Origin of the sequence: Allokutzneria oryzae, assembly GCF_042429765.1 — a bacterium.
Lineage (GTDB): Bacteria > Actinomycetota > Actinomycetes > Mycobacteriales > Pseudonocardiaceae > Allokutzneria > Allokutzneria oryzae.
In genome coordinates this window covers 641,645-697,639 of the sequence record NZ_JBHLZU010000002.1, presented here as the reverse complement: position 1 = coordinate 697,639, position 55,995 = coordinate 641,645, and the positions used below count along the sequence as shown (strand labels likewise).

At 71.6% G+C, this 55,995-nt stretch carries 55 protein-coding genes (2 of these 55 only partly in view); 24 read left to right on the top strand and 31 right to left on the bottom strand.

Translation table 11 applies throughout. From position 1 onward, the window contains the following. Positions 1-42 carry the start of a hypothetical protein gene (locus ACFFQA_RS03545; protein ID WP_377850100.1) on the bottom strand. Its footprint begins 312 nt before the window's first position, so 42 of the gene's 354 nt are visible here — the first part of the coding sequence; the start codon lies at positions 40-42; its stop codon lies beyond the left edge, outside the window. Further along, a complete protein-coding gene (locus tag ACFFQA_RS03540) occupies positions 39-452 on the bottom strand; it encodes a DUF948 domain-containing protein (protein WP_377850099.1) in 414 nt (137 codons plus the stop codon). Before ACFFQA_RS03540 ends, ACFFQA_RS03545 begins: the two co-directional genes overlap by 4 nt. 280 nt (positions 453-732) lie before the next feature. Here ACFFQA_RS03540 and ACFFQA_RS03535 point away from each other — a divergent pair, with 280 nt between their 5' ends. The 5 genes from ACFFQA_RS03535 to ACFFQA_RS03515 are packed head-to-tail and all read left to right on the top strand — an operon-like array spanning position 733 to position 7,778. After that, complete coding sequence (locus ACFFQA_RS03535) at positions 733-2,298, top strand: pyridoxal phosphate-dependent decarboxylase family protein (protein ID WP_377850098.1); 1,566 nt, start codon at positions 733-735, stop codon at positions 2,296-2,298. Beyond that, positions 2,295-4,097: an IucA/IucC family protein gene (locus ACFFQA_RS03530; RefSeq protein WP_377850097.1), complete on the top strand. Its 1,803-nt coding sequence runs from the start codon at positions 2,295-2,297 to the stop codon at positions 4,095-4,097. Before ACFFQA_RS03535 ends, ACFFQA_RS03530 begins: the two co-directional genes overlap by 4 nt. A gap of 17 nt (positions 4,098-4,114) precedes the next feature. Next, the gene (locus ACFFQA_RS03525) at positions 4,115-4,669 is read left to right on the top strand and encodes a GNAT family N-acetyltransferase (protein ID WP_377850096.1); all 555 of its coding nucleotides are present in this window, start codon (positions 4,115-4,117) and stop codon (positions 4,667-4,669) included. Then, positions 4,666-5,985, top strand: coding sequence for a lysine N(6)-hydroxylase/L-ornithine N(5)-oxygenase family protein (locus ACFFQA_RS03520; RefSeq protein WP_377850095.1), 1,320 nt, complete (start codon positions 4,666-4,668; stop codon positions 5,983-5,985). Before ACFFQA_RS03525 ends, ACFFQA_RS03520 begins: the two co-directional genes overlap by 4 nt. Continuing rightward, complete coding sequence (locus ACFFQA_RS03515; RefSeq protein WP_377850094.1) at positions 5,982-7,778, top strand: IucA/IucC family protein; 1,797 nt, start codon at positions 5,982-5,984, stop codon at positions 7,776-7,778. Before ACFFQA_RS03520 ends, ACFFQA_RS03515 begins: the two co-directional genes overlap by 4 nt. 132 nt (positions 7,779-7,910) lie before the next feature. Here ACFFQA_RS03515 and ACFFQA_RS03510 read toward each other — a convergent pair whose 3' ends face one another. The 4 genes from ACFFQA_RS03510 to ACFFQA_RS03495 all read right to left on the bottom strand — a co-directional run bounded on the left by ACFFQA_RS03510 (position 7,911) and on the right by ACFFQA_RS03495 (position 10,955). Continuing rightward, the gene (locus ACFFQA_RS03510) at positions 7,911-8,327 is read right to left on the bottom strand and encodes a hypothetical protein (protein ID WP_377850093.1); all 417 of its coding nucleotides are present in this window, start codon (positions 8,325-8,327) and stop codon (positions 7,911-7,913) included. Positions 8,328-8,788: 461 nt separating this feature from the next. Beyond that, complete coding sequence (locus ACFFQA_RS03505) at positions 8,789-9,361, bottom strand: DUF899 family protein (protein ID WP_377850092.1); 573 nt, start codon at positions 9,359-9,361, stop codon at positions 8,789-8,791. Between the two features lie 46 nt (positions 9,362-9,407). Then, on the bottom strand, positions 9,408-9,956 hold the full coding sequence (locus ACFFQA_RS03500) for a D-alanyl-D-alanine carboxypeptidase family protein (protein ID WP_377850091.1): 549 nt from the start codon (positions 9,954-9,956) through the stop codon (positions 9,408-9,410). A 75-nt stretch (positions 9,957-10,031) separates the two neighbouring features. Next, complete coding sequence (locus ACFFQA_RS03495) at positions 10,032-10,955, bottom strand: phosphatase PAP2 family protein (RefSeq protein WP_377850090.1); 924 nt, start codon at positions 10,953-10,955, stop codon at positions 10,032-10,034. 110 nt (positions 10,956-11,065) lie between these two features. Between ACFFQA_RS03495 and ACFFQA_RS03490 the strand changes: the two genes are divergently transcribed. The 3 genes from ACFFQA_RS03490 to ACFFQA_RS03480 are packed head-to-tail and all read left to right on the top strand — an operon-like array spanning position 11,066 to position 13,611. Next, on the top strand, positions 11,066-11,743 hold the full coding sequence (locus ACFFQA_RS03490; protein WP_446681665.1) for a response regulator: 678 nt from the start codon (positions 11,066-11,068) through the stop codon (positions 11,741-11,743). A gap of 6 nt (positions 11,744-11,749) precedes the next feature. After that, on the top strand, positions 11,750-13,156 hold the full coding sequence (locus tag ACFFQA_RS03485; RefSeq protein ID WP_377850089.1) for an ATP-binding protein: 1,407 nt from the start codon (positions 11,750-11,752) through the stop codon (positions 13,154-13,156). Beyond that, positions 13,153-13,611 (top strand): hypothetical protein, encoded by a 459-nt coding sequence (locus ACFFQA_RS03480; protein WP_377850088.1) that lies wholly within the window; start codon positions 13,153-13,155, stop codon positions 13,609-13,611. The genes ACFFQA_RS03485 and ACFFQA_RS03480 overlap by 4 nt, the downstream gene beginning before the upstream one ends. A gap of 12 nt (positions 13,612-13,623) precedes the next feature. Here the strand turns inward: ACFFQA_RS03480 and ACFFQA_RS03475 are convergent, their stop codons facing one another. Then, positions 13,624-14,976 carry a replication-associated recombination protein A gene (locus ACFFQA_RS03475; RefSeq protein ID WP_377850087.1) on the bottom strand — a complete coding sequence of 451 codons (1,353 nt, stop codon included), beginning with the start codon at positions 14,974-14,976 and terminating at the stop codon, positions 13,624-13,626. A gap of 97 nt (positions 14,977-15,073) precedes the next feature. Between ACFFQA_RS03475 and ACFFQA_RS03470 the strand changes: the two genes are divergently transcribed. Continuing rightward, the gene (locus tag ACFFQA_RS03470; protein ID WP_377850086.1) at positions 15,074-15,694 is read left to right on the top strand and encodes a uridine kinase family protein; all 621 of its coding nucleotides are present in this window, start codon (positions 15,074-15,076) and stop codon (positions 15,692-15,694) included. Between the two features lie 108 nt (positions 15,695-15,802). Beyond that, positions 15,803-17,425, top strand: a complete 1,623-nt coding sequence (locus tag ACFFQA_RS03465) for an alkaline phosphatase D family protein (RefSeq protein WP_377850085.1) — start codon at positions 15,803-15,805, stop codon at positions 17,423-17,425. On the opposite strand, the gene ACFFQA_RS03460 is transcribed toward ACFFQA_RS03465, so the two are convergent. Then, positions 17,395-18,933 (bottom strand): FAD-dependent monooxygenase, encoded by a 1,539-nt coding sequence (locus ACFFQA_RS03460; protein WP_377850084.1) that lies wholly within the window; start codon positions 18,931-18,933, stop codon positions 17,395-17,397. The two genes, ACFFQA_RS03465 and ACFFQA_RS03460, sit on opposite strands and share 31 nt — an antisense overlap. A 64-nt stretch (positions 18,934-18,997) precedes the next feature. Between ACFFQA_RS03460 and ACFFQA_RS03455 the strand changes: the two genes are divergently transcribed. Continuing rightward, entirely contained in the window at positions 18,998-19,648 is a 651-nt protein-coding gene (locus tag ACFFQA_RS03455) for a TetR/AcrR family transcriptional regulator (RefSeq protein ID WP_377850083.1), read from the top strand. Here the strand turns inward: ACFFQA_RS03455 and ACFFQA_RS03450 are convergent. Then, entirely contained in the window at positions 19,609-20,505 is an 897-nt protein-coding gene (locus ACFFQA_RS03450; RefSeq protein WP_377850082.1) for a TetR/AcrR family transcriptional regulator C-terminal domain-containing protein, read from the bottom strand. The two genes, ACFFQA_RS03455 and ACFFQA_RS03450, sit on opposite strands and share 40 nt — an antisense overlap. A 103-nt stretch (positions 20,506-20,608) precedes the next feature. Between ACFFQA_RS03450 and ACFFQA_RS03445 the strand changes: the two genes are divergently transcribed. Together ACFFQA_RS03445 and ACFFQA_RS03440 are read left to right on the top strand one after the other, a co-directional pair. Next, complete coding sequence (locus tag ACFFQA_RS03445) at positions 20,609-21,163, top strand: GNAT family N-acetyltransferase (RefSeq protein WP_377850081.1); 555 nt, start codon at positions 20,609-20,611, stop codon at positions 21,161-21,163. 1 nt (position 21,164) lies between these two features. Continuing rightward, a complete protein-coding gene (locus tag ACFFQA_RS03440; RefSeq protein WP_377850080.1) occupies positions 21,165-22,307 on the top strand; it encodes a C45 family autoproteolytic acyltransferase/hydrolase in 1,143 nt (380 codons plus the stop codon). On the opposite strand, the gene ACFFQA_RS03435 is transcribed toward ACFFQA_RS03440, so the two are convergent. Together ACFFQA_RS03435 and ACFFQA_RS03430 are read right to left on the bottom strand one after the other, a co-directional pair. Continuing rightward, the gene (locus ACFFQA_RS03435; protein ID WP_377850079.1) at positions 22,304-23,398 is read right to left on the bottom strand and encodes a pyridoxal-phosphate-dependent aminotransferase family protein; all 1,095 of its coding nucleotides are present in this window, start codon (positions 23,396-23,398) and stop codon (positions 22,304-22,306) included. The genes ACFFQA_RS03440 and ACFFQA_RS03435 overlap by 4 nt on opposite strands. A gap of 471 nt (positions 23,399-23,869) precedes the next feature. Next, positions 23,870-24,082 carry a hypothetical protein gene (locus ACFFQA_RS03430; RefSeq protein ID WP_377850078.1) on the bottom strand — a complete coding sequence of 71 codons (213 nt, stop codon included), beginning with the start codon at positions 24,080-24,082 and terminating at the stop codon, positions 23,870-23,872. A 69-nt stretch (positions 24,083-24,151) separates the two neighbouring features. Here ACFFQA_RS03430 and ACFFQA_RS03425 point away from each other — a divergent pair, with 69 nt between their 5' ends. Then, complete coding sequence (locus ACFFQA_RS03425) at positions 24,152-24,334, top strand: hypothetical protein (protein ID WP_377850077.1); 183 nt, start codon at positions 24,152-24,154, stop codon at positions 24,332-24,334. Here ACFFQA_RS03425 and ACFFQA_RS03420 read toward each other — a convergent pair. The 4 genes from ACFFQA_RS03420 to ACFFQA_RS03405 all read right to left on the bottom strand — a co-directional run bounded on the left by ACFFQA_RS03420 (position 24,331) and on the right by ACFFQA_RS03405 (position 29,991). Next, the gene (locus ACFFQA_RS03420; RefSeq protein ID WP_377850076.1) at positions 24,331-25,548 is read right to left on the bottom strand and encodes a phosphotransferase family protein; all 1,218 of its coding nucleotides are present in this window, start codon (positions 25,546-25,548) and stop codon (positions 24,331-24,333) included. The genes ACFFQA_RS03425 and ACFFQA_RS03420 overlap by 4 nt on opposite strands. A 194-nt stretch (positions 25,549-25,742) precedes the next feature. After that, the gene (locus tag ACFFQA_RS03415; RefSeq protein ID WP_377850075.1) at positions 25,743-26,696 is read right to left on the bottom strand and encodes a DUF389 domain-containing protein; all 954 of its coding nucleotides are present in this window, start codon (positions 26,694-26,696) and stop codon (positions 25,743-25,745) included. A 3-nt stretch (positions 26,697-26,699) separates the two neighbouring features. After that, positions 26,700-28,490 carry an aspartate--tRNA ligase gene (gene aspS, locus ACFFQA_RS03410; protein ID WP_377850074.1) on the bottom strand — a complete coding sequence of 597 codons (1,791 nt, stop codon included), beginning with the start codon at positions 28,488-28,490 and terminating at the stop codon, positions 26,700-26,702. 91 nt (positions 28,491-28,581) lie between these two features. Continuing rightward, entirely contained in the window at positions 28,582-29,991 is a 1,410-nt protein-coding gene (locus tag ACFFQA_RS03405) for a threonine/serine exporter family protein (RefSeq protein ID WP_377850073.1), read from the bottom strand. A 111-nt stretch (positions 29,992-30,102) separates the two neighbouring features. Here ACFFQA_RS03405 and ACFFQA_RS03400 point away from each other — a divergent pair, with 111 nt between their 5' ends. Further along, complete coding sequence (locus ACFFQA_RS03400) at positions 30,103-30,924, top strand: class I SAM-dependent methyltransferase (protein ID WP_377850072.1); 822 nt, start codon at positions 30,103-30,105, stop codon at positions 30,922-30,924. On the opposite strand, the gene ACFFQA_RS03395 is transcribed toward ACFFQA_RS03400, so the two are convergent. The 8 genes from ACFFQA_RS03395 to ACFFQA_RS03360 all read right to left on the bottom strand — a co-directional run bounded on the left by ACFFQA_RS03395 (position 30,899) and on the right by ACFFQA_RS03360 (position 41,482). Then, positions 30,899-32,443, bottom strand: a complete 1,545-nt coding sequence (locus ACFFQA_RS03395; RefSeq protein ID WP_377850071.1) for an AMP-binding protein — start codon at positions 32,441-32,443, stop codon at positions 30,899-30,901. The two genes, ACFFQA_RS03400 and ACFFQA_RS03395, sit on opposite strands and share 26 nt — an antisense overlap. A gap of 110 nt (positions 32,444-32,553) precedes the next feature. Further along, a complete protein-coding gene (locus ACFFQA_RS03390) occupies positions 32,554-33,708 on the bottom strand; it encodes an acyl-CoA dehydrogenase family protein (protein ID WP_377850070.1) in 1,155 nt (384 codons plus the stop codon). Further along, on the bottom strand, positions 33,708-35,651 hold the full coding sequence (locus tag ACFFQA_RS03385) for an acetyl/propionyl/methylcrotonyl-CoA carboxylase subunit alpha (RefSeq protein WP_377850069.1): 1,944 nt from the start codon (positions 35,649-35,651) through the stop codon (positions 33,708-33,710). The genes ACFFQA_RS03390 and ACFFQA_RS03385 overlap by 1 nt, the downstream gene beginning before the upstream one ends. A 9-nt stretch (positions 35,652-35,660) precedes the next feature. After that, positions 35,661-37,259, bottom strand: a complete 1,599-nt coding sequence (locus ACFFQA_RS03380) for an acyl-CoA carboxylase subunit beta (protein ID WP_377850068.1) — start codon at positions 37,257-37,259, stop codon at positions 35,661-35,663. Beyond that, positions 37,256-38,398 (bottom strand): acyl-CoA dehydrogenase family protein, encoded by a 1,143-nt coding sequence (locus ACFFQA_RS03375; RefSeq protein WP_377850067.1) that lies wholly within the window; start codon positions 38,396-38,398, stop codon positions 37,256-37,258. The genes ACFFQA_RS03380 and ACFFQA_RS03375 overlap by 4 nt, the downstream gene beginning before the upstream one ends. Beyond that, on the bottom strand, positions 38,395-40,101 hold the full coding sequence (locus tag ACFFQA_RS03370; protein ID WP_377850066.1) for an acyclic terpene utilization AtuA family protein: 1,707 nt from the start codon (positions 40,099-40,101) through the stop codon (positions 38,395-38,397). The genes ACFFQA_RS03375 and ACFFQA_RS03370 overlap by 4 nt, the downstream gene beginning before the upstream one ends. Further along, a complete protein-coding gene (locus ACFFQA_RS03365; RefSeq protein ID WP_377850065.1) occupies positions 40,098-40,889 on the bottom strand; it encodes a TIGR03084 family metal-binding protein in 792 nt (263 codons plus the stop codon). The genes ACFFQA_RS03370 and ACFFQA_RS03365 overlap by 4 nt, the downstream gene beginning before the upstream one ends. Then, positions 40,886-41,482, bottom strand: a complete 597-nt coding sequence (locus tag ACFFQA_RS03360) for a TetR/AcrR family transcriptional regulator (RefSeq protein ID WP_377850216.1) — start codon at positions 41,480-41,482, stop codon at positions 40,886-40,888. The genes ACFFQA_RS03365 and ACFFQA_RS03360 overlap by 4 nt, the downstream gene beginning before the upstream one ends. A 318-nt stretch (positions 41,483-41,800) precedes the next feature. Between ACFFQA_RS03360 and ACFFQA_RS03355 the strand changes: the two genes are divergently transcribed. Next, positions 41,801-42,856: a hypothetical protein gene (locus ACFFQA_RS03355; RefSeq protein WP_377850064.1), complete on the top strand. Its 1,056-nt coding sequence runs from the start codon at positions 41,801-41,803 to the stop codon at positions 42,854-42,856. Positions 42,857-42,913: 57 nt separating this feature from the next. Here ACFFQA_RS03355 and ACFFQA_RS03350 read toward each other — a convergent pair whose 3' ends face one another. Next, positions 42,914-43,282 (bottom strand): hypothetical protein, encoded by a 369-nt coding sequence (locus ACFFQA_RS03350; RefSeq protein ID WP_377850063.1) that lies wholly within the window; start codon positions 43,280-43,282, stop codon positions 42,914-42,916. Between the two features lie 169 nt (positions 43,283-43,451). Here ACFFQA_RS03350 and ACFFQA_RS03345 point away from each other — a divergent pair, with 169 nt between their 5' ends. Further along, on the top strand, positions 43,452-43,793 hold the full coding sequence (locus tag ACFFQA_RS03345; protein ID WP_377850062.1) for a hypothetical protein: 342 nt from the start codon (positions 43,452-43,454) through the stop codon (positions 43,791-43,793). Positions 43,794-43,817: 24 nt separating this feature from the next. After that, complete coding sequence (locus ACFFQA_RS03340) at positions 43,818-44,369, top strand: GNAT family N-acetyltransferase (RefSeq protein WP_377850061.1); 552 nt, start codon at positions 43,818-43,820, stop codon at positions 44,367-44,369. A gap of 4 nt (positions 44,370-44,373) precedes the next feature. Here the strand turns inward: ACFFQA_RS03340 and ACFFQA_RS03335 are convergent, their stop codons facing one another. The 3 genes from ACFFQA_RS03335 to ACFFQA_RS03325 all read right to left on the bottom strand — a co-directional run bounded on the left by ACFFQA_RS03335 (position 44,374) and on the right by ACFFQA_RS03325 (position 47,661). Beyond that, on the bottom strand, positions 44,374-45,381 hold the full coding sequence (locus ACFFQA_RS03335) for an RNA polymerase sigma factor (RefSeq protein WP_377850060.1): 1,008 nt from the start codon (positions 45,379-45,381) through the stop codon (positions 44,374-44,376). 13 nt (positions 45,382-45,394) lie between these two features. Then, positions 45,395-46,528, bottom strand: coding sequence for a serine hydrolase domain-containing protein (locus ACFFQA_RS03330; RefSeq protein ID WP_377850059.1), 1,134 nt, complete (start codon positions 46,526-46,528; stop codon positions 45,395-45,397). 83 nt (positions 46,529-46,611) lie between these two features. Beyond that, positions 46,612-47,661, bottom strand: a complete 1,050-nt coding sequence (locus ACFFQA_RS03325) for an Rv2578c family radical SAM protein (protein ID WP_377850058.1) — start codon at positions 47,659-47,661, stop codon at positions 46,612-46,614. A 145-nt stretch (positions 47,662-47,806) separates the two neighbouring features. On the opposite strand from ACFFQA_RS03325, the gene ACFFQA_RS03320 reads away from it, so the two are divergent. Genes ACFFQA_RS03320 through ACFFQA_RS03310 form a run of 3 tightly spaced genes read left to right on the top strand, consistent with a single transcriptional unit; the run spans position 47,807 to position 50,825 of the window. Further along, a complete protein-coding gene (locus tag ACFFQA_RS03320; RefSeq protein WP_377850057.1) occupies positions 47,807-49,420 on the top strand; it encodes a PP2C family protein-serine/threonine phosphatase in 1,614 nt (537 codons plus the stop codon). Further along, positions 49,420-50,466 (top strand): cobalamin B12-binding domain-containing protein, encoded by a 1,047-nt coding sequence (locus ACFFQA_RS03315; RefSeq protein WP_377850056.1) that lies wholly within the window; start codon positions 49,420-49,422, stop codon positions 50,464-50,466. Before ACFFQA_RS03320 ends, ACFFQA_RS03315 begins: the two co-directional genes overlap by 1 nt. Next, the gene (locus ACFFQA_RS03310) at positions 50,466-50,825 is read left to right on the top strand and encodes an STAS domain-containing protein (RefSeq protein WP_377850055.1); all 360 of its coding nucleotides are present in this window, start codon (positions 50,466-50,468) and stop codon (positions 50,823-50,825) included. The genes ACFFQA_RS03315 and ACFFQA_RS03310 overlap by 1 nt, the downstream gene beginning before the upstream one ends. Position 50,826: 1 nt before the next feature. On the opposite strand, the gene ACFFQA_RS03305 is transcribed toward ACFFQA_RS03310, so the two are convergent. Both ACFFQA_RS03305 and ACFFQA_RS03300 read right to left on the bottom strand, forming a co-directional pair. Next, entirely contained in the window at positions 50,827-51,441 is a 615-nt protein-coding gene (locus tag ACFFQA_RS03305; RefSeq protein WP_377850054.1) for a hypothetical protein, read from the bottom strand. Between the two features lies 1 nt (position 51,442). Further along, on the bottom strand, positions 51,443-52,132 hold the full coding sequence (locus ACFFQA_RS03300; protein WP_377850053.1) for an MBL fold metallo-hydrolase: 690 nt from the start codon (positions 52,130-52,132) through the stop codon (positions 51,443-51,445). A 145-nt stretch (positions 52,133-52,277) separates the two neighbouring features. Here ACFFQA_RS03300 and ACFFQA_RS03295 point away from each other — a divergent pair, with 145 nt between their 5' ends. Together ACFFQA_RS03295 and ACFFQA_RS03290 are read left to right on the top strand one after the other, a co-directional pair. Further along, positions 52,278-53,123, top strand: a complete 846-nt coding sequence (locus tag ACFFQA_RS03295) for a peptidylprolyl isomerase (RefSeq protein WP_377850052.1) — start codon at positions 52,278-52,280, stop codon at positions 53,121-53,123. Between the two features lie 362 nt (positions 53,124-53,485). After that, positions 53,486-54,079: a lytic polysaccharide monooxygenase auxiliary activity family 9 protein gene (locus tag ACFFQA_RS03290; RefSeq protein WP_377850051.1), complete on the top strand. Its 594-nt coding sequence runs from the start codon at positions 53,486-53,488 to the stop codon at positions 54,077-54,079. A 105-nt stretch (positions 54,080-54,184) separates the two neighbouring features. Here the strand turns inward: ACFFQA_RS03290 and ACFFQA_RS03285 are convergent, their stop codons facing one another. Further along, positions 54,185-54,640 (bottom strand): MarR family winged helix-turn-helix transcriptional regulator, encoded by a 456-nt coding sequence (locus ACFFQA_RS03285; protein WP_377850050.1) that lies wholly within the window; start codon positions 54,638-54,640, stop codon positions 54,185-54,187. A 245-nt stretch (positions 54,641-54,885) separates the two neighbouring features. On the opposite strand from ACFFQA_RS03285, the gene ACFFQA_RS03280 reads away from it, so the two are divergent. Continuing rightward, a complete protein-coding gene (locus ACFFQA_RS03280; protein ID WP_377850049.1) occupies positions 54,886-55,833 on the top strand; it encodes an SDR family NAD(P)-dependent oxidoreductase in 948 nt (315 codons plus the stop codon). Here the strand turns inward: ACFFQA_RS03280 and ACFFQA_RS03275 are convergent. Further along, positions 55,830-55,995 carry the 3' portion of an APC family permease gene (locus tag ACFFQA_RS03275; RefSeq protein ID WP_377850048.1) on the bottom strand. 1,817 nt of this gene lie beyond the right edge of the window, so the window shows 166 of its 1,983 coding nt (coding positions 1,818-1,983); the start codon falls outside the window, past its right edge; its stop codon occupies positions 55,830-55,832. The two genes, ACFFQA_RS03280 and ACFFQA_RS03275, sit on opposite strands and share 4 nt — an antisense overlap.

Sequence of the window (55,995 nt, the reverse complement as noted above, 5' to 3'; positions counted from 1 at the left end):
GCCGGTGAGCACGCCGATGCCCAGCCAGAACATCCGCTTCATCGACGGCCGCCTCTGGACTTGCGGCCGCGGCGGGAGTGCTTGCCCGGCTTGTCGTCGGTGGAGCGGCGGCGGGCGCGCACGGCCTTGCTGACGCCGTAGGACAGCGCGGCGGCCTTCACCAGCGGACCGCCGAGGGTGGCGGTGAACAGCGAGGTGAGCGCCGAGACGTTGCCGCTGACCGCGCGGGCGTTGGCGGTGATCCCGTCGACGCGCTCCAGCTGGGTGTTCACGTGGTTCAGCGTGGTGTTGGCCCCGGTGAACAGGTCGTCGCTGTTCTCGTGGGCCTTGCGCAGCGCGACGGTGGCCTCGTCGAGAGTGCGGCCGAGCTTGATCAGTGGAACCGCCAGCAGCAGCACCAGCAGCACGAAGGCGCCCGCTGCGATCAGCGCGGCGATCTGCCCTGGTGACACGTGCCCTCCTGGGGAAGTCGGTGGTCGTCAAGTGCGACACCGGGACCGGTGTCAAGTGCCCGGACAGGCTACCGCGCGGTGATCGCGCCCTCATTCGGGGCGTGCGGTGGCGGCGCGCGCCGGGTACTCCCCGAAAACGGGGAAAGCGGCGTGCCTCACTCAGCGGTTGACACGTGAACCCGCCACCACTTGGGTAAGGCTTGCCTAACTATGCCTTGCCTAACCTCAATGGCCTAGTCCGCCCTGTCGCTCTGCGTTGTCATCTTTCGGAGGTGCTGTGTTGCCGGCTGCCGAGGCGCCGCCTCGTCCACGCTCTACCGCGACCATTCCCCTGGCAGGAACCGGCGACGGCCTCACCGAGGTGGCGGACGCGCTCGCGCGCGCCGTCGGCGGGGCCCAGGCCGCGCAACGCCCGGCGGGCCCGCTGCCCGCGGGCGCCCCGCACGACGTGCTGGGCGCGGTGACCAGCAGACTCGGCCCCGCGGTGGTGCCCGCCACCGGGATCGGCGCGGACGCCGCGCTGCACCGCGTGGCGAAGCTGCTGGTGGAGCAGGGCATCAACCTGACCCACCCGTTCGCCGCCGCGCACCTCCAGCCGCCGCCGCTCGCGGTCGCGGTGGCCGCCGACGCGCTGGCCGGGGCGAGCAACGCCTCCCAGGACACCTACGACTCCGGCCCCGCCGGGATCGCGGTGGAGCGCTGGCTGGTCGCGGCGCTGGCCGGGCTGGCCGGGTTCGGCGCGGAGGCCGACGGCGTGCTCACGCCGGGCGGCTCGCTGTCCAACCTGATGGCGGTCATGTTCGCCAGGGACTCGGTCGCGCGCAGGCTCGGCGTCGACGTCCGGGCGGACGGGGTGGCCGCGCTCGGCACTCCGGTGGTGTTCTGCTCGGAGCTGGCGCACTTCTCCACGCACCGGGCGTGCGCGGTGCTCGGCCTCGGCGAGTCCGCGGTGCGCGCGGTGCCGGTGGACGCCGACCGCAGGATGCGGCCGGACGCGCTGGTCGAGATGCTGGCGGAGCTCGACTCCGGGGAGATCCCGTTGGCGGTGGTGGCGACGGCGGGCACCACCGACTTCGGTTCCGTCGACCCGTTGCCCGAGATCGCCGAGATCGCCCGTGAGCACGGCATGTGGTTCCACGCCGACGCGGCCTACGGCTTCGGCGCCCTGTTCTCCGACCGGCTCGCCCCTCGGGTGGCCGGCCTTGAGCTGGCCGACTCGATCACCGTGGACCTGCACAAGATCGGCTGGCAGCCGTCGGCGGCGAGCGTGCTGCTGGTCTCCGACGGAACGGCGTTCTCCTCGCTGGAGCGCCAGGTCGACTACCTCAACCCGGCCGACGACGGCGAGCAGGGCTACGACGGGCTGCTCGGCGTGAGCCTGCAGACCACCCGCAGACCCGACGCGGTCAAGGTCGCGACGACCCTTCTCGCCTACGGGCGCGAGGGCCTCGGCCGGATGCTGGATACCTGCCACGACCTCGCACGGCACGCCGAAACGCGCATTCTTGGCGACCCGGAGCTGGAGCTGGTCGCGGGCGCGAACCTCACGACCGTGGTGTTCCGCTACCGCGGCACCGCCGCAGAGGCGTGCCTCGACGAGCTGAACGGCACGCTGCGGCGGGAGCTGCTGCGGTCGGGCCGGGCGCTGCTCGGCCGGACCTCCGCCTTCGTCGACGGGCCGGGGGCCCCGTCGGTGACCTGCCTGAAGTTCACGCTGCTCAACCCGAACGCCGGTGTCGCCGACATTGACGCGCTGCTCGACTTGGTGGTCACCACTGGTCGGGAGCTCGCGACACGGCCTTGTACCCGAACCGACGCTGACGCGCACCAGGAGGGCGCAGCATGACCACCACCACTGAAGCCGTTGTGTCCCAAGCCGATCCACTTCACCAGCCGGACGCCAGAGCGACGGCCGAGCACGCGCACCTCGAAGCGCTGCTGCGGTGCTGGTTGCAGGAGACCGGAGTGGAGGTGCTGCCCGGTCCGCTCTCGGTCGAGCTGCCGTCCTCCGGTCTCGCGCTGGTCACCGAGGTGACGCACCGGTCGCCGACCGGTTGGCACCGGTTCGCCCCGGTGCGCGTTCGCCGCGCCGACGGCGGTGAGCTGTCCCCCGCCGACCCGGTGCTCGCGGTGAACCTGATCGCGACCGAGGCCGCCGCGCGCGGTGGCGCCCGCACCGGCGGGGTGCCGACCGGCGAGGTCGCGGACCTCGTCGAGCGGACCGCGGAGTCCGTGCGGCGGATGACCGAGTTCGTGGCGCACCGCCGCGCCGAGACCGCTCCCCCGCCGGGTGTCGACGCGTTCCTCGACGCGGAGCAGGCGTTGCTGCTGGGCCACCTCCAGCACCCGGCTCCGAAGAGCCGCGACGGCGTGCACCCGGACGAGGCCAGGGCCTACGCGGCGGAGCTGCGCGGGAAGTTCCGGCTGTCCTGGTTCGCCGCCGATCCGTCGGTGGTCTCGCACGACGCCGTCGCGGGCGCGCCTTCGCTCGGCGGGCGGGACACCGTGCGGCTGTTGGCCGACCTGGCCGAAGGCGGCCCGACCGACGGCCGCGTGCTGATCCCGGCGCACCCGTGGCAGGCGCAGAGCCTGGTGCGGCGCCCCAGGATCAAGGCCCTCGTCGAGTCCGGCCTGCTGCAGCCGCTGGGTGAGCTGGGGCCGGAGTGGTTCGCGAGCTCCAGCCTGCGGACGGTCTACCGCGCTGACGCCCCGGTGATGCTGAAGCTCTCGCTCGGGCTGCGGATCACCAACTCGCGACGGGAGTCCACCCGCACGGAACTCAAGCGGGGCTTGGAGATCAACCGGCTGATCGACGCCGGGCACACCGCGTCGACCTACGACGCCTTCCCCGGCTTCTCCATCGTGCGGGACCCCGCGTGGATCGCGGTCGACGAGCCCGGTCGCGCCGAGGGGCCGGAGGTCACGGGCCTGGACGTGGCGGTGCGCGAGGTTCCCGCCGACGTCACCGACTACCGCTGCCTTGCGGGCCTGGTCGCCCCGCGCCCGGGGATGGGACGCAGCATGCTCGGCGAGATCGTCGCGGGCAAGGGGTCCGGGGCAGCGCAGCAGTGGGTCGCCGACTACACCGACCGCGTGCTGGTGCCGATGCTGCACCTGTACTCCTCGACCGGCATCGGGCTTGAAGCCCACCAGCAGAACACCCTGGTGCGCCTGGACGCCACCGGCGGGGTCGCGGGCTCGGCGTTCCGCGACAACCAGGGCTACTACCTGGCGTCCTCGCACCTGCCCGCTCTGCTGGAGCGGCTGAAGATCACGGAGTCGACCCTCGCGGTGGTCGATGACTCCATTGTGGACGAACGCCTTTCCTACTACCTGCTGCGCAACCAGGCGCTGGCGATCATCGGCTGCCTCGGCGTCGACGGGCTCGCCGACGAGCGCGAGCTGCTGTCGGTCATGGCCGGTCGGCTCACCGCCGCCCTGCCCGCACTGGCCGACGCCGGGCCGGACGGCGACCGCCTCGCGACCCGGTGGCTGAGCGCGGACACCTTGCCCGGCAAGGGGAACCTGCTCACCCGCCTGCACGGCATCGACGAGGTGCTCGCTCCGCTGGACGCGCAGTCGGTGTACCTGGACATGCCGAACCCGCTCGCCGAAGTACTCCCCTCCGCTGAGGCGACATCGTGACCGCAGGTGGTGGCCCCGTGATCCCCGCTCCGATACTTCCCGTCCTCACCGGCGACTGGACACTGCGCCAGGTCTCACCGGACGGGGACGACCTGGACCTGGTGCACCGCTGGATGAACGAGCCGCACGTGTCGCGGTTCTGGAAGCAGGACTGGCCGAAGGACAAGTGGCGGGAGGAGCTGACCGGTCAGCTCTCCGGCGACCACTCGCGGCCGTGCTTCCTGCTGAAGGACGGCGAGCCGGTGGTGTATGTGGAGATCTACCGCGTGGTCCGCGACCAGCTCGCCGCGGCGTACGGCTCGCGCCCGCACGACGTGGGCGTGCACCTGGCCATCGGTGACCCGAAGTGGACCGGACGCGGCGTCGCGAGCACAACGATGCCGTTGCTGGCCAAGGCTTTGCTGGCCGCCGACGAGAGCTGCACCCGCGTGGTGCTCGAACCCGACGTCCGCAACGTGCCCGCGATCCGTGCACTGCGCAGCGGGGGTTTCCACCACCGGGGTGAGGTCACCCTGCCCAACAAGACGGCCGCGTTGCTTGTCTACCCACGAACCGAGGAGGACTTGCCGTGACCGAGCAGGTCGAGAGCAAACACGACGTCATCGCGATCGGCGCGGGACCGTTCAACCTCGGTCTCGCCGCATTGGCGTCCACTGTGGACGAGCTGGACGTGGTGGTGCTGGAGTCGCGGACGGAGTTCCGCTGGCACCCCGGCCTGATGTTCGACGACGCCATGCTCCAGGTGAGCTTCCTCGCAGACCTGGTGAGCCTGGTCGCGCCGACGCACCCGCTGTCGTTCCTGTCCTACCTGCACGACACCGACCGCATGTACCCGTTCTACGTGCGCGAGCAGTTCCACCCGACGCGCCGGGAGTACGAGCACTACCTGCGCTGGGCCGCGTCGAGGCTGCCGTCGGTGCGCTGGTCGCACCGTGTCGAGGCGGTCCGGTGGGACGCGGCGGCGAGCTTGTTCACGGTGCACGTGGTGCACGCGGACGGCAGCCGGTCGACCATGCGGGCCAAGGACCTCGTGCTCGGCGTCGGCACCGAGCCGAGAGTGCCGGAGTCGCTCGCCGCGCTTCCCGGCGAGAAGCTGCTGCACACCGCCGACTACCTGCACCGCACCGCCGACATCGAGGCGGCCGGCCGGGTGACGGTGGTCGGCTCGGGCCAGTCCGGCGCCGAGGTGGCGCTGGACCTGTTGCGCCGCAACGCCTCCGGCGGTGGCGCGGTGAGCTGGCTGACCAGAACGGTGTCCTTCGCGCCGCTGGACTACACCAAGCTCGTGCTGGAGATGACCACTCCTGCCTACATCCACTACTTCCACGACCTGCCGCAGTCCAAGCGCGACGAGCTGGTGGCGGAGCAGTGGCGGCACTACAAGGGCATCTCCACCGAGACCCTTGAGGCCATCCACGACGTGCTCTACCAGCGCGACCTGGTTCCAGGACTGGCCGACGTGGAGCTGCGCAACGGCGTCGCGATCGAAGGGTCCACTGTAGACTCTTCCGGCCGCGCGGTGCTGACCTGCCGCCACCGCGACACCGGCAGGACCTTCGAGCACGTGACCGACCTGGTGGTCGCCGCGACCGGCTACGCGCAGCGCAAGCCCGCGTTCCTGCGGCCGATGGAGGAGCTGGTGCGGCGCGACGAGAAGGGCCGCTACCGGGTCGCCCTCGACCACTCCATCGAGCTCGACCCGGCGGTCACCGGCCGCGTGTACGTGTCCAACGCGGACCTGCACAGCCACGGTGTCGCCGCGCCGGACCTGGGCATCGGCGCGTTCCGCAACGCCACGATCCTCAACTCGGCGAGCGGGCGGGAGCTGTACCGGCTGCCCAAGAACACCGCGTACACCAGCTTCGCCGTTCCGGGAGGCACCGCGTGACCAGCGACCGCGAACTGTGGCGGCAGTGCTCGACCGCGCTGCTGGCCAAGGCGATCGGCGAGCTGTCCTTCGAGGGCATCCTGGAGCCGGTCGCGCTGGAGGCCCCCGAGTCCCACGAACTGCGCTTCCCCGGTGCCCGTTACGTCTTCACCGCGAAGCGGGCCGCGTTCGGCGGCTGGCGGGTCGACCCGGCCTCGATCACCAGGGCCGCGTCGGGCATCCTCGGCGACGACATCGCCCAACGGGCCGAGGACGTCCAGCAGTTCTTCACCGACGCGGCTCCGGGTGTCGGCATCCATCCGTCCACTTTGGCCAACTACCTCAACGAGGTCACCTCGACGCTGACCGCCGACGTGGCGATGACGCGCACAGCGGTGCCCTCGGCGGAGCTGGCCGACCTCGGGCACGCGGAACTGGACGGCCACCTCACCGGCCACCCGTGGCTGGTGGCGAACAAGGGCCGTGTCGGCTTCTCCGCGGCGGACCAGGCCGTCTACGCTCCGGAGGCCCGCAAGCGCATCCGGCTCCCGTGGATCGCCGTGCACCGCGGGCTCGCCGAGTTCCGCGGCACGCCAAGGCTTTCCGAGCACGTCGTGCTGGAGCAGGAGCTCGACGAGCACACCCGCGCGGAGTTCGCCAAGGTGATCACCGACCGCGGCCTCGACCCCGACGCCTACGTGTGGCTGCCGGTGCACCCGTGGCAGCTGGACCACGTGCTCCGCACACTGTGGGCGCCGGAGCTGGCCACCGACCGCATCGTGGTGCTCGGCGAGGCGGCCGACCACTACCGGCCGACCCAGTCCATCCGGACGATGTGCAATGTGGACAGTCCGAACCGGTTGCAGGTCAAGCTCCCCCTGCGCATCCTCAACACCGCCGTGTGGCGCGGCATCCCTCCGCACTGCACGTTGGCGGCACCGGTGGTCACCCAGTGGCTGCGTGGGCTGTGGAGCTCCGACAAGCTGCTGGCCGAGTGGGGCACGGTGATGCTGGGCGAGGTCGCCTCGGTCACCGTCCGGCACCCCCATCTGTCCACAGTGGATGGAGCGCCGTACACCTGGCTGGAGACCCTGGGCTGCATCTGGCGTGAGCCGGTCGATCCCGTCGTGGGCGCGGACGAGCGGTCCTGGTCGCTGGCCGCCCTGCTGCACGTCGATCCGACGGGCCGCCCGTTGGTGAGCGAGTACATCGCCCGCTCCGGCGGCGACGCCGAGGCGTGGTTCGCGGCGCTGGCACGGGTGCTGCTGCGGCCGCTGCTGCACGTGCTCTACCGCTACGGGATCACGGTGAACCCGCACGGCGAGAACGTGCTGATCGTCAGCGGGGCGGACGGCCTGCCGACGCGGGCGGTGCTCAAGGACCTGATCGACGACGTGAACGTGTCGGTGGAGTCGGTGGCCGAGCGCGGCCCGGAGCCGGACTCGCACGACCGCGTGCTGCCCCGCAAGCCCTGGCGCATCCTGCGGCAGTACCTGGTGGACGCGCTGCTGGTGGGCGTCTTCCGCCCGCTGTCGACGCTCCTGGCGGAGCACCACGGCCTCCCGGAGGAGCGCCTGTGGGGCATCGTGCGCGGCGAGGTCGAGGCCTACCGCAGGCGGTTCCCCGACGTGGCGGACCGGATGGACGCGGGCGACCTGCTCGGGCCGACCTTCGCGCGCTACCCGCTCAACGGTGACCGGCTGCTGCAGACGGGCTACGCGGAGCTGTCGTACCGGCACGCCATCCACCCCAAGGGCACGGTCCCGAACCCGATGCACTCCGTGGTGGCGGTCCCGCCCACCGACGGCTGGTGACGGTCAGCCCCCGCCGAGTGACGGTGCCACTCGGCGGGGGCGAACACAGGTGCGAACTACCAGGCGCGCCGGTGGCTACCGCTTCCGAGCTCGGGTCTCAGCCTTCAGCCCGGAATCGGGCGCCACACCGGTTCAGCACGTGAGCTTGATCTTGTTGCTGGTGGCCTCGGCCTTGGGCGTTCCGAGGTCGGTGTTGTTCTTGTACAGCCCGACCCAGACGTGGTAGGTCCCCGGCTTGCAGTTCCCGTCGAAGTTCACTTTCTTCGAGTGACGTCCAGCCTTCACGTTGCCGGGGCCGAGGTGGTCACCGCCGACGTTGTCGTCGCCGCGGCTCACCCAGAACTGGATGTAGGTCGTACCGGACCAGCACTGGTTCCAGTTCGCCGTGACGGACAGCCGCTTGCCCGAGTTCGATGCCGTCAGCGACGCGAGGCTGATCGAGTTCTTGCAGGCATCAGCGCTCGCTTCGGCGATGCCCGGGGCCGCGACACCGGCGGCCACCGCCGCCAGCGCGGCTCCGACCACACCAATGCGGGAAATACTATTCACAATTCTCCTCAGAGCGAATTATGGATAAAGCGAGAGCAATGACAGTAGGGGTCAGGGATACCCGACCACGATTGATTGTGATTGCTTTCACGTGCCACGTCCGCGATTGACGACCGAGCACACTCACTCTTCTGAAGAGAATTCATACTGGCGCCCTTGATGCAGTTCGCACGCTTGACGGGCCGGGGCGCGTGCTTGACCTCACGCCTTGCCGCATTGACCTTCACGTCATTGCGAGAATGTGAACACATGCCATTCGACAGAGGCGATTGTTGCGATGTCAACCCGTTCGGGGAGCTGACGCGGCCGCGTGCGCTGTCGTCCTGTGCCCGGCCTCGTCGACGCGGAGAAGATCTCGCCGACGCAGATGCTTCGACAGACCCTGATGCTCCTGCTCGACCGGATCATGAACACCACCGGGACGACGCGGCACACGCAGCACGTGCCGCGTCCCCGGCGGGTCAGTCCCCAGGCAGGAGATCCAGCAGCGGCGCGGTGAGCTCGGCGGGGCCGTGCCAGTGGACGCGGGTCACCGCCCCCTCGCGGACGAAGACCGTGACCGCGGCGTCGAGCCCGTCGTCCCCGCGGATGCCGAGGCGGTCGGAGAGCTCGCCCGGCTGGGTGGAGATCGGGACGATCCACCGCCAGCCGCGGTGGTCGGCCAGCTGGGCGAGGCGGTGCGGCGGGGCCGGGGCGAACACCGCGAGCGCGGTGCGGTCGCGCAGCCACGGCACCTGGACGTCGAGCGCGTCCACGGCGCGGGCGCCCGCCTCCTCCGGCTCGTCGTGGTCGGCGTCGAAGGGCAGGTGGAAGCCGACGAGCGTGCGGTGGTCCCCGAAGACGTCGTCCAGGGTGATCGGTTTGCCGCCCGCGGTGGTCAGCGGGGAGGAGGCGTCGACCTCCGGGCCGGGCGGGAGCGTGGCGCGCAGCGCGGTGACCCTGGCGGCCGCGGCGCGCAGCTCCTCCTCGGCGGCCAGCAGCTCGGCGCGGGCACGCCGGTAGTCCTCGCTGGCGGCGATGTGGACGGTGTTCATGGCAGCAGAACTTAGCCCGAACAGCGGCACGGCGTAGCCAGAACGATCACCGCGAGGCGAGCGCGTTGGGCAACATCGGCGGGCAGCCGTTGACGTAGGACGGGTCGTACTCGAAGTGCCACGGCTCGTTCTGGTAGCGCCTGCACCAGCCGAACTTGCCGTTGCCGCGCTCCACCCACGACGCCGAGGCCAGCGGCTGGATGTCCGCGGCGATGCCCTTGACGTGGTTGGACGCCTCCGGCGTGAGCACGTACTTGCTGGCCTGCTCCGCCGAGCCGAAGCGGCGGACCGCGCCGTCGAACTCCGCCTGCTGCTGCTGGCTGCTGCGCTTGCCGTCGTTGAGGCACATCGAGACGCCCTCCGCGGCCGCCTTGGCCTTCAACGTGTTCCAGGCGGCGAGGACGTCGTCGCGCAGGCCGCGCGGGGCCTCGTCGACGTAGCGCTGGTCCAGCGGGCACGTCGGGCCCGTGTCGTCCCCGGTGACGTTGACCAGCTCGACGTAGGCCACACCCGGAACCGGTGTCGTCGGCCCGATGTAGAACAGCGCGCCCACCGCGATGAGAAGCGTGACCAACAAGGTCAGCGTTGTTCGCATGTGGGCTGTTCTCCTCTGGGATGATCAGGACGCGCAAGACCGTTGGCGCGCAACAACTCCACACTAGCCGAACGGTCAGGCACCACTGGCGTCCATGCTGTGACGACCAGTGATCCACCGGTCACCGAGGTGGTGACGACCTCGCGGTTCGCTCTCCTCCCGCTCCGCCGGTGTGGCATTCACCGCTTTCGCGAGGTCCACTCCGTGCAGGAGGGCGACCAGCGCGATCGCCACGGCCGGCGCGCCGGCCCCGGCGAGCATGATCGAGGTGTCCAGCCGCTCCGCGAAGGAGGTCGCCGAGCCCAGCGCGAGGCGGCCGGCGATCGGCACGATCGAGGGCACCACCAGCGCGGCGACGAACCAGGCCGGGTGCGGGTGGGCGCGGGTGCGGCCCAGCCAGGTCGCGACGAGGCAGCCGAGCACGGCGGGCACGAGGCAGCCACCGAGGGTGTCACTGAGCCGGTGCCAGCCGAGCGCGACCGTGGCGATGGCGACCGCGGCGACCGCCACCGACCCGCCGCCGAGCACCAGCGGGCGCACCTTGCGCGGGCTGACCAGCGCGAACGCCACCAGCACCGACATCGCGGCGGTCACGTGGCCGCTGGGGAAGCTGTTGTGCCCGGCGACCGAGGTGTCGTAGAGGTCGGGGCGGTCGAGCACGGAGACCTTGAGCAGCTCGGTCAGCCCGACCGAGCCGCCGATCACGCCGAGGACGGCGAGCGCTCCGGCGAGACGGGCCCGGACCACGCCCACGACGAGCGCGAGCACGGCGACCGAGGCGAGCAGGACGGTTCCGGCACCGCCCTTGAGCAGGGCGGAGAACGCGGGGTCGGCGACGCCCGCGGTCTGGGCCTGGTGCACGGCGCCGTTCTCCGCGCGCTGGCCGGTTTCGGTGTGCACGTACGCGAGGTAGGTCACGCCGAGGGCGATCACACTGCCGAGAGCGCCCGCGACGGGAAGCGGCCAGGTTCTCCTCGGTGCTTCGTCGCTGGTGGCCATGGGTCCGATCGTCCGGGCGCGGTGTCCGAGTCCCGTCCCGGGTTTGTCATGGTTCTGCAACAGACGGGGTGCCACGACGCCCGGTGCGCCGAACCGGGATAATCAGCTGAGTGGCGATGGTCCTGGTGGTGGAAGACGACCGTGCCGTCCGCGAGGCCCTCCAGCTCTCCCTGCGCAGGCAGGGGCACGACGTGCACGTGGCCGACAGCGGGGAGCAGGGCTTGGCCTTCCTCCGGGAGCAGCGCCCGGACCTGGTGGTGGTCGACCTGATGCTGCCGGGCATCGACGGCTTCGAGACCTGCCGCAGGATCCGCGCCGACGGCGACCTGCCGATCATCATGCTCACCGCGCGCAGCGACGACTTCGACGTGGTCGCCGGGTTGGAGGCGGGCGCGGACGACTACGTGGTCAAACCGGTGGAGCCCAGGGTGCTCGACGCCAGGATCCGCGCGGTGCTGCGCAGGGCCGCCAGCGAGCAGCACAGCAGCGACGAGCGCTTCGGCGACCTGGTGGTGGACCGCACGGGGCTGGTGGTGACCAAGGGCGGCCGTCAGGTGCCGCTCACCCCGACCGAGCTGAAGCTGCTGCTGGAGCTGACCAGGACGCCGGGCCGGGTGCTCTCCCGCCAGCAGCTGCTGAGCGCGGTGTGGGACCACGACTACCTCGGCGACTCGCGGCTGGTCGACGCGTGCGTGCAGCGGTTGCGGTCCAAGATCGAGGACGATCCGAGCAGCCCGCGGCACGTGCGCACGGTGCGCGGCTTCGGCTACCGGTTCGACCGGATGTAGGCGGCGGTGGGCAGGCGCTGGTCGTTCGGGCTGCGGCCGCGGTTGGTGGCCGCCTTCGCGGTGGTCGCGCTGGGCGCGGTGATCGCAACCACCGGCGCGAGCTACCTGTCGGCGCGCACCACCATCCTCCAGGGCGTGCAGGACCGGGCGATGGACACGCTGCGCACGCAGGTCAGCACGTTCGCGGCGACCGTGCCGCTGCCGCCGACCCAACGCGACCTTGACGCCTTCCAGCGCAGGCTGACCGGCTACGTCGCGGTGTTCTACCGGGACCTGCGCTCCACGTCCGGGCCGCCGACGGAGGAGCTGCCCGAGGAGTTCCGCACCGCGGTGCACAACAGCGACCGCGTGCTGTTCCAGCGGGGCATGTGGTTCGAGTCCGCGCCGTTCCTGATGGTCGGGATGACCGTGCGCACCCAGAACAGCGTCGGCGCCGTCGAACCGACCGGTCTGGAGGTCTACGCGCAGTTCGACCTGGCGCGCTCGCAGGCCGACATCTCCGAGCTGGCGCACTGGGCGTGGACCACCGGCGGGGTCGCGTTGCTGGTCGCGGTGGTGATCGCGTTGCTCGCCGCGCGCAGCGTGCTGCGTCCGGTGCGGGAGCTCAACGTCGCCGCGCGGCAGCTCGCCGACGGGCAGCTCACCACGCGGTTGCGGGTGCGCGGCGGCGACGAGCTGGCCAACCTGGCGAGCACCTTCAACTCCTCGGCGGCGCGGTTGCAGCACAACGTCGGTGAGCTGCGCAGGATGGAGGCGGACGCGCGGCGCTTCGTCGCCGACGTCTCGCACGAGCTGCGCACGCCGCTGACGGCGATGACGGCGGTGATCGAGATCCTGGAGCAGGAGACCGACCGGATGCCGCCGGACTCCGCGGTGGCCGCGCGGCTGGTCGCCGGGGAGACGCGCAAGCTCTCCCGCCTGGTCCAGGACCTGATGGAGATCTCGCGCTTCGACGCGGGCCGCGCCGACCTGGAGCTCGACGAGTGGGACGTGGCCACGGCGGTCCGGGACACCCTCGCCGCGCGCGGCTGGCAGGAGGAGGTGGCGGCCGAGCTGCCGGAGGGGCTGGTCGCGCGGCTGGACCGCAGGCGGCTGGACATCGTGCTGGCCAACCTGGTCGGCAACGCCCTGCGGCACGGCGCTCCCCCGGTCACCATGCGGCTGTGGCAGGAGGACGCGGGCGTGGTGATCGAGGTGACCGACGGCGGCGACGGGCTGCCGGAGTCGGTGCTGCCGCACGTGTTCGACCGCTTCTACAAGGCGGACTCGTCGCGGGCGCGCTCGGAGGGCAGCGGGCTCGGCCTGGCCATCGCGACGGAGAACGCGCGGCTGCACGGCGGGACGCTGGAGGCGGGCAACCAGCCGGGCGGCGGCGCGCGGTTCCTGCTGCGGCTGCCGGGGGTGCTGGCATGAGGCGCGCGGCGGTGCTGCTCCTGCTCGCCCTCCTCGCCGGGTGCGGGGTACGGCCGACGGACATCGTCCGCGCGGGTCCGGCGCCGATCCTGCCCGCCAACGGGGAGGGCGCGGTGCTGTACTTCCTCTCCGGCGAGCAGCTGCAGCCCGCGAGCCGGGCGACCGGTCAGCCGCTCGGGCCCGCCCAGGCGGTGGAGCTGCTGCTGGGCGGGCCGACCGAGGCCGAGCGGTCGGCGGGCCTGGTGACCAAGCTGCCGTTCACCTCGGGCAAGGCCACCCTGAACGGCACGACCCTGACCGTGCCGATCCCGGTGGTCGGGCTGCCCGAGGAGGCGGTGCAGCAGCTGGTGTGCACGGCCGTGCGGGCGCTCGCGCCGACCGGCGAGCGGTTCGGGCTGTTCCTGGCGGGGCCGACCCGCGCGCTCGGCTACCGCGAGTGCTCCGCGATGACCTGACCGCCCTCGCGCTCAGCCTTCGCGGGTCATCCGCCGCAGCTTGGGCAGCCGGTCGGCGAGCACGCGCTCGGCCCCGTGGTTGGTGGGGTTGTAGTAGTCCTTGCCGACGAGCTCGTCGGGGGCGTACTGCTGCGCCAGCACCCCACCGGGCGCGTCGTGCGGGTAGCGGTAGTCCTGCGCGTGGCCCAAGCGTTCCGCGCCCTTGTAGTGCCCGTCGCGCAGGTGCGGTGGGACCGGGCCGACCGCGCCCTTGCGGACGTCGCGCAACGCTTCGTCGATGCCCGCTATCACCGCGTTGGACTTCGGGGCGGTCGCGAGGTGGATCGTCGCTTGGGCCAGGGCCAACCGCCCCTCCGGCAGCCCGATCAGCTGCACCGCCTGCGCCGCGGCGACGGCCGCCTGCAACGCGGTGGGGTCGGCCATGCCGATGTCCTCGCTGGCGTGCACCACGAGGCGGCGGGCGATGAAGCGCGGGTCCTCGCCCGCCTCGATCATCCGCGCCAGGTAGTGCAGCGCGGCGTCGGGATCGGAGCCGCGGATGGACTTGATGAACGCGCTGATCACGTCGTAGTGCTGGTCGCCGTCGCGGTCGTAGCGCACCGCCGCCTTGTCCACAGTGGACTCCAGCGTGGCGAGGTCGATCTCGGCCGAGCCGGTGGAGCTGGCGGACTCCGCAGCGGCCTCCAGCGCGGTCAGCGCCCGCCGGGCGTCCCCGGCCGCGAGCCGCACCAGGTGGTCCTCCGCGTCCTTCGCGAGGACGGGCGACCCGCCGAGACCGCGCTCGTCCTCGACCGCCCTGCGCACGACGGCCCGCACGTCGTCGTCGGTCAGCGACCGCAGCTGGAGCACGAGCGACCGGGAGAGCAACGGGGAGACCACCGAGAAGAACGGGTTCTCCGTTGTGGCGGCGACGAGCAGCACGACCCGGTCCTCCACCGCGCCGAGCAGCGCGTCCTGTTGCGTCTTGGAGAACCGGTGCACCTCGTCGATGAACAGCACCGTGGACTCGGCGGCCCGGCCGAGGCGGCGACGGGCCTCCTCGATGACCGCCCGCACCTCCTTCACCCCCGCCGACAACGCGGAGAGCGCGACGAACCGCCGTCCGGTGGCGCGGGAGACCAGGGTCGCCAGCGTGGTCTTGCCGGTGCCGGGCGGGCCGTAGAGCAACACCGACGCGGGAGCGGCGCCCTCGACCAGCCTGCGCAGCGGTGCCCCCGGCCCGAGCAGGTGCTGCTGCCCCACCACCTCGTCCAGCGACCTCGGCCGCATCCGCACGGCGAGGGGCGCGTTCGCGGCGATCTGTTCCTCGGCCTTCTCGGCCACCTCCTGACCGAAGAGTCCGCCGTCGAAGAGTGCGTCGTCCACGCGTGCGACGCTACCCGTCACCCCTGACACCGCCCGCCGGGGAGCAGCCGGGACGGCGGTACCCAGAGACCTCGGCGACATGCGAGACTTGTTCCCCGTGTCCTCACCCTCCCTTCGCGCGCGCGTCGTGTTGCTGGCCGGTCCGTCCGGCTCCGGGAAGTCCACCCTCGCCGCCCATCTGGGCTGGCCCGTGCTGCGGCTGGACGACTTCTACCGCGAGGGCAGCGACCCGCTGCTCCCCCGCGACGCCGGTGGGGCCGTGGACTGGGACCACCCGCGGGCGTGGAACGCCGATGGCGCGGTCGCCGCGATCACCGAGCTGGCCGAGTCGGGCAGCGTGCGGGCGCCGGTCTACGACATCGGCAACGACTGCCGCTCCGGCGAGCGCACCGTGGCGGTGGCGGACTCGCCGCTGTTCATCGCCGAGGGCCTGTTCGCCGACCGGGTCGTCGACAGCTGCCGCGAGGCCGGGGTGCTCGCCGACGCGCTCGTGCTGACGCCGTCGGCGTCGCTGACCGCCGCACGGCGGTTCGTGCGCGACGTCTCCGAGGCGCGCAAGCCGGTCCCGGTGCTGCTGCGCCGGGGTTTCCGGCTGTGGCGGGAGCAGCCGCAGGTGGTGCGGCGGTGCGTGGACGCGGGGATGCGGCGCAGCAAGCCGAACGCCGCGCGGCAGGAGCTGACCGCGTTGGTGACGCGCGAACCGGTACGGCTCGGCTGACCACATCGCGGGTGGGACCACCACTCGCGGGAGAGCCGACGCGAACAGCTGACGAATAACTGATCGGCGGGCTTCCGCTCGCGGCACGGTTGCCCCAGGGTCAGAAACATGAATCTTCCTCTGGATCGGCGGACCCTGCTGCGCGCGACGGGCGCCGCGGTCGGCACGGCCACCCTCACCGCGCTGCCCGCGACCGCCACCGCCACGCGCACCGCCCACGAGGTCTTCCAGCACGGCGTGGCCTCGGGTGACCCGTTGCCCACCACGGTGCTGTTGTGGACCCGCGTGACCCCGACCCCGGAGTCGTTACCCGGCTCCGGGGCCGGACCCGACGTCAACGTGCGCTGGGAGGTCGCGACGGACGCGGCGTTCGCCCAGGTGGTCACCAGTGGCACGGTCGCGACCGGGCCGGGGCGCGACCACACGGTCAAGGTCGACGCGACCGGATTGTCCCCGGCGAGCACCTACCACTACCGGTTCTCGCTCAACGGAGCCGTTTCCGACGCCGGGACCACCAGGACCGCGCCCACGGCGAACGCGGACGTGAGCCACCTGCGCTTCGGCGTGGTGTCCTGCGCCAACTGGCAGGCGGGGCACTTCGCCGCCTACCGCCACCTCGCCGAGCGCGGCGACCTGGACCTGGTCGTGCACCTCGGCGACTACCTCTACGAGTACGGGCCCGGCGAGTTCCCGGTCGGCTACGCCGTCCGCCCGCACGTCCCGCCACGCGAGGCGCTCACCCTGGCGGACTACCGGCAGCGGCACGCCCAGTACAAGACCGACCCGCACCTGCGCCGGTTGCACGCCGCGGCGCCGTGGGTGATCACGTGGGACGACCACGAGGTCGCCAACGACACCTGGTCCGGCGGAGCGGGCAACCACGACCCGAAGACCGAGGGCGACTGGGCGACCCGCCGCGCCGCCGCCCGCCGCGCGTACTTCGAGTGGATGCCCGTCCGCAACACCGGCGACCGGCTCTACCGCAGGCTGCGCTTCGGCAACCTCGTCGACCTCGCCATGTTGGACCTGCGTTCCCACCGGTCCAAGCAGGTGAAGGTGTTATCCGGTGAGGTTGACGACCCGAACCGGTCTGTGGCGGGCGCGGAGCAGCTGACCTGGCTGGTCGACGGCCTGGTCTCCTCGACGGCGCGGTGGAAGCTGGTCGGCAACCCGGTCATGATCACGCCGACGCTCATCCCGCCGCTGCCGTCGACCATCCTGGGGCCGCTGCTGTCGCTGCTGGGGCTGCCCTCGGAGGGCGGGACGGTGTTCACCGACCAGTGGGACGGCTACACCGCCGACCGCCGCAAGGTGCTGAAAGCCTTGGCGCAGAACAAGGTCACCAACACCGTGTTCCTCACCGGCGACGTGCACTCGTCGTGGGCGTGCGACGTCCCCGCCGACGCCGGGCTCTACCCGGTGAGCCCTTCGCTGGCCACCGAGCTGGTGTGCCCGTCGGTCACCTCCGACAACATCGACGACGTCCTCCACGTGCCGCCGCGCACCGCCGCCGTGGTCGCGGAGAAGGCGTTGTGCGGGCTCAACCGGCACATCAAGTGGGTCGAGTACGACTCGCACGGAGCGGCCGTGCTGGACGTGACGCCGTCGGCGGTGCGGATGGACTGGTACTTCCTGGCCGACCGCACCGACCCGGACAGCGCCGCGCACCACGCGAAGTCCTTCCGGGTCCGCAACGGCACTCAGCGCGTCGAGGAGGTCAGCACCGCGTGAGGCCGGGAGGGAGGCGGTGTCCCCAGCCAGGAGGACAGCGCCTCCCTCAGCCCGTCGGGCGCACCGTCCGACGACGCCCACGCGACATGGCCGTCCGGCCGCACGAAGAGCCCGGTGAGCTCCGGACGGCGCACGGCCTTCGCCGTCACGACGCGCACCCGGTCACCCCATTCCCCTGCCACAGCTCGGAGTTCCGCCGAGTCGGCGAGGTCGAACACCACCGCCTTCCCGTCCACGCCGTGCGCCGCGACGGTGCTGTCGTCGCTGAGGCCGAGGTCCGGCACGGCGAGGCCCAGCAGCTCGTGCCCGTCGCCGAGGTCATAGCGGTGCAGGACACCGGAGAGCTTCTTCAGCAGGTACGTCGTGCCGTCCCGGGTGGCCAGCAGGTCGGCCATCACCCCGGCGAGCGCATTGGTGCGGAAGTCGTTGCGCATCAAGGCGATCTGCGCCCGAGTCCACTCCAGCACCCAGGCGCCGATCGGGTGGCGCTCGGTGGTGTAGGTGTCGAGCAGCCCCTCGGGAGCCCAGCCGTTGACCGTCGCGGCGAGCTTCCACCCGAGGTTCATCGCGTCGCCGATGCCGAGGTTGAGCCCCTGCCCGCCGAACGGCGAGTGCACGTGCGCCGCGTCGCCCGCGAGCAGCACCCGACCGCGCCGGTAGGTGCTCACCTGCCTGGCGTTGTCGGTGAACCGGGTCGCCGTCTGGACACTGTGGACGGTGACGTCGACGCCGGAGGTGCGGCGCAGGCTGCCCTCGATCTCGGCGGCGGTGATCGGCGCGTCCCGGTCGGCAGGCGGCCCGTCGTACTCCACGGTGAGCACCCGCCCGGGAATCGGTCCGTGCACGTAGATGCCAGTGCCAGTGCGGTTCCACCCGGGCTTGAGCTCCTCGGCCCCGGACATCTCCACCATCGCCTGCCGCCCGGTGACAGCCGGGTCGGTTCCCGGGAAGTCGAACCCGCACTGCTTGCGCACGGTGCTGCGGCCGCCGTCGCAGCCGACCAGCCAGCTCGCGCGCACGCGCTCTCCCGCGAAGCGCACGGTCACCCCATCGTCGTCGGCGTCGAACCCGGTCACCTCGACCCCGCGCCGCACGTCGGCACCGAGCTCCGCCGCGCGCTGCCCCAGGATCTCCTCGATCGCCTGCTGCGCCACCACGGCCGCCCCGGCCAGCGGCGCGGTCGACTCGAAGGCGGGCTCGTCGAGGTCGGCCACGTCCATTGAGAGCATGATCCCGGCGAAGTGGCCGGCGATCCGGCTCGACGGCATCCGCGCCAGGTGCGGCATGGCCCCGGCGAGCCGGGCGCGGTGCCGCTCCTGGAGCTCGCCGAGCAGGCCGCGCCGGTGGAACGCGCCGCCGCTGGCCAGGTTGATCGCGCCCGCCTTGATGGTCGGGTCGATCTCGGTCAGCCGCTCCAGCACCAGCACGCGCACCCCGGCCAGCCGCAGCTCGCAGGCCAGCATCAGGCCGACCGGCCCGGCTCCGGACACCACCACGTCGTAGCTCATGGGCCCGATCCTGACGGCAAAAGTTATACCGAGTCAATCTTAATGTCCGGTATAAGATTTTCCCATGACCAAGCAAGGGTTGCGCGAGCTGAAGAAGCAGGAGACTCGCAAGCACATCTCCGACGTGGCGACCGGGCTGTTCATGGCGCGGGGCTTCGACAACGTCACGGTCGCGGAGGTCGCCGAGGCGGCCAAGGTCTCCAAGATGACGGTGTTCAACTACTTCCCCCGCAAGGAGGACCTGTTCCTGGACCGGCACGCCGACCGCGTCGCCGACCTGGAGCGGGCCATCACCCAGCGGCAGCCGGGGGAGTCGGTCGCGGCGGCGCTGCGGCGCCAGCAGCAGGAGCTGCTCGCCGCGAACCACCCGCTCTCCGGCGCCTTCGAGGGCGTGATCGTGTTCTGGCGGGTGCTGCGGGCCAGCCCGGCGCTGGTGAGCCGGATGCACGAGCAGGGCGCGGAGATCCGCGCGGCGCTGGTCAAGGCGCTGGACCCGGACTCGGCCGATCCGCTGCGGACCTGGCTGGTCGCCGCGCAGGTCGCCGCGACGGTCATCTCGATCTTCGAGGTCGCCGTGGACCAGATGCTCGACGGCGTCCCGGTCGCCGAGGTCCGGCGCCGCCAGGTGCGCGTCATCGACGACGCCTTCGACCTGCTGGAGAAGGGGATCGGCGACTACGGCGCGCGGAGCCTGGACTCGATTCCGGACAGGTGACGCGTCAGGGCGTGCTCGAACAGCACGTCCAGGTTGTCACCGGGGACACCGCGCATCGCCGCCAGGCAGGGGAACCTGCCGGAGGCGAACAGGGCGTGCACCTCCGCCTGCTGGGCCAGCCACCACTGGGCCGAGGTCAGGCCGCTCTCCCGGACGGCGGTCAGCTCCGCCGCGCGGGACAGGGCGAGACCGCGCACGAAAGCGGGCAGCGTCAACGCTTCGCGGTTCTGCTCCTCCGACGACAGACCCAGGCCCCGCAACGCCTGGAGCGTCCACTCGGTGTGGATCATCGCCTCGGGGATGAGCAGCGGGCGGGTCACGGAGATCAGCTCCGCCAGCCACGGGTGCGCGCGGTAGAGCGACCACTGCAACCGGCACACGGCGCTGAGGCGCTCCCGCCACGTCGGCGGCGGCGGGTCGGGCAGCGGACGGGTGCGGAAGACCTGGCGCAGCATCAGGTGCACGAGCTCGTCCTTGCCCGCGATGTGCCGGTACAGCGACATCGGGCCGACCGCCAACTCGGCGGCGAGCCTGCGCATGGACACCGCGTCGAGCCCCTCGGCGTCGGCGACGCGGATGGCGGTCGTGGTGATGCGGAACCGGGTCAGCGTCTGGTCCGCGGGCGGTGACCGGCGCGGCTTCGGACTCGTCGCGCGCACAACGGTTCCCGCGCCCGGATGTGCCTCGACCAGGCCCTCCTGCCTGAGCAGGTCGAGCGCCTTGGCGGCGGTGGCCATGGCAACGCCCCACTCGCGCGTCACCGCCCTGGTCGACGGAACGCGGTCGCCGGGGCGCAGCTCACCGGCCTCGATGCGGCTCCTGATCTCGGCGGCGATGCGCCGGTACGGCGGGGTCACTCGGCGAGTGTACTAGTACACCTTGCCTGGTCGACCTGGGACTTTGCCACTGAACACCGTGGTTTCGTTGCACTTTCTCGACCCGCTTCCGCACAGTTGCCCCATGACGTCGATACAGCGTACGCAGAACGCGACCGGGATCCTCTGCGATGCCTTCGTCGAGGATCCGGTCGTGCGGTGGCTGTTCCCCGGCCCGGAGCAGGCACGGCGGAGCTCCGCGGCGTTCGTGTTCGCCCCCCTGGCTGAGGAGTCGGCCGCCGCGGGAGAGCTGGCGGTGCTCGACGAGGGGGCCGCCGCGGTCTGGCTTCCGGTCGAGGCTGGCGGAGTGAGCACGCCGGGGCCGGAGGTCGAGCTGCCGGAGCGGCTGCGGGTGCTCGTGGAAGCGTTGACGCGCAGCCACCCCACCGGAGAAGACCACCTGTACCTGGCGTTTCTCGGTGTGGCTCAAGGAAAGCAGGGCCAAGGGCTCGGCAGCAGGCTGCTCGCGGAGCGGCTGGGGCGGGCCGACGCCGAAGGCGTGCCGGTGTACCTGGAGGCCAGCTCGGCGCGGAACGTTCCGCTGTACGAGCGCCACGGGTTCCGGCTGACCGGAGAAGTGATCACGTTGCCCGACGGGCCCTCGATCCGGCCGATGTGGCGAAACAGCAAGGAGAACTGAGATGGGTGTGCGCAACGAGACCGTCGCGGGCAGCGACGCGGACTTCATGGTCGTCCGCGAGCTGACCGTCGACGGCGACCAGGTGGAGATCGGCCGCGTGCTCGCGCGGGAGGCGGCACGGGCGTACGGCTGGCGCCCGGAGCCCGCGGACCGGGAGAAGGCGCGAGCGCGGCGGCTGTGGTTCGAGCGGAACTGGCCGCAGCACCACGAGCGGATGCGCGGCGCGGCTTCCGCGCTGGGACTGGACTTCGAGGCCGATGAGTACTATGTGGACGGTCTGACCGGTGTGCCTGGCGGCTCCGGCTGCTCAGCCACGTACTGCCCGCCGGGCCTCACCGAGGAGCGACGGGGGCTGCTCGGGCGCAACTACGACTTCTTCACCACCAGCGCGGCCGACCTGTTCGCGTTGCTGAGCGGCGGCGAGGCGAAGGGCGGTCAGCCGCCGATGGCCTCCCGGCCGTACGTGGTGCGCAGCAGGCCCACCACCGGCCCGGCAACCACCGTGATCACCATGGACACCCTGGACGGGTGCATGGACGGCGTGAACGAGCACGGGCTCGCCGTGGTGCTGCTGATCGCCGACGCGGAGAACGCCGGCGAGCCGGTCGCGGCGGGACCGCAGGTCGGGCTCTCCAGCATCCAGCTGCCGCGCTTCCTCCTGGACACCTGCGCCACGGTGGCCGAGGCCAAGGCGGCGCTGCTGGACGCCAAGCAGTACGACCTGGGCACCCCGCTGCACTACCTGGTCGCCGACGCGAGCGGGGACTGCTTCGTGTGGGAGCGCGGCGCGGGCGGCGACGAGCACATCACCGCCGGCGACGGCGGCGCGCTGTGCGTCACCAACCACCTGCTGAACCGGCATCCCGACCCGGAGGACCTGCCGGCCGACAACGCCGAGACGATGCGGACCTACGAGCGCTACCGCAAGCTCAGCCACAGCACCAAGGCCGCCATGTCCGGACCGGGAGTGCGTGCGGCGCTCGACGACGTCTCCTACGCCCCGGACACCGACCCGCACTACCCGATCAGAACCCTGTGGCGCTCGGTGTTCGACCTCGGTGAGCGCAGCGTGGCCACGCGGTTCTACCTCGGCGACACCGACGCTGGACCGCGCTACTCCGACGAGCTCGTCTTCACCTGCTAGAGCACCTTGCGCAATGCCCCGAGCAGCAGCTCGACCCGGTCCATGCGGGCGTTGTGGCCCATGAGCCCGATCCGCCACACGGTCGCGGCGAACTCCTTGGCCCCCGCGCCGATCTCGACGCCGAACTCCTCCAGCAGGCGCTTGCGCACCGCGGCGGAGTCCACGCCGTCGGGCACCCAGACCGAGGTCAGCTGGGGCAGCCGGTGTCCCTCGGCGGCGAACAGCTTGAGGCCCATGTCCTCAAGGCCGTCCTGAAGTGCTGTTCCGACGAGGCGGTGCCGCTCGAAGACCTCGGGCAGCCCCTCCTCCAGCACGCGGCCGAGCCCGGCGTGCAGCGAGGCGATCATCGCCACCGGCGCGGTGTGGTGGTAGGTCCGGCCACCACCCGCGCCCCCGCTGACGTAGTCCCCGATCAGGCCGAGGTCGAGGTACCAGGTCGGCGGGTGCGGAACCCGCCGCGCCCACGCCCGCTCGGAGACGGTGAACGGCGCGAGCCCGGGGGCGACGCCGACGCACTTCTGCGTCCCGGAGTAGGCGATGTCCACTCCCCACTCGTCGACCAGCACGGGCGACCCGGCGAGCGAGGTCACGCAGTCGGCGATCACCAGCACGCGCTCGTCCCGAGCGCGGACCGCGGCGGCCAGCGCCCCGATGTCACTGCGCACGCCGGTCGAGGTCTCCGCGTGCACGGCGGCGACCAGGCGCGGCGACGGGTGCGCGTCGAGAACCCGCTGCACGTCGACGGGCTGCCCCCACTCGTGGTCCACCCGCACGACCTCGGCGCCGTAGCGCCCGGCGACATCGCACATCCGCTCACCGAACAGGCCGTTGACCGCGATCACCGCGACGTCGCCCCTGCGGACGGTGTTGGCGAAAGCGGCCTCCATGCCGATGGACCCGGTTCCCGACAGCGGCAGCGTCCGCCGGTTCGCCGTGCCCCAGACCGTGCGCAGCCGCGCGCAGGTCTCGTCGAGCACCCTCAGGAACTCGGGATCCAGGTGCCCCAGCAACGGCGCGCCCAAGGCGAGCGTCGCCTCCGGGTACGGGTTGGACGGACCGGGTCCCAGCAACACGCGATCGAGCAGAGCCATGCCGAGCACCCTAACCACGCCAGCGCCATCGCGCGGACCTGATCTGCCGCCTGAGTGGAACTCCGCCCACCCCCGCTCCCGGGCTTGCCGCCCCTCCACGCGGTCCCCGATCCTGGAATCGGGGGGTCCCCGGCGCGGGCGAAAGCCACCCTCGCACGGCGGTGCACTGATCGGCACGCGCTCCGAGGGGCCCTGCCAGTCCGGACGTGGGACCTGACCGGAGCCCACGTGGGCGGCGCGAGGCCCGGAGGCGAAGCCGCATCGGCGGGGTGACGAGACGAGAAGACCGGGAAGACACCGATCCGGCCAGCCCCCACGAGGACCTGCCAGTCGCGGTCGCGGAGCTGCGCCGCCCCATCTCGGGGTAACGGCCCGGCCGCGCCATCAGCTCCTCGTGCGTGCCACGCTGCGCTGCCGTCGATCACCAGGACCTGGTTCACACCGACCACTGTGGACAGTCGATGCCCCGCGTCAGCCTGGCGACGGCGTCCTGGTAGGCCGCCTCGCCTCCGGATCGGTGAACGCGGTCACCTCGGCCAGCACGGCAACGGGCGCGTCGGAGAGGCGCACCCCCGCGATGGCGATGCGCTGCCGGAGCGCCCCTTCGCCAACCTGGTTGTCGTAGCCGTCCTGGAGCCCGCCGACGATCAGGCCGTGGGCCGCGGCCGTAGATGACGTCCCCATCGGTGGCGGCCGGACAGCTGTAGATCGTCACCGAACCCGACAGCGCGTGGCACCTCGACAGCCTCGTCGATGATCTCCCGCACCGGCCCGAGGACGACGACCCGCCTGGCGGTGCCGGGGTGGTGCGGCGCGCCGAACCACTCCCGCCACCCCCCACCTCGGCGGCGGACCGGCCAGCCCTCCAGCCCGTCGCGCACCGCGACGTCGATCACCTGCTCCGAGGTGATCGACGGCAGCCCGGCGGAAATCTAGCGGAAAGCGGGGTACAGCGGCAGCCGCTCGGCCTCCGCGCCGAAGCGCGCCACGATCGCCTCCGACACCGACTTGGCGTGCTCGGCGACCGCGATCCGGCCGCAGGCCACCGCGTCGATGTGCAGGCGGCGCCACCGGTCGGCGAGCGCGGCGCTGCGGCACGGCGAGATCATGTTCGGGTCGATCGGACGGTCCTGCTCGGTGGTGCGCGGCAGCAGCCACCACGTGGACAGCCACACCCACAGCACCTGGGCGTCCAGCAGCCTCGGCAGCAGCACCGCGTCGTTGTCCAGGTCCGGCCACACCACGCTGACCTCGGCGCGCCACGCCGCCAGCATCGCCTCGGTCATGCCGGGCGGCAGCGAGAACGAGCACCAGCAGGACGGGAACGGCACCCGCAGGTAGGCCGCGTCCAGCGCGATGTCGCGCATGCAGCCCCACTCGAAGTCCAGGAACCGCACGCCCTTGCTGGTGACCAGGTTGTTGTCCGGGCACACGTCCGAGGGGCTGAACGCCCGGTACCGGGTGCCCTCCAACAGGTGGGCGGTGCCGCTCGCGTGCGCCTCGGCGTCCGGGTTCCGTTGCACCCCAAGGGCTTCGGCCAGCAGCTCTGGCAGCTCGGCGAAGGCGACCCGCGCCTCCTGGGCGATCGGGTCCTTCCACGAACGTTCGCCAAGGCGCCGCATCAAGGCGTCGAAGTCCGCTTCGCGGCCCGCCGTGGTGGCGTGCAGCCTGCCCAGCGCGCGGGCCCAGGCCAGCAGCGAGCTCTCCGCGGCGCGCGGGTCGTCGGCGAGCAGCTTGTCCGCCAGCGTCGGCGCGCGGCCGAGGTCCTCCATGACGAGGACGCGCTCGGCCACGCCGTGCGCCATCAGCTCGGGGCTGACCCGCTCCGGCGCGGACAGCGCGGTGAACAGTTGACTGCTCGCGGCCTCGTGCGCGAAGGGATCGGGTCTGGTGGACCCGGCCCGCTCGCGGTCGTGCTCCCGGTAGTGCTTGACCACCATGGTTCTCGGCAGCGAGAACGGCGTCTCCGCGACGCGCACCCGGAGCACGACCGACCGGTCGCTGCCCCCGAGGTCCTCGTCGGCGTCGAGCCGGACGGGCGCGCCGAAGCGGCGGCTCAGCACCGACTCGGCCGCGGCCACCGTGGTCGCCGCCTCGGTGTCCGCGACATCGTGCGCGGCCGCCAGGCCGGTGGTGATGTCCACGCTCATCGTCACCGAACCTACCCCTGCCACTCAGTACGTTCCGACATGATCTGGTTACACTCCGGCAAACGCGCACCACCGTCGAGCGACACGGCCACGGTGATACCTCCTGGGATCGCTACCCAAACATCTCAAGGATGACGTTTCCGCATCGTCTCGTCACTCGGGCAACGGGTGACGAGGTGACGACGTTCCGATGATCACCCGGCTGCCAGCGGGCGACGGTGCTCGCCGCCCTGGCCGGACCTGCTCTGCCTGTACCGAAACCACAACACCAGCGTCGCCGCGACCACGATGCCCACGAGGTTGACCGCGAGCTGCGCCGTGGACGACAACGCCTTGTCCCAGTTGCCGAGGACGGCGGCGACCGCCGCGTACCCCGCGGCGGGCACGGTGGTGACCGAGATGAACACCCCGACCAGCGCGGCGGACTTCGCCGACGTCAGAGCGAGCATCCCGGCCGCGCCCGCCAGCAGCGCGACGATCAACGAGAACGGTCCCACCTGGTAGACGAAATCCACCTGGTGCTTGGCGCCATTGAACACTTCACGGTCGAACAATCCACCCATTTCGCCCAACGCCGAGGCGCCCGCGGTCACCAGCATGGCGAGCGGGAAACCCACGCCGACGGCGAGCGCGGCCCTGCGGACGAGATCCCACCGCCGACGGACCAGGCCCACCGCGACCGCGGCGAGCGGGCCGAACTCGGGGCCGACGACCATCGCGCCGACGATCGTGACCGGCGAGTCGGTGACCACGCCGACCGCGGCCAGCAGGCACGCGATGACCATGAAGGACTGGAAGGTGACGTTGAGCCGGGACTCCTCACCGGAGCGGGAGATCAGCTCGTCCCACACCACCGCGTCCGCCCCGTCACCGGGTGCTCGGGCCTCCGCGCGGTCGGCGGCGTCCGACAGCGCGGTGTCGATGGTCTCCATCGTGATCGCGCCGTCGTGGTCGAGCCGCAACGCGCACAGCTGGGCGAGCACGTCGTCGGCGGCCTCCCGCGCCACGTCGGCCTCGACGACGTCGCCGGCCGGGTCCAGCCCGGCACCGGGCAACAACACCAGGTGGGTCGCGCCCTGCTCCGCGCGGAGCACACCGAGGACGGCCTCGGTGCGCTCCGGCGGGCAGACGATCCGGAGATGGAGCACGGGTCAGCCGCCCGCGCCCTCCTTGGCCTCGACGGGCTTGGGCTTGAAGTCCACCCCCGCCTCCTTGCGCTGCAACGCCGTGATCGGCGCGGGCGCGGAGGTCAGCGGGTCGAAACCGCCACCGGACTTGGGGAAGGCGATGACGTCGCGCAGCGAGTCGGCCCCGGCCAGCAGCATGCAGATGCGGTCCCAGCCGTAGGCGATGCCGCCGTGCGGGGGCGCGCCGTACTTGAAGGCGTCGAGCAGGAAGCCGAACTTCTCCTGCGACTCCTCCTCGGTCAGGCCCATCACCTCGAACACGCGCTTCTGCACGTCGGCGCGGTGGATACGAATCGAGCCGCCACCGATCTCGTTGCCGTTGCAGACCATGTCGTAGGCGTAGGCCTTGGCCGCGCCCGGGTCCTGCTCGAAGGTGTCGATGCAGTCCGGGGTCGGCGAGGTGAACGCGTGGTGCAGCGCGGTCCACTTGCCGGAGCCCACCGCGACGTCGTCGCTGTCGGCGGCGGACTCGAACAGCGGGAAGTCCACCACCCAGGCGAAGGCCCACGCGTCCGGGTCGATCAGGCCGCAGCGGTGCGCGATCTCCACCCGGGCCGCGCCGAGCAGGGCGCGGGCGTCGCCGGGCTGACCGGCTGCGAAGAAGATGCAGTCACCGGCGGAGGCGCCAGCGGCCTTGGCAAGGCCCTCGCGCTCGGCCTCGCTGAGGTTCTTGGCGATCGGGCCGCCGAGCGTGCCGTCCTCGGTCACCAGCACGTAGGCCAGGCCCTTGGCGCCGCGCTGCTTGGCCCACTCCTGCCACGCGTCCAGCTTCTTGCGCGGCTGGCTCGCGCCGCCCGGCATGACCACGCAGCCGACGTAGGGCGCCTGGAAGACCCGGAACGGGGTGTCGGCGAAGTACTCGGTCAGCTCGGTGAGCTCGACGTCGAAGCGCAGGTCCGGCTTGTCGCTGCCGTAGCGCGCCATGGCGTCGGCGTAGCTGATCCGCGGGACGGGCAGCGGGATCTCGTGGTCGGCGAGCTCCTTCCACAGCGCGGAGATCACGCTCTCGCCCAGCGCGATGACGTCGTCCTGGTCGACGAAGCTCATCTCGATGTCGAGCTGGGTGAACTCCGGCTGCCGGTCGGCGCGGAAGTCCTCGTCCCGGTAGCAGCGGGCGATCTGGTAGTACCGCTCCATGCCGCCGACCATCAGCAGCTGCTTGAACAGCTGCGGCGACTGGGGCAGCGCGTACCAGGAGCCGGGCTGCAACCGCGCGGGCACCAGGAAGTCGCGCGCGCCCTCGGGGGTGGAGCGGGTCAGCGTCGGGGTCTCGATCTCCACGAACTTGTTGTCGTGCAACACGTTTCTGGCGATGCGGTTGACCTCGCTGCGCATCCGCAGCGCGCGGGCCGGGCCGGAGCGGCGCAGGTCCAGGTAGCGGTGCCGCAGCCGGACCTCCTCGCCCGCCTCGACGTGGTCGTCGAGCGGGAAGGGCAGCGGCGCGGACTCGCTGAGCACCTCCAGGTCGCTGGTGGTGATCTCGATGGCGCCGGTGGGGATCTCGGTGTTCTCGTTGCCCTCGGGGCGGACCTCGACGGTGCCGACGATCCGCAGGCAGAACTCGGCGCGCAGCCGGTGCGCGCGCGTCGCCATCTCGCCCTCGCGGAAGACCACCTGCACGACGCCCGAGGCGTCCCGCAGATCGATGAAGATCACCCCGCCGTGATCGCGACGCCGCGCCACCCAGCCGGTGAGGGTGACGGTCTGGCCTGCATGCTCGGCGCGGAGACTTCCGGCCTCGTGCGTGCGCATCACGGGAGTGCTTCTCCTTGGTCAGGTGCTAGAGCCCGTCAAGGCTAGCTGGCCACGTCCGGGCAGCTCCGCCGGGTCACTCCCCGCGACGGGCCTACCGCAGGGGACCGCTGAAGCGCGGACCGGCGAGCTTGCGCTCCAGCCTGCTCAGCCCGGTGCGCACCGGCTGCGCCAGGTACTCGCCGAGCACCACGCCCGCGGCCAGCGCCAGCCCGATGCCCAGCGCCAGGAACAGCGCCTGCATCCCGCCGGGCACGTCCTGCTCCACGGTCAGCTTGAACAGCGCCTGGTAGGTGGTGAGGCCGGGCAGCAGCGGGGTGATGCCGGAGACCGCGATGGCCAGCGGCGTCACCTTCAGCCGCCGGGAGACCACGCCGCCGGTGAAACCGACGAGCGCGGCGGCGCCCGCGGAGGCGATGATCACGTCGACGCCCAGCAGCACCAGCGCGCCGTAGCTGGCCATGCCCGCGGCCCCGGCGAGCCCGGCCAGGAACAGCGTGCGCAGGGTGGCGTAGCTGGCCAGCGCGAAGCAGAACGAGGTGGCCGCGCCCGCCGCGATCATGGCGGGCAGGTGGGCGAGCACCGGCGGGATCGGCTCGCCCACGGTGAGCGGGGAGCCGATGGCCACGCCGAGCTTGAGCACCAGCACCACGCCGATGATCAGCCCCACGGTCATCAGGGTGATCTCCATGGCCCGCCCGGCCGCGGTGACGTTGTAGCCGGTGATCGCGTCCTGCACGGCGCCGACCAGCGACAGCCCGGACAGCAGCACCACGATGCCCGCCGCGATCACCAGCGAGGGCCGCACCGCGCCGAGGCTGTCCTGCAGCGCGTTCACCCCCAGCGCGATCCCGGTGGCCAGGGCGCCGCCGATCACCTGCTGGAAGAAGAACGGCAGCGCGATCCGGTTGACCAGCCGCCCGATCCGGTCGATCACCGCGGTGGTCAGCGCGGCGATCGCGGTCAGCAGCAGCCCGCCGCCGAGCAGCACCGCCACCGCGGCCGCCATCCCGGACCAGGCGAGGGTGGCCGCCCAGCGCGGGTACGGGTGCGGCGCGGAGCTGAGCTCGTCCAGCACCACCCTGGCCTGCTCGGTGGTCAGCTCACCCCTGGTGATCCGGCGGACCAGCCGCTCCACCCCGGCGAGGCGGGTGTAGTCCATGCTGCGCGAGCGGACCACGCGGGTCGCGGTGACCGGGGCGGCGGTGTAGCCCCGGTGGCAGCAGATGGTGATCGACGTGAAGATCACGTCGACCTCGCAGCTGGGCATGCCGAGCGCGCCGGTGACCGCGAGCATCGTCGAGGTGACGTCGGCGGCGCCCGCCCCGCTGGCCATCTGCAGTTCGCCGATGCGCAGGGCGAGGTCGAGCACCTGGTGCACCGACGCGTCGTCGGGGATCTCGGGGCCGTGGAGCATGCTCGGCATGATCGCCGCTCGCTCCAGCTCGCGCCGGTCGGCGGAGTCCCCGCGCAGAACCCGAAGCGCCCGAAAGGACAGACCCACCACTACCCCCACCGCATAGTCACGTCATGAAGGGCATCGACGGGCGGGCGCGGCGCGTTGCACGGCCCGATCATTGCGCTCGTCACACCGCCGCCGGGTAGAGAGGGAGACATGGCGACCTCAGCGCAGGAAGCGTTTCTGAAGGCGTTTCACGCCAACCACCCGGCAGCGACGTCGGAGGCTTTCGGCGACGGGCGAACACCGGACAACCGGTCCAGCTACCAGGTTCTCGCCTCCCGGGTCGCAGGCGCCGGACGCGTGCTCGACCTCGGCTGCGGGGACGGCGCGCTGCTGGAGCTGCTCGCGGCCACCGGGAGGGAGCTCACCGGGATCGACATCTCTCCCGACTCGCTCGCCCTGGCGCGGCGGCGACCGGCACTGGCCGAGGCCAGGTTGCTGGAGGGCCGCGCGCAGGAGCTTCCCTTCGCCGACAACAGTTTCGACGCGTGCGTCTCGCACATGGCGCTGATGCTGATGGGCGAGATCGAGCGGGTCGCCACGGAGATCGCCAGGGTGCTCGTCCCCGGTGGCACGCTCGCTTGCGCGGTCGGCGGCGGGGCCGCGGGCGGCGAGGGCTACCAGGTGTTCCTGGACCTGCTCCGGCCGCTGGTCGAGTCGGCCCCGGCGGAGCACCGCATCCCGCCGATGGGCGACCGGCGGACCCGCACGCGCGAGGGGCTCGACGAGATCCTCGGCCCGGCCGGGTTCGGGCCGGCCACCTGGGAGACGGTGGTGGTCGACCTGAGCGCCCCGGTCGAGCGCGTGTGGTCGAGCGTGTCCTGTCTCTACGACGTGCCGCCGCTCGGCGTCGAGACGGTCGCGTCGCTGCGCGAGCGGTTCGTCGCCGAGGCCGCCGCGATCACGCGCCCGGACGGCACGGTTCCCTGCGGGCTGAGGGTGCACGTGGCTACCGCTTCCGCAGCTCCCTCCTGAGGATCTTGCCGGACAGCGCGCGGGGAACGGCGTCGATGAACTCGACCAGCCGCACCTTCTTGTACGGCGCCACGCGGTCGGCGACGAAGGCCATCACCTCCTCGGCGTCGAGATCGGCTCCGGGGGCGCGCACCACGAACGCCTTCGGCACCTCGGCTCCGTCGACGTAGACGCCGATCACCGCCGCGTCGGCCACGCGCGGGTCGGAGAGCAGCACGGCCTCCAGCTCGGCGGGCGCGACCTGGTAGCCCTTGTACTTGATCAGCTCCTTGACCCGGTCGACGATGTACCAGTAGCCGTCACCGTCCACTGTGGCCACATCGCCGGTGTGCAGCCAGCCGTCGGCGTCCACGGTCGCGTCGGTCTCCTCGGGACGGCCGAGGTAGCCGAGCATCACCTGCGGCCCGCGCACCCACAGCTCACCCACCTCGCCGACACCGAGGTCCGCACCGGTCACCGGGTCGACCACCCTGGCCTCGGTGCGCGAGACCAGCCTGCCGACGCAGCCGGGCGGCTGGTCCCGGTCCTCGTCGGAGATCAGGTGCGACACCGGTGACAGCTCGGTCATGCCGTACCCCTGCAGCACCCGCGCCCCGAGCCGCCGCGCGCACGCGTTCGCCAGGTCCTCGTCCAGCGGCGCGGCCGCGCACAGGATCTCCCGGACGCTGGAGGTGTCGTAGCCGTCCACGTCGGGGTGCTTGGCCAGTGCCAGCACGATCGGCGGCACCGCGAAGACCCGGGTGATCCGGTGCTCCTGGATCGCGCCGAGGAACCTCGCCAGGTCGAAGCTGGGCAGCACCACCAGCGTGCTGCCCTTGCGCAGGTAGTTGAGCATGATGGTGATGCCGAAGATGTGGAAGAACGGCAGCACCGCGAGCACCCGCTCGCCCTGCCCGTCGTCGTGCCACGCCGCCCCGGACTGGTTGAGGTTGGTCGCGACGTTGTGGTGGCTGAGCATCACGCCCTTGGGATGGCCGGTGGTGCCGCTGGAGTAGGGCAGGGCGAACAGGTCCCGCCGCAGGTCGAACTCGATCTCCGGCGCCGCGTCGCCCGGCAGCTCCAGCACACTGCGGTGACCATCCGCGGTGTCGCAGACCAGGACCTCCTCGATCCCGCTCCGCTCCGCGGCCTGGGTCGCCACGGGCAGCAGCATCGAGACGGTGACCAGCCAGCGGGCCCCGGAGTCGCGCACCTGCTTGACGATGTCGTCCACAGTGGACAGGACGTTGAGCGTGGTGACGACGAGCCCGGCCCGGCTCGCGGCGAGGAACACCACGGGGTAGGCGATGGTGTTGGGGCTGTGCAGGGCGATCACGTCCCCCTTGCGCAGCCCGGCCGCGGCGAACCCGGCGGCCGTGCGTTCGACGGCGCGCACCAGCTCGGCGTAGCCGATCGTCCGCCCGGTCAGCCCGTCGACGAGGGCGGGGTGCTCGCCTCGCCCTGCCGCCTCGGCGAGCACCGTCGCGTGCACGGGGGCATCGGCGAGCGGAACATCGGGATGAGCACTGACAAACACCATCGTCCCTACTCCTCTTCTCTCGCCCCCTGCGGCACCTTCCGTGCCATTCGCGGGCTTATGGACCCATCGGAGCGCTCGAACACGTCCATAAGCCCGCGAATGGCCCTGTCTCAGTACGACTTCGGCAGTCCCAGGCTGTGCTGTGCGACGAAGTTGAGGATCATCTCGCGGCTGATCGGCGCGATCCGGGCCACGCGCGCCGCCGCCCACAACGTGCCGACGCCGTACTCCGTCGCCATCCCGTTGCCGCCGTGGGTCTGCACGGCGGTGTCCACCGCGCCGATCACCGCTTCGCCCGCCGCGTACTTCGCCATGTTGGCCGCCTCCGCCGCGCTCGCGTCATCGCAGTCGTAGGCCCACGCCGCGCGCTGCACCGCCAACCGCGCCAGCTCAAGCTCCATGTGCGCTTTGGCCAACGGGTGCGCGATGGCCTGGTGGGTGCCGATCGGATCGCCCCACACGCTCCGGGTCCGCGCGTACTCGTTGGCCCTGCCCAACGCGTAACGGCCGATGCCGGTGGCGTAGGCGGCCACGGTGATCCGTTCCGGGTTGAGCCCGGCGAACAACGCGGTCAGCCCGGCGTCCTCACCACCGACCAGCGCGTCGGCCGGCAGCTTCACGTCGTCGAAGAACACCGTGTACTGGCGCTCCGGTGCGGTGATCTCCATCTGGATCTCGTGCCGCTCGTAGCCCGGGGCGTCGGTCGGCACGATGAACATGGCGGGCCGCAGCTTGCCGGTCCTGGCGTCCTCAAGGCGCGCGACCACGAGCGTCGCGTCGGTCTCGTCGACGCCGGAGATGTAGTACTTGCGCCCGCTGAGCCGCCAGCCGTCGCCGTCCGGCCGCGCCGTCGTGCTGATGTGGTGCGCGTTGGAGCCCGCGTCGGGTTCGGTGATCGCGAAGGACATCTTCGTCGAACCGTCGGCGAACCCGGGCAGCCAGGTCTTGCGCTGCTCCTCCGTGCCCGACTTGGCGATCACCGTCGCGGCGATCGCAGGCGAGACCACGATCAGCAGCAGCGGGCAGCCGCCAGCGGCCAGCTCCTCGCACACGATGGCCAGCTCGGTGATGCCGCCCCCGCCGCCGCCGTAGGACTCGGGAACGGCGACGCCGAGGTAGCCGAGCTGGCCCGCCTCACGCCACAGCTCGTCGGTGCGCTCACCGCGCTTGGACTTCTCCACCCAGTAGGCGTGGCCGTACTTGGCGGCCAGCGCGCCGACCGCGTCGCGCAGCGCCCGTTGTTCGTCGGTCTCCCGGAAATCCACTACTCCGTCTCCTCAACGCTCACCACGGCCAGCACGGCTCCAGCGTCCACCTGGTCGCCCACCTTGACCTCGATCGCTTCGACGACTCCTGCCCCCGGTGACCGCACCGAGTGCCGCATCTTCATGGCTTCGAGCACCACCAGCTCCGCGCCCGCCTCGACGCGGCCACCCACCTCGGCCACCAGTTCCACCACGGTCGCCGGCATCGGCGCGAGCAGGGAGCCCTCCGCGACGGACTCCCCCGGCTCGGTGAAGCGCGGCAGCCTGCGCAGCGCCACCGGCCCCAGATCGGAGTCGACGAAAACCCGGTCGCCGTGGACCGCGACCTCGAAGACCCGTCGCACACCGGCGATGTCGAAAGTAACCCGGTTCTCTTCGGTGTCAACCAGAACCACGTCCTCGTCGGCGACCAGCCGACCGCGGTCCAGGCGATATGCGACCTCGTGCTCGCCATGCGATCCGGCGAACTTCTTCCGCTGCGGCTGCGAGGGCAGGTTCCGCCATCCGGAGGGAATCCCGCGCTGCGCCGGGCGATCCGCCGAGGTCTCCGCGAGTGCGGCGGCCAACGCGGCAAGTCGCTCCGTGCGATCGTCACCCAGCCGCCCCATCACCCGTTCGGTTTCGAGGAACGAGGTGTCGATTTCCCCTGCTAGAAATTTCTTATGGCGCAACACATTCACCAGCAGATCCCGGTTCGTCACCGGCCCGTGCAGCCGCGCCCCGGCCAGTGCCGAGGCGAGCCGCCTGGCCGCGGCGACCCGCGTGGGCGCCCACGCGATCACCTTCGCCAGCATCGGGTCGTAGTGCGTGCCGATGACCGACCCGTCCACCACGCCCGAGTCCAGCCGCAGCCCGTGCTCGGCCGAGCCCACAGCGAACTCAGTGTCCACACTGGACAAGTCGAACCGGTGCAACGGCCCGCTCCCCGGCCGCCAGTCCTCGGCCGGGTCCTCCGCGTAGAGCCGCACCTCGATCGCGTGGCCCCGCGCCGCGGGCGGCTCGGCGGGCAGCCGCGCACCCTCGGCGATCTCCAGCTGCGCCCGCACCAGGTCCACGCCGGTGACGCACTCGGTGACCGGGTGCTCCACCTGGAGCCGGGTGTTGGTCTCCAGGAACGCGAAGTCCCCCTTGGGCGACAACATGAACTCGACCGTGCCCGCGCCGACGTAGTCGATGGCGCGCGCCGCGGCGACGGCGGCCGAGCACATCGCGGCGCGCAGCTCGTCGTCCACGGCGGGCGAGGGCGCCTCCTCGACGACCTTCTGGTAGCGGCGCTGGATCGAGCACTCCCGCTCCCCGAGCGCCCACACGGTGCCGTGCTGGTCGGCGAGCACCTGGACCTCGATGTGCCTGCCCCGCTCCAGGTACGGCTCGCAGAACACGGTGTCGTCGCCGAACGCGCTGCCCGCCTCGGCACGCGCGGACCGCACGGCCGCGTCCAGGTCGGCGAGCTCGCGCACGATCCGCATGCCCCGGCCACCGCCACCGGCGGAGGCCTTCACCAGCACGGGCAGGTCCTCGGCGGTGACCTCGCCGGGCTCCAGCTCGGGCAGCACCGGGACCCCGGCCTCGGCCATCAGCCGCTTGGCCGCGACCTTCGACCCCATCGCGTCGATGGCAGACGGTGGCGGCCCCACCCAGGTCAGCCCGGCGGCCAGGACCGCGCGCGCGAACTCCGCGTTCTCCGACAGGAAGCCGTACCCGGGGTGCACCGCGTCCGCGCCCGCGGTGCGCGCCGCCTCGATCAGCAGCTCGCCGCGCAGGTAGGTCTCGGCGGGGGTGGCCCCGGGCAGCCGCACCGCGACATCGGCCTCCCGCACGTGCGGGGAGTCGGCGTCGGGGTCGGAGAACACCGCGACCGTGCGGATGCCAAGCGCCCGGCAGGTCGTGATCACCCGGCGGGCGATCTCACCCCGGTTGGCGATCAGCAGACTGGAGATCACTGTCGCTCCTCACATCCGGAACACGCCGAACCGCTCGGCACCGGCCACCTCAGCGCTGTGGATCGCGGAGAGGCAGATGCCGAGAACGGTCCTGGTGTCCCTGGGGTCGATCACGCCGTCGTCGTAGAGGCGGCCGGACAGGAAGGGGGCGAGGGACTGTTCCTCGATCTGCTGCTCGACCATGGCGCGCAGGCCCGCGTCGGCCTGCTCGTCGTAGGGCTGTCCCTTCGCGGCGGCGGCCTGCCGCGCCACGATCGAGAGCACCCCGGCCAGCTGCGCGGGCCCCATCACCGCGGACTTCGCGTTCGGCCAGGTGAACAGGAACCTGGGGTCGTAGGCCCTGCCGCACATGCCGTAGTTGCCCGCGCCGTAGGAGGCGCCCATCACCACGGTCAGGTGCGGCACGGTGCTGTTGGACACCGCGTTGATCATCATCGCGCCGTGCTTGATGATCCCGGCCTGCTCGTACTCCTTGCCGACCATGTAGCCGGTGGTGTTCTGCAGGAACAGCAAGGGCGTGTCCGAGGCGTTGGCGAGCTGGATGAACTGCGTCGCCTTCTGCGCCTCCTCGCTGAACAACACCCCCCTGGCGTTGGCCAGGATGCCGATCGGGTAGCCGTGCAGCGATGCCCAGCCGGTGATCAGGCTGGTGCCGTAGGAGGGCTTGAACTCGTCGAAGTCCGACGCGTCGACCAGCCGCGAGATCACTTCGCGCGGGTCGAAGGGCTCGCGCAGGTCCGTCGGCACGATGCCGAGCAGGTCCTCCGGGTCGTGCAGCGGCTCGGTGGCGGGCAGCGACGGCCCCGGTCCGTGCTTGCGCCAGTTCAGCCTGGCCACGATCCGGCGGCCGATGCGCAGCGCGTCCGGCTCGTCCTCCGCGAGGAAGTCCGCGAGTCCGGAGGTGCGGGCGTGCATCTCCGCGCCACCGAGCGACTCGTCGTCGGACTCCTCGCCGGTGGCCATCTTCACCAGCGGCGGCCCACCGAGGAAGACCTTGGCGCGCTCCTTGACCATCACCACGTAGTCGCTCATGCCGGGCACGTACGCGCCACCGGCGGTGGAGTTGCCGAAGACCAGCGTCACCGTGGGCACCCGCGCGGCCGAGGCCCTGGTGAGGTCGCGGAACAACCGCCCGCCGGGGATGAAGATCTCGCTCTGGCTCGGCAGGTCGGCGCCGCCGGACTCCACGAGGTTGACCACCGGCAGCCGGTTGGCCATGGCGATGTCCGTGGCGCGGAAGGTCTTGCGCAGCGTCCACGGGTTGCTCGCGCCACCGCGCACCGTGGGGTCGTTGGCCACGATCAGGCACTCGACCCCGGAGATCACGCCGATGCCGGTGACCATGCTCGCGCCCACGGCGTAGTCGGTGCCCCAGCCCGCGAGCGGGGACAGCTCCAGGAACGCGGAGTCCTCGTCGATCAGCAGCTCGATCCGCTCACGCGGCAACAGCTTCCCGCGTTTGTGGTGCCGGTCGACGTACTTCTGCCCGCCGCCAGCCAACGCCTTGGCGTGCTCGGTGGCGAGCTCGTCGAGCTTGCCGAGCATGGCCTCGCGCCGGGCGAGGTGCTCGCCGGAACTGGTGTCCACTGTGGACTTCAGAACGGTCACGCCGTGTACCCCATCCGTCGGGCGGCGAGGTCGGCAAGGACCTCGCTCGCACCACCGCCGATGCCCAGGATCCGGGAGTCCCGGTAATGCCTCTCCACCTCGGCCTCGCGCATGTACCCGAAGCCGCCGTGCAGCTGCACGGCCGCGTCCACCACGAAGTCGCACGCCTGCACGGCGGCGTTCTTCGCCATGCAGACCTGTGCGACGACCTCCTTGCCCGCCGCCACGTCCAGCACGACCGAGCGCACGTAGGTCCTGGCCAGCTCGACGCGCTGGGTCATCTCCACCAACCGGTGCCGCACGAGCTGGCGGCCGATCAGCGGCCTGCCGAAGGTCGACCGGTCGCGGACCCAGCCCAGCGCCAGCTCCAGACACCGTTCCGCTGTCGCGTACGCCTGCACGGCAAGGCTGAGCCGCTCCACCTGGAACTGGCGCATCAGGTGGACGAACCCGCTGTCCTGCTCGCCGACGAGGTTCCGCACGGGTACGCGGGCGTCCACAAAGGACAACTCCGCCGTGTCGGAACAGTGCCAGCCCATCTTCTCCAGCCCGCGGCTGACCGTGAAGCCAGGTGTGCCCCGCTCCACCACCAGCAGGCTCACCCCGCCGTAGCCGGGTTCTCCCGTGCGCACGGCGGTGGTGACGAAGTCCGCCCGCACTCCGGAGGTGATGTAGGTCTTGGCCCCGTTGACGACGAAGTGGTCGCCGTCGCGGACCGCACGGGTGCGCAGGGCGGCCACGTCCGACCCGCCGTCAGGCTCGGTCACCGCGAGCGAACCGATCAGCTCACCGGCCAGCGTCGGCCGCACGAACCGGTCGACGAGCTCATCCCCACCCGCGTCCACGATGTGCGGCAACGAGATCCCGTGGGTGAACAGCGCGGCGACCAGCCCGGAGGAACCACCGGCGCGGATCACCTCCTCGGTCACCACGGACACGTCGACCAGGTCTCCACCCTCGCCGCCGACCTTCTCGTCGAAGCCGATGCCGAGCAGTCCGGCTTCGGCGGCCTTGCGGTGCAGCTCGCGCGGAACCTCACCGGCGCGTTCCCACTCCGCGAGGTGCGGGTGAACCTCGCGGCGCACGAAAGCCCGGACGGACTCCCGCAGCGCGTCCCGTTCAGGGGTGTCGAAGCTCAACGGTCCTCCTCCGGCAACAGCGCCACCGGCAGGTCGACCACGCGAGCGCGCAGCCACTCCCCCAGTGCCTTGGCTTGCGGGTCGAACCGGGTCGAGGACGCGACGCCCTCCCCGAGCAACCCGTGCACCACGAAGTTCACCGCACGCAGGTTGGGGAACTGGTGCCGTTCGACCTCCAGGTCAGCGACCTCGGGCAGGAGCTTGCGCAGCCGGTCCACGGTCAGCTCGTGCGCCAGCCATTGGAACGCCTCGGGCGAGCGGGCCCAGACACCGAGGTTGGCGTCACCCCCCTTGTCGCCCGAGCGCGCACCGAACAACGTGCCAAGAGGAACGGCCCTGGTCGGCCCAGTCGGCGGTACCGGGACCTCGTCGGCCAGCGCGAAGGCCCACTCCGGCTGGCGCGGGTCATCACCGATGACCTCGACCCGCTCGCCGCCCGGCAGCACGGCGATGTGCTGGACGTTGTCGCGGGGCACGAAAGCAGGCCGGTAGACACCGAACGGCGTGCCGTCAGCGGGCGGGGCGGTGACGTGGAAACCCGGATAGGAGGCGAGTGCGAGCTCCACGGCCGCGCGGGAGAACGCCTTGGCCCGCTTGGGGTCTGTTGTCTTGATGGTGGCGTGCAGGAGCGCGCTCGCCGTCTCCTCGGTGTCGGCGTCCGCGTGATCGGTGCGAGCCAGCGTCCAGGTCAGCCCGTCCGCGCCGACGGCGGCTTCGAGCTGACGGCGGACGAGCGCGGCCTTCGCTTCGACGTCCAGTCCGCACAGCACGAACGTCGTGGCGTTGCGCCAGCCGCCGACAGTGTTCAGGCAGACCTTGAGGGTGGAAGGAGGTGAGGAGCCCCGGGCTCCGGAGATCCGGACCCGGTCCGGCCCCTGCTGTTCGAGCTCCACGGTGTCGAAACGGGCGGTCACGTCCGGACCGGGATAGTCGGCGCCGCCGATCTCGTAGAGCAGCTGCGCGGTGACCGTGTCCACCGTGACCGCGCCGCCGGTGCCAGGGTGCTTGGTGATCACCGAGCTGCCGTCGGCGTGCAGCTCCGCGATGGGGAACCCGGCGTGGCCGAGGTCGGCGACCTCGGTGAAGAACGAGTAGTTCCCGCCGGTCGCCTGGGCACCGCACTCCAGGACGTGGCCCGCGACGGTCGCCCCGGCGAGCTGGTCGAGGTCCCGCGAGCCCCACCCGAAGTGCGCGATGGCGGGCCCGACCACCAGGGACGCGTCAGTGACCCGGCCGGTCACCACCACGTCCGCCCCGGCGCGCAGGCACTCCGCGATTCCCCACGCGCCGAGATAGGCGTTGGCGGTCAACGGTTCGCCGAGACCGAGCTCGGCGGCCCGTCCACGCAGGTCGTCGCCCTCGACGTGGGCGACCGACACCGCCAGCCCGAGCCGGTCCGCGAGCGCGCGGAGCGCGTCGGCCAGGCCTGCCGGATTGAGGCCGCCGGCGTTGGCGACGATCTTCACGCCCTTGTCCATGGCCAGCCCGAGGTTGGCCTCCAGCTGACGGAGGAAGGTCTTGGCGTAGCCCAGCTTCGGGTCCTTCATCCGGTCCCTGCCGAGGATGAGCATGGTCAGCTCGGCCAGGTAGTCCCCGGTGAGGACGTCGAGCGGACCGCCTTCCAGCATCTCCCGCATCGCCGCGAACCGGTCCCCGTAGAAACCGGAGGCGTTGCCGACCACGAGAGGAGCACGCGCGTTCATGAGAACTGCCCCGCCTTCCGGCCGCCGCCGGGTGGCCCGGCGAAGGCCTGGGCGATGCCCAGCCACGTCCGCGCCACCTCGCCGGTCGCGGTCACGTCGAGATCGTCGAGGTGGCGCCGCTGGGTGACGAGAAGACAGAAGTCCTTCGCCGAGCCGCGGACCCGCTGCGCGGCCTCCTCCGGGCCCCACGCCCAGACACCACCGTCCGGCGCGTCCAGCTCGACCCGCACCGGCTCCTCCGGCACCGCCATCCCGTTGACCTGGAAGGCGAATCCCATCGTCCGCACGCCGAGGTAGGCGATGTGCCGCAACCGCGCGGTGAGGCGCCGGGTCACGCCGAGCGCGTCGACGACGTCCTGACCGTGCGCCCAGGTCTCCATGATCCGCGCCGTGGCCATGGAGCGCGGCTTCATCGGCGGTCCGAACCACGGCAGCTTGGTCTCCGGGTCTGCGAGCGCGAGGGCAGCGGTGAGCTCGCTGCGTCCGCGTCGCCACCGTCGCAGCAACGCGTCGGGTTCCTCGGCAGCGCCCTCCGCCGCTCCGGCTTCCACGTAGCCGGTCGGGTCGGACACGGCCTCACGCAGCTCTGCGGTGAACGCGTCGGGGTCGCGGATGGACAGCACGGACAACCGGTCGGTCCAAGCGAGGTGGGAGACCTGGTGCGCGACAGTCCACCCCTCGGCGGGCGTGGGCGTACGCCAGCCCTGTTCGTCGAGCCCGGCCACCAGCGCGTCCAGTTCGTCACCCTCGGCACGCAGATCCGCCGACAGCGCGATCAGGTCCGTCATCGGTTCCCCTCACCTTTCGAGCTCTGCTGACTGGTGCGTTCGTTCTCCACGGCGCGGGCGAGCTCCCGGTCGAGGGTCTGCGCCCAGTTGCGCACGATCCGGTTGCGGCGGCGGGTGTCGTCGGCGAGCTGCGCGGCCAACGCGAGCCCGCGCGCGAGGTCGAGCGTGGTCTGCACGGCCACCCGCACCTCGGCGTTGGAGTCGTCCACGCCGAGCAGCTCGACGGCCAGGCCGTGGGTCTCGCGGCCGAGGCGGGCCTGGAGCGGCACAACGGCCTTGTGCAGGTCGGCGTCGGTGCGCGCGGCGACCCACAGCTCCAGAGCGGCGGTGAACAACGGGCTGGCGAAGAAGTCGGCGATCAGCCGCACGACGGCGACCGTGCGGTCCTCGGCGTCGCTGATCTCGGCGGCCTGGCTGCGCAGCACCTGCACGCTCTCCGCGCCCACGTGCTCGACAGCGGCGGTGACCAGCTCGGCGCGGGTCGGGAAGTGGTGCAGCTGGGCGCCACGGGACACCCCGGCCCGTTCGGCGACCAGCGTGGTGGTCGTACCCGCCCAGCCGCGTTCCACCAGGCACTCCACGGTGGCAACCATGAGTTTTCGCCTGGTCTCGCGGCTGCGGTCGGCCTGGCGCTGGCGCGTCGTGGTCGTCTCGGACACGTCCCGAGTCTCACCGCTCACTAACAAACAGTCAAGCCTGCTTGTTAGTTGCGGCGACGCGTCAGCCGGGCCTCGGCGACAGCACCGGGCTCACTGCGGGCGTCGCGTGTCCCACGTTCCGTGACCGTCCGGTGTTACCGGGTTCGACGTACTGTGAAGCATCGCTATTTCGTTCCCTGGCAAGGAGATGGCGTGGTTAGCCTGAGCGCGGTTCGTGGCGGGTGCCACGACATCGCAAAGGGGGAACTCGCTGTGAGAACCAGATCAGGGGTGGGCGCGGCCCGGGGCTGCGTGCTGGTGGCGGTCGGGGCGCTGGTGTTCGGTGTGCCCGCGGTGGCGTCGGCCGGTCCGGCGATCACCCAGCTCGCCGCGCTGGAGGCCGGTGCGGCCAGCGGCGCGTGGGGGATCAACGACGCCGGGGTGGCGGTCGGCTGGTCGAACACGAGCGGGACGTCGCACGCGGTCCGCTGGGCGCCGGACGGCACAGCGACCGACCTGGGCACCCTGCCCGGCGACACGGGCAGCAGGGCCACCGCGATCAGCGCTGACGGCACGGTCGTGGGCCACTCCTCGTCCCGCGACGGCAACCGCGCGGTGCGCTGGGCGCCGGACGGCACGATCACCGAGCTCGCGAGCCTGCCGGGCAACGCCTACTGCACCGCGGAAGCGGTCACCAGCGCGGGCACGGCCGCGGGCCACTGCTCCACCGCGTACTCGGTCTCCACCGGCCGCGCGGTGCGCTGGGCGGCGGACGGCACGGTCACCGACCTCGGCACCCTGCCCGGCGACACGGCGAGCAGCGGCTTGGCGATCAACCGCGACGGCACCGTCACCGGCTGGTCCACCCGCCCGAACGGCACCCAGCGCGCGGTCCGGTGGAGTGTCGACGGCACTGCGGCGGAGCTGCCGTCGCTGTCCGGAGGCGAGCAGAGCAGTGCCCGGGGCATCAGTGACGACGGCACGATCGTCGGCCGGGTCTGGGTCTACCGGGCCGGGCGCGGCGTGAACCACGCTGTGCGGTGGAACACCGACGGCACCGTCACCGATCTGGGCACGCTGCCCGGCGCCACCGCCGCGCAGAGCGAAGCCGTGGCGCTGAACGCCAGTGGCACGATCGTCGGCGAGTCGCAGACCGCCAACGGCCGCTACACCGCCGTCCGGTGGGCCGCGACCGGCATCGCCGAAGACCTCGGGACGCTGCCGAACGTCTCCGAGGGCACGATCACCTTCGCGACGGCGATCAACGGCGCCGGAGTGGTCGTCGGCAGCTCCGGAGGCAACGCCGTCCGCTGGACCACGACCCGCTGACCCACCTCACGCCCGGCCGACGCCGACGGTGTCGGCCGGGCGTTGCCGTACTCGACGTCAGCCGTGACCGAAGCCGCCCGGCACGGCGGGTGTCCGCCCGCGAAGCGGGTCAACGACGACGCAGGTAGGCCGGTCAGCGACGAAACGAGTCAGCGGTGAGCCGAGCGGCGCGATCCGCCCAGTCGCATCCAGCGGAGCAATGACACTCAGCGGAGCAATGACATCCAGCGGAGCAGCGACACCCAGCGGAGCCGTCACATCCAACAGCCCAGCCACATCCAACGGCGCCGTCACATCCAACGGCGCAGTCGCGCCCAGCGACAGCTCAATCGACAAGGACCTCGCCGCATCGTGACCCCACGGTCCGGTCGACCTGTGTGCCTGACAGCCGAGCTGGTTCACCGCCAGCCCGACATCGCTGTTCACCCGGATGCGCTGACTCGGCCGCTAGCCCGCACCGTTAACGCGGAACGGGTGGTCTGACATGCTGTGCCTATGACTACCTCCTTCAGGAGCTGTGGCGCGTAAGCCGCCGTCTCGGGTTCGCCGTGCTCTGCGCAGGCAGCGCCGTCCACGCGATCCAGAACATGCCGCCGTGGTGTCCGGGATCTCCGGCAACGCCCAACGTCGTGTCGCCGAGTTCGAGCGGCGCTACCTGTATCCAGGCGCGGTCGCGCGTGCGGTGGACACGTGGTCCATGCGGGTACATGGCCCAGTCCGGGCACTCGCGGTGAGCGAGGTCGATGAGTCTTGCCCATGCGGGTGCGACGAAGCCGCCGGGCGCCCGGCGCTGGAGCGGGTGGTGCGAGGGCTGCACGGTGAGGCCGGGCACGAGCTACGGGTGATCGTGGCTCGGCTGGACGCCGTGTTCGTGCGACGCTTCGGATTCGATCCCGCGCTGGTGCACGGACGCGAGTGGTGGAACCACCTCCCGTAGTCGTGGGACGGGATACTTGGTGGCATGGCGGGTGATTCCTTGCTGACCGAGCGCCTGGAGCTGCGACGGTTCCGAGATGAGGACGCGGCGGCGTTCCACGCGTACCGGTCGGATCCCGGGGTGGCGCGCTACCAGTCCTGGGACGCTTCACTGTCCACAGTGGATGCCGCCGCACTGGTGGCCGAGTTCGCCGGGCTTGATCCGCGAGCCCCGGGGTGGTTCCAGTACGCCGTGACGCTGCGGGCGGGCGGGGCGTTGGTCGGCGATGTCGGGGTGAACCTGCACCAGAACCTGATGCAGGCCGAGATCGGCTTCACCTTCGCCACTGAGCACCAAGGGCGTGGCCACGCCACCGAGGCCGTGTGCCGTGTGGTGGATCACCTCCTTGTCTCCCAAGGGCTGTGCCGGGTGTCGGCGGAGTGCGACGCGCGGAACACCGCATCGGCTCGCCTGCTCGAACGGGTCGGTTTCCGGCGGGAGGGCTACCGCCCGCAGTACACCTGGCTCAAGGGTGAGTGGACCGACGACCTGCTCTTCGGGGTGCTGGCAGCGGACTGGGTGCCGTTGCCCGGGTGAGGGATCAGTCGAGGTGGTCCCGGAGGTGGTGGGACCGGGCTGGGTGCCGGAGCTTGCACATGGTCCTGGACTCGATCTGCCGGATCCGCTCCCGCGTGACGCCGCACAGCTCGCCGATCTCGTTCAGGGTGCGCGGCCTGCCGTCCGTGAGCCCGAATCTCAGGCGCACGATGGTCGCCTCGCGCTCGGTGAGCGTCGCCAGCACCGCCTCGATCTGGTTGCGCATCTGGGCGAAGGACACGGCCTCGACCGCCGTGACGCCTCCGCCGTCCTCGATGAGGTCGCTGAGGACCGACTCGCCGTCGTCACCGATGGCCTGGTCGAGGGAGAGGGGTTCGCGGGCGTACTGCCGGATCTCCATGACCTTCACCACGGGCATGTCCATCGCCCTGGCGAGGTCGTCCGGGGTGGGTTCGCGGCCCAGGCTCTGGAGCAGCTCGCGTTCGACGCGGCCGAGCTTGTTGAGGACCTCGACCAGGTGCACCGGGATGCGGATGGTGCGGGCGTGGTCGGCGAGGGCCCGGCCGATGGCTTGGCGGATCCACCACGTCGCGTAGGTGGAGAACTTGAAACCCTTGGTGTAGTCGAACTTCTCCACCGCGCGGATCAGACCGATGTTGCCTTCCTGGATCAGGTCCAGCAGCGGCATGCCCCTGCCGGTCTGGCGCTTGGCCAGCGAGACCACCAGCCGCAGGTTCGCCTCCACCAGGTGGCCCTTCGCCCGGAGCCCGTCCTGCTCGATCCATTCCAGGTCCCGACGCGTCTGGGCGGTGAGCGTCGTCGTGTTGTCCCGCAGTCGTTGCGCCGCGTACAGCCCGGCCTCCATCCGTTTGGCCAGCTCCACCTCCTCGTGCGCGCGGAGCAGATCGACCCTGCCGAGCCGGTTGAGGAAGTGCCGGACGGAGTCGGTGGTCACCGCGCGCTCGGCTTCAGCACGGATCCGTTGGTGTGTCTCTTCCTCGTCCCAGTCGAACTCCTCGCCGACTGGGCGCGCTGTCGCGCTTGCTGTCACTGTGCCTCCCGGTTCACCGCTTTTCGTGTCGCGTCGGGTCCGCCTGGCAGTAGGCGGAGTTGAACAGGCCGATCACCGTCTCCGCCGGGGCGGGACGGCTGTGGGGGTTGTAGGACAAGGTCAGCTGCCGGCCACCAGCGGAACCGGTGGCGTAGGTGAGGAAGCCGATCAGCTCGCCTCCGTGGCCGAACACCCTTGCCCCGCAGGGGAGGTCGAACCGTTGCAGCCCAAGGCCGTACTGGAAGTCCGTTCCGGTCGGCACCGTCTGCTTCATCGCGGCGAGACCGGCGGCACTGGTCAGCCTTCCCGCCAGCAACGCGGCCAGGAACCGGTTCAGGTCGGCGGACGTGGAGACCATCTCGCCCGCCGCCCAGTCCAGCGACGGGTTCATCGCCGTGGCGTCGACCGGCCCGCCGTCGATCCAGGTGTAGCCATGGGCGTGCGGCTCCGCAACGCCGGGGTGGTCGCCGGGAACCGTGGTGTGCGCCAAGCCGAGCGGACGGAGGATCCGGTCACGGATCTCCGTGCCGTAGTCGCGGCCGGTGAGCCGTTCGATGAGCAGCCCGGCCACGATGTAGTTGGTGTTGGAGTACTTCCACGCCGAGCCCGGGTGCGGGAAGACAGGCGGATGGGAGAAGGCCACGGCGAGCAGCTCCTGTGGCCGGTAGCTCCGGAACCGGGCGTCGCCCCGCCAGCGGTTGGTGGAGTAGCCGGGGTCGTGCATGTAGTCGTAGAGGCCGCTGGTGTGGTTGAGCAGCTGGCGGACCGTGATCCGCTCGCCGTTGGGCACCGTGCCGGGCAGGTGGCGGGCGATCGGGTCGTCCAGCCCGAGCCTGCCCTCGTCAGCGAGTTGCAGGAGCACGGTCGCGACGAACGTCTTGGTGACGCTGCCGATCCGGAAGTGCCCATCGGCGCGGGGGCGGGCGGGTGAGGACAGCTCCCGCACGCCCGCCGCGCCGGACCAGTGGGCAGGGCCGTCGTCGAGCCGCGCCAGTGCCGCCGTCGCCGCCCGCGTCGCCACCATGCGGTCCAGTCCGGCCTTCAGCGCACCGCCGGGCAGAGTGGTCGCACCCGCGGAGGCCGTCAGCGAAGCCAGCGCCACGAGGGCGGCCAGTGCCAGGGCCAGTAGGCCGATCTTCTTTGTCACAAAGGAAAATCTAGGCTCGGCGGAGGGGGATGTCCCTGCGGAGTACCGTTGAGTTCAGCTGCGGAAAACCACAGTTCTCCCGTTCACAGCAGGGTGAGCTGCTCCTGGCGGACCGGGGCCGCGCCGAGGGCCGGAGGCAGCGCTCCTTCCGGCCACAGGCCCTCCTCGTCGGCGGGTGTGCCCACCGCGCTCCTGCCTTCTCTCGGAGCCAGGCCGTGCCTGCGCAGCAGCGGGGCGACGCGCTCCCCCAACCAGCGCCGGTAGCGGCGGTCGGCATAGCTGCCCCTGGCGTAGACCCGTTGGTAGCCCGCGACGAGGTCCGGGCGTTCGCGCTCCAGCCACGCGAAGAACCATTCGCGCGCACCCGTGCGCAAATGCAGCGGCAGCACGGTCACTCCCGTCGCTCCCGACTCGCGAACGGAGGCGAGCAGGTCGTCGAGCTGGGCGACCGAGTCGGTGAGCCACGGCAGCACCGGGGCCACGAACACACCGCAGGGCAGACCGGCTTCACGCACTCGTCGCACCAGTTCGAGCCGGGCCTGCGGGCTGGCCGTTCCGGGTTCGAGCGTGCTTTGCAGCTCGCGGTCCAGCAGCGCGATGGACACACCGATACCGATGGGCAGCTTCTTGCCGACCTCGGCCAGCAACGGGATGTCCCTGGAGAGCACCGTGCCCTTGGTCAGGATCGAGAACGGGGTTCGCGCGTCGGCGAGAGCGCCGATGATGCCCGGCATCAGCTGATAACGGCCCTCCGCGCGCTGATAGGGGTCGGTGTTGGTGCCCATGGCCACGTGCTCACGACCCCACTTCGGCGAACGTAGTTGCGCTGCGAGCACTTCGGGGGCGTTGACCTTGACGATGACCTGGGTGTCGAAGTCGCGCCCGGAGTCGAGGTCCAGATAGGTGTGCGAGGCCCTCGCGAAGCAGTAGGTGCACGCATGAGAGCAGCCCCGATACGGGTTGACCGTCCAGCCGAACGGCATGGAGGAGCCACCGGGCACCTTCGAGAGCACCGACTTCGCCCGGATCTCGTGGAAGGTGACCTCGGCGAAGCCCGGGGTCGGGGTGGTGGAGTACTCCAGCCCCGGCAGAGTGGCCGCCATCCGGTCGTCGCGCTGATTGTCCCACCTCATGGCGATTATTCGAACATGCGTTCGAGAAGCTGACAACAGTTTTCGCTCGTTCAGGGACTTGCGTTGCCCTATCGAGGCCACTCTGCCCACGCTGGGTACCTGCGTTACCGTGCAACCGACGATCACCGGCCCGAGAGGAGCGGGGGTGCTGGAGCCGATGACCGGGACGAAGGCGTCGATCGGAGCCTCCCCGCAGCAGCCTGACCAGCGCCCACAGCCGCGCCGCCACGAGCTGCTCGCGGGCAGCATCGAGGCCGTGCTCCTCTGCGACCGCGACGGCACCGTGCTCACGGCCGACGGCCGGGCGACGGAGCTGCTGCCGGACCTCACCGCGGGATCGGTGCTGCCGGTGCGCGAGACCGGGGACTTCCGGGCCGGGTCCGGGGACCGGACGTTGCACTGGCGCCGCCACGACCTCGGCGACGGGCGGCACCTGTGGTACGTCCGCGACGTCAGCGAGGAGAGCGGTCGCACCGACGCGCTGCTGGCCGAGCGCGCGCGTTCCGGGTTCCTCGCCGCGGCCAGCCGCAAGCTCGGCCTCTCGCTGCACCCGTCGCGGACCGCTCGCGCGGTGGTGTCCCTCGCCGTGCCGAAGCTCGGCGACAGCGCGACGGTGCTGCTGCCACCGGCCGCGGGGAGGGTGCGGTGGTGGCGCCACGCCGTGGGGACGGACGTTCGGGAGAGCTGGGTGCGCCCGACGCAGCTGCCGGAGCCGATCGCCGACGCCATGGCCGGGCTGGGGGCGCACTCCTCGCCGTGGGTGGTCGACGAGCTCACCGAGGCGGGCTGGCTGTGGCCCGCCGACCAGCGGCCCGCGTACGCGCTGGTGATCTCCTTGCCGGGAAACGGGAATCCGGCCGGAGTGCTGGTGCTGACGGGGGCGAGCGAGTTCACCGACGACGACACCGCGCTGGCGCGGGAGTTCTGTTCGCGCGCCGGGATCGCGCTGGCCGCCGCCTCGCTCTACGGCGACCAGGCGCGCACCGCGTCGACGCTGCAACGGAGCCTGCTGCCCGCGCCGCTGCCGGAGGTGCCCGGCATGGCCTTCGGCGCGGCCTACCGGCCCTCCCGCGAGGCGTTGCGCATCGGCGGGGACTTCTACGAGGTGTACCCGTTGCCGGACGGGGCGGCCCTGTTCGCGCTCGGTGACGTGTGCGGCAAGGGTGTCGAGGCCGCTGTGCTCACCGGCCAGGTGCGCCAGACACTGCGGGCGTTGTCCCGCGTGGAGCGCGACCCGGTCCGGCTGCTGCGGCTGCTCAACGAGACGATGCTGGACGGCAGCCGGTCGCGGGACCAACGCTTCGTGACCATGGTCCTCGGGCTGGCGGTCCCGGCCAAGGACGGTGGCCTGACGCTGACGATCGGCGTCGGTGGCCACCTGCCGCCGTTGCTGCTGCGGGCCAACGGCGCGGTGGAGACCGTCGAGCTGACCGGGATGCTGGTGGGCGTCTTCGAGGACGCGACCTTCACCGAGACCACCGTGCACCTGCTCGCCGGGGAGTGCTGCGTGCTCTACAGCGACGGGGTCACCGAGGCCAGGGGCGGACGCGAGGGGCACACGATGTTCGGCGAGCGGCGGCTGGCCGACGCGCTCTTCGGGTGCGCGGTCATGCCACCGGGCGCGGTGGCCGAGCGGGTCGAGCTGCTGGCGACCCAGTGGCTGGCAGGCCGCGACCACGACGACATCGCCGTGCTCGCGGTGCGCGCGCACGGCAGGCACCTGCACGCCGTACCGGAACGGCGGGAAAGCCGGAACTGATGACCCTCACGCGGCCCGCCGACGAGCTGACCGAGGAACGCGACACGTTGTTCGCCCTCCTCGGGGAGGCCGACGAGCACGCGGCGACCGACTTCGTGATCCGCTTGCTGGACAACGGGGTCGAGCCCGAGCGGCTGCTGCTGGAGCTCGTCGCGCCGGTCCAGGTCAGGGTCGGGGAGCACTGGGCGGCCAACCGCTGGACCGTGGCGCAGGAGCACGCCGCCACCCACATCAGCGAGCGGGTAGTCGCGGCGCTGAGCACCCGGACTCCCGTGCGGCACAGCCGGGGCCACGTCGTCGTGTCCTGTATGGACGGTGAGTGGCACGCGTTGTCGGCGCGGCTGGTCGCCGAGGTGCTGCGGCTGCGCGGGTGGCGCACGACCTTCCTCGGCGCGAGCGTCCCCGCCTCGCACCTCGTGTCCTACCTGCACCAGGAGGGGCCGGACGTGGTGGCGCTGAGCTGCGCGCTCCCGGTCCGCCTGCCGCACGCGCACCGGATGATCGAGACCTGTCAGCGGACCGGGGTGCCCGTGCTGGTCGGCGGGACCGGGTTCGGGCCGGGCGGGCGGTGGGCGCGCACGCTCGGGGTCGACGGGTGGGCGCCGGGCGCCGCCGCCGCGGCCGAGCTGCTGGAGGGCCGGTGGCCGGTCGGCGCCCCGCCTCGCCCGGCTCTTGACCACCTCGCCGACGACGAGTACCCGAGCCTGCTCAAGCGCCGCGACGAGCTGGTCGACACCGCCTTCGCCGCCGTGCTGCGGCACGTCCCGGCCGCCGCCGGCTACGACGAACGGCAGCGGGAGGCCACCGAGGAGGACCTCGGGCACCTCGTGGACTTCCTCGCCGCCGCGGTCTACGTCGAGGACAGCGAGCTGTTCACCGGCTTCCTGGACTGGACGGCCGCGATCCTGGCGGCGCGGAAGGTGCCGCCGTCCACGGTGCTGGTCCCGCTGCGCGCCTGCCGCGCCGCGCTCTACGACTTCCCCCGCGCGCGCAACCACCTCGAAGCCGGGATCACCAGGCTGGCCGTCGAGAGAAAGGATCAGTGATGGCGCCAGAACCCCTGACAGTCGATGTCGACGACGAGCCGACGCCCGCGTGCCTGCGCCTGACCGGTGAGCTCGACTACGCCACCGCGCCCCTGCTGCGCCAGGAGCTGGACACCCTGTTCATCGCGGGCCACGGCAGCCTCGTCCTCGACCTCACCGAACTGGGGTTCTGCGACTCCGCGGGACTGGCGGCGATCCTGACCGGCTACCGGGGCTGCCGGGAAGCGGGCGGCAGGCTGCTGCTGGTCGGGGTCGACGCGCAGCTGGAGAAGGTGCTGCGGGTGACCGGTCTGCTGAGCGCGCTGACCGAGCCCCAGCCGGAGCAGAGCGACGACGCCGACGCCGGCGTCCCGTCCTGACCTACTCCATCGACGCCACGAAGCGGGACACCACGTCGTGGCCGAGGCGCTGCGCCAGCCGGCCCTCCTGCGCCGCCGCGGCGAGCAGGAACAGCGGCCGCTCGTCGAGCCCGGCTCCCCTCGCCTCCGCCCGCAGCTGCGCGACGAGCAGCTCCGAGAACACCAGCGCCGACGGCTGCCCGGTCGCGATGAGGGCGTCGGCGAGCTTGCGCAGCGCCAGCAGGTCCAGCTCCCGGATCCCTCTCTCGGCGTAGGCGGCCAGCGGGACGGTGACCGTGCTCCGCCCGCAGGTGACCAGCAGGCCGACCGTCCGGATCCCCCTGACCTGGCTGACCAGCACGCCGAGGTCGGTGAGCTGGGTGAGATCGACCTTGGTGGTGCTCAGCGCCCGCACGCCGATCTCCGTGCCCGCCAGCCAGGTCCGCCTGCGCGACTCGGCGAACGAGAGCAGCCACGGCGGGACACCGATCACCACGAACAGCACGGTCCCGGCCGTGGGGTCGGTGAGCAGCCCGGCGAGCGCGCCGACCAGCAGCGCGAGCACGGTGCCTCCGACCGCCACCACCACCGCGCGCCTGCGCAGCACGGCGGGGGCGATCAGGTCGAGCGGGACCACCTCACATCCCCCTGGTGGGGAACGCCGCTCCGCCGCCCGCGAGGAAGGGGTTGGTCACCCGTTCCCTGCCGATCGTGGAGGCCGGACCGTGGCCGGGCAGCACCACCGTGTCGTCGTGCAGCGGCAGGATCTTCTCCTTCAGCGAGCGCATGATCTCCTCGGAGTCCCCGCCGGGCAGGTCGGTGCGGCCGATCGAGCCCGCGAACAGGGTGTCGCCGGAGAACAGCAGGCTGCCGCCCTCCTCGGTGGTGGTGCGGAAGCACACCGAGCCGCGCGTGTGCCCCGGCGTGTGGTCCACCGTGAAGGACAGCCCGGCCAGGTCGAGCACGTCACCGTCAGCCAGCTCGCGGACCTCCTCGGGCTCGGCCATGTCCACGCGGCCGCCGAACAGCGCCGCCGCCTGCGGACCGAGCGCGCTGGCCGGGTCGGACAGCATGGCCCGGTCCTCCGGGTGGATCCAGGCGGGCACGCCGTAGGAGCGGCAGATCTGCGCCGCGGAGAAGACGTGGTCGAAGTGACCGTGGGTGAGCAACACGGCGACCGGGGTCAGCCGGTGCTTGGCCAATGCCTCCTCGATCGGATCGACAGCGTCCTGACCTGCGTCGATGATGACGCAGTCGGCGTCTTCGGCCGGGGCGAGCAGGAAACAGTTGGCCTGCAACGCGCCGACCGGGAAGCCTGCGACCAGCACAGCGGAGACCTCCGGGCGTGGGGTGTTCGGAGACAGGAGAGAATCAGGCCCAGCCTAACGGGGCGGCGTCACCACACCGGGTTCACACCGAGTTCCCTAGACTGCGCCGCCGCGTCACTACGCACGATCCTCGGGAGGGAGCACTGTGCCGAGCAACGAGCAGCGCCGCCAGGCCGCGAAGCGGAAACTGGAGCGGCAGCTGGAGCGGCGGGCCCAGCGCGCCAAGCGGCGCCGCGTCATCGGAATCGTCTCCGCGGTGGGTGGAACGGTCGTGGTCGTCGGCCTGATCTTCTGGATCTCGACGATGCCGTCATCGACCGACCCCGCGGCGAACCCGACGAGCACGACGCCGACCCCGGTGCAGATCCCGACCGAGCTGGCCAAGCCCGCGACCCGTCCCGCGGCGCTGCCCCCGAAGGTCACCTGCGACTACAAGCCGGCCGATGGCGACAAGAAGGCGGCCAAGGAGGTCAAGGCGCCCGAGGGCAAGGACGTCTCGGCCACCGGCACCGTCAACGTCACGCTGAACACCAACGTCGGCGATCTGCCGCTGACGCTGGACCGCGGCCTCGCGCCGTGCGCGGTGAACAGCTTCGTCAGCCTCGCGAAGCAGGGTTACTACAACGACACCACCTGCCACCGGATCAGCACCGAGGGCCTGCAGATGCTGCAGTGCGGCGACCCGACGGCGACCGGCTCCGGCGGCCCCGGCTACTCCTTCGCCGACGAGGTCTGGCCCGAGCTGAAGTACGGCCGCGGCTACCTGGCGATGGCCAACTCCGGCCCGAACACCAACGGCAGCCAGTTCTTCATCGTCTACGGCAACGCCGAGCTGCAGCCGAACTACACCGTCTTCGGCACCATCGGCGAGGAGGGCCTCAAGCACATCGACGAGGTCGCCCGCGCCGGTCACGACGGTTCGATGGACCCCAGCCCGGGTGGCGGCAAGCCGAACAAGGAGGTCAAGTTCCTCAAGGCGGTCGTCGCCTGAGGCACTGAGGCCACGATGTGACGAGGGCCCGTCCGAGTGATCGGACGGGCCTTCGCCGTACTCACCGCAGGGGGTCGGTGCTGGACGGGCCGCCGATGCCGCCCGCGACCGGCGGCGGGCTTGCCGGGGTGGACCGTAACGTCATTACCGGCGATCAGCCGACGGAATAGATTCTTTGTGAAGCGTCAGCGATCAACCGTGTTCACCGGCTGGCCGTTGCGCTCTGAACAACAGAAAAGACACGCTTGCGGCGGTATCGGCGTCGCCGCGCCGTCCGCTACTGTCCAATTCCCTCCCATCGCCTCCGGGAGGAATTCTCCGCCGCCGATCATGCTCCACCCTGCCCAGCATGAGGAGAAACGGTGGCAAGCAAGCTGTTAGGACGACTCAGCGCGATCGTCGCGACCTGCGTGGCCCTGCCCCTCGCCTTCGCCGGGGTCGCCAACGCGCACGGCTACACGACCAACGTCCCGAGCAGGGCCTACCTGTGCAAGACCGGTGCGGTGTCCAACTGCGGACCGATCCAGTGGGAGCCGCAGAGCGTCGAGGGCCCCAAGGGCTTCCCCGGCGGCGGCCCGGCCAACGGCCGGATCTGCGCGGGCGGCCTCGGCCAGTTCGCCCAGCTGGACGACCCGCGCGGGGGCTCGTGGCCTGCGAAGAAGGTGACCTCCGGCGGGAACCTGACCTTCAGCTGGACGCTGACCGCGGCGCACGCGACCACGTCGTTCCGCTACTTCATCACCCGCAACGGCTGGAACCCGTCCGCGCCGCTGACCCGCGCGCAGCTGGACCCCGCGCCGTTCTACACGGTGAACTTCAACGGCGCCCGCCCCGGGTCGACCGTGACCCACACCGGGCGCCTGCCCGCGAAGTCCGGGCGGCACCTGATTCTCGCGGTCTGGGACATCGCCGACACCGGAAACGCTTTCTACCAGTGCGGTGACGTCACTTTCTAGAAAAGCAAGCGAATAGCCTCCCCGTGCCACGGGGAGGCTCTTCGTCGATGCGCACCGAAAGGGCTTTTCGCCGACGACGGTGTCACTGTTGCCGGTGACATCGAACTAGTGGTGCCACGCCTTCCCGCCGACGTTGTGGATCATGCGTTGCAGGACCTTGAGCGTGCGCACGTACTCCTCGTCGGGAATGCCGTCGTGGATCCGCGCTCGCAGCTCCTGCTGGAGCCGGGCGACCCGCTCGAACAGCGCGCCGCCCTCCTCGGTCACGACCAGGCGCCCGTCGTCGCCCAGCGCGATCCACCCCCGGTCGAGGACCGTGTCGATCTCCGGCTGCAACGCGGCGCCGACGTCGAGGTAGCCCTCCAGCACGGCGGTCACCTCCGCACGGGTCCGCCCGGCCCGGCTCCCGGCCACCTGGGCGAGCACCCACCACCGGGGCTGCGTGAGGTCGTGCTCGGCGAGGGCGGCCCGGATGTGGCCGACCGCCGCCTTGTGCGCCGCCCAGCTCCAGTAGCCGATCGGTTGCCGCGCCAGCTCTTCGTCGTTGTGCGAGAACTCCATGCGGCGACCGTAGGAACTCAACCCCGGTTCAGGTCAAGGATCGCCCCTCGGTCTCCGGCAGCGGCGCCGCCAGGAACGCGGCCGCGCCCCGACGACACGGGTTCAGGGCTTTCGAGCGCGCGCAGGGCTTCATCGTTTTTTCCTTTGGCCACAAGCCATTGCGGAGACTCCGGCACCGATGTGCCCGCCCGCCTTCCGTCGCGACGCTTGACTTGGAGCGCGCTCCACTTCCTAGCCTCGATCGCATGACAACGGCCCAGCACAAGATCGGCTCCGGCTTCGACGCCCGGAGCACCGCCGCCGACGTCCTGGACGGCATCGACCTCACCGGCAAGCTCGCGGTCGTCACCGGCGGCTACTCCGGCCTCGGCCTGGAGACCACCCGCGCCCTGGTCGCGGCGGGCGCCCACGTCGTGGTCCCGGCCCGGCGCCGCGACACCGCCGAGCAGGCCCTCGCGGGCATCGACGGCGTGGAGATCGACGAGCTCGACCTCGGCGACCTCGACAGCGTCCGTGGCTTCGCCGAGCGGTTCCTGGCCTCCGGCCGCGGCATCGACATCCTGATCAACAACGCCGGGATCATGGCGTGCCCGGAGACCCGCGTCGGCCCGGGCTGGGAGGCGCAGTTCGCGACCAACCACCTCGGTCACTACGCGTTGACCAACCTGCTGTGGCCCGCGCTGGCCCGCGACGGGGCGCGCGTGGTGTCGGTGTCCTCCGCTGGGCACCGCCGTTCCCCCATCCGTTGGGACGACGTGCAGTTCACGCACGGCTACGACAAGTGGGAGGCCTACGGTCAGGCCAAGACCGCCAACATCCTGTTCGCGGTCCAGCTCGACGCGCTGGGCAAGGACTCCGGAGTGCGGGCGTTCTCGCTGCACCCCGGTGGCATCCTCACCCCGTTGCAGCGCCACGTGCCCAAGTCCGAGCAGGTCGCGATGGGCTGGATCGACGAGGACGGCAACGCGCTGAACCCGAGCTTCAAGTCCCCGGAGCAGGGCGCGGCCACCCAGGTGTGGGCCGCGACCTCGCCCCAGCTCGACGGGAAGGGCGGCGTCTACTGCGAGGACTGCGAGATCGCCGAGCCCTCCGACGGCGACGCCCCCGGCGTTCGCGGCTACGCGACCGACCCCGAGCAGGCCGCCCGGCTGTGGGCGCTGTCGGCGGAGCTGACCGGGATCAACGCCTTCTAGCCGCCGACGTGGATGCCGGGCCGGCGGTCGGGGTCCTCCTCGCTCGTGCGCAGGATCTCCCGGACCACCGGCGCGGTGTCGCCCTTGCCCAGGATCAGGTAGCGGAACAGGTGGGTGAGCGGGTTGCCCTCCGACCACTCGAAGTAGCACCGAGGCCGCACC

Excerpts from the sequence above, each read along its gene's own strand:
- ACFFQA_RS03530 (WP_377850097.1), top strand. The coding sequence starts at position 2,295 with ATGACCACCACCACTGAAGCCGTTGTGTCCCAAGCCGATCCACTTCAC.
- ACFFQA_RS03505 (WP_377850092.1), bottom strand. The coding sequence starts at position 9,361 with ATGAACACCGTCCACATCGCCGCCAGCGAGGACTACCGGCGTGCCCGC.
- ACFFQA_RS03500 (WP_377850091.1), bottom strand. The coding sequence starts at position 9,956 with ATGCGAACAACGCTGACCTTGTTGGTCACGCTTCTCATCGCGGTGGGC.
- ACFFQA_RS03495 (WP_377850090.1), bottom strand. The coding sequence starts at position 10,955 with ATGGCCACCAGCGACGAAGCACCGAGGAGAACCTGGCCGCTTCCCGTC.
- ACFFQA_RS03480 (WP_377850088.1), top strand. The coding sequence starts at position 13,153 with ATGAGGCGCGCGGCGGTGCTGCTCCTGCTCGCCCTCCTCGCCGGGTGC.
- ACFFQA_RS03465 (WP_377850085.1), top strand. The coding sequence starts at position 15,803 with ATGAATCTTCCTCTGGATCGGCGGACCCTGCTGCGCGCGACGGGCGCC.
- ACFFQA_RS03460 (WP_377850084.1), bottom strand. The coding sequence starts at position 18,933 with ATGAGCTACGACGTGGTGGTGTCCGGAGCCGGGCCGGTCGGCCTGATG.
- ACFFQA_RS03455 (WP_377850083.1), top strand. The coding sequence starts at position 18,998 with ATGACCAAGCAAGGGTTGCGCGAGCTGAAGAAGCAGGAGACTCGCAAG.
- ACFFQA_RS03445 (WP_377850081.1), top strand. The coding sequence starts at position 20,609 with ATGACGTCGATACAGCGTACGCAGAACGCGACCGGGATCCTCTGCGAT.
- ACFFQA_RS03440 (WP_377850080.1), top strand. The coding sequence starts at position 21,165 with ATGGGTGTGCGCAACGAGACCGTCGCGGGCAGCGACGCGGACTTCATG.
- ACFFQA_RS03435 (WP_377850079.1), bottom strand. The coding sequence starts at position 23,398 with ATGGCTCTGCTCGATCGCGTGTTGCTGGGACCCGGTCCGTCCAACCCG.
- ACFFQA_RS03430 (WP_377850078.1), bottom strand. The coding sequence starts at position 24,082 with ATGGGGACGTCATCTACGGCCGCGGCCCACGGCCTGATCGTCGGCGGG.
- ACFFQA_RS03425 (WP_377850077.1), top strand. The coding sequence starts at position 24,152 with ATGATCTCCCGCACCGGCCCGAGGACGACGACCCGCCTGGCGGTGCCG.
- ACFFQA_RS03420 (WP_377850076.1), bottom strand. The coding sequence starts at position 25,548 with ATGAGCGTGGACATCACCACCGGCCTGGCGGCCGCGCACGATGTCGCG.
- ACFFQA_RS03400 (WP_377850072.1), top strand. The coding sequence starts at position 30,103 with ATGGCGACCTCAGCGCAGGAAGCGTTTCTGAAGGCGTTTCACGCCAAC.
- ACFFQA_RS03395 (WP_377850071.1), bottom strand. The coding sequence starts at position 32,443 with ATGGTGTTTGTCAGTGCTCATCCCGATGTTCCGCTCGCCGATGCCCCC.
- ACFFQA_RS03370 (WP_377850066.1), bottom strand. The coding sequence starts at position 40,101 with ATGAACGCGCGTGCTCCTCTCGTGGTCGGCAACGCCTCCGGTTTCTAC.
- ACFFQA_RS03365 (WP_377850065.1), bottom strand. The coding sequence starts at position 40,889 with ATGACGGACCTGATCGCGCTGTCGGCGGATCTGCGTGCCGAGGGTGAC.
- ACFFQA_RS03360 (WP_377850216.1), bottom strand. The coding sequence starts at position 41,482 with ATGGTTGCCACCGTGGAGTGCCTGGTGGAACGCGGCTGGGCGGGTACG.
- ACFFQA_RS03340 (WP_377850061.1), top strand. The coding sequence starts at position 43,818 with ATGGCGGGTGATTCCTTGCTGACCGAGCGCCTGGAGCTGCGACGGTTC.
- ACFFQA_RS03325 (WP_377850058.1), bottom strand. The coding sequence starts at position 47,661 with ATGAGGTGGGACAATCAGCGCGACGACCGGATGGCGGCCACTCTGCCG.
- ACFFQA_RS03315 (WP_377850056.1), top strand. The coding sequence starts at position 49,420 with ATGACCCTCACGCGGCCCGCCGACGAGCTGACCGAGGAACGCGACACG.
- ACFFQA_RS03310 (WP_377850055.1), top strand. The coding sequence starts at position 50,466 with ATGGCGCCAGAACCCCTGACAGTCGATGTCGACGACGAGCCGACGCCC.
- ACFFQA_RS03285 (WP_377850050.1), bottom strand. The coding sequence starts at position 54,640 with ATGGAGTTCTCGCACAACGACGAAGAGCTGGCGCGGCAACCGATCGGC.
- ACFFQA_RS03280 (WP_377850049.1), top strand. The coding sequence starts at position 54,886 with ATGACAACGGCCCAGCACAAGATCGGCTCCGGCTTCGACGCCCGGAGC.